Genomic DNA, 48423 nt, shown 5'->3' with positions numbered 1-48423 from the left:
CTTAGCTTTTACCTGATGCGCAGCCTTGGGCTTTGCCCGTGTTGCGCATCAATGGATGGCCCGTTTAATTTATGACACAGTAGAATTAGGGAGGGGGCGAAGGGCCTCGGCCCTCCTGCCTTCAAACCGGCAGGCCCTTGGCCCTCAGCACCGCGTCGAAGCGCTCCTGGTCCGTGGTCCCGGTGCGATTGCCTTCGCGGATCGTTGCTTCCCTCTCCAGGTGCGCGCGCGTCTTGCGCAACACCTCGGCGGCCTCCGCCGCCGGCACGGCGATCACGCCATCGGCATCGCCCACCACCAGATCGCCTGGCATCACCACCAGCCCGGCGCAGGAAACGGGCACGTTGATCTCGCCCGGGCCGTCCTTGCTCGGGCCACGATGCGTATGCCCCCGGGCAAAGATCGGCATGCCCTCTGCCGCCCACTCGCACAGGTCGCGCACGGCGCCGTCGACCACCAGGCCGGCGAGCCTGCGCGCGATGCAGGTGGTGCGCATCAGGCCGCCTACCAGGGCCTGCGTCACGTCGCCGCCGCCGTCGATCACCAGCACGTCGCCGGCTTCGACCATCATCAGGGCCTTGTGGATCATCAGGTTGTCGCCGGGCCGCACGCGCACGGTCACCGCCGGGCCGCACAGCACGGTATCCAGCCGGACGTGGTACTGGCGCAGGCCGACGGCGCCCACGTTACGGCTCATTGCATCGCCGATGGCGGCCACGGGCATCTCGCGGAAGGCCGCGACGATATCGGCCGCCGGGCCCGCGGCGCGCGGGTTGATGCGATAGCCGGGGGGCCACTGCAGTGGCTGGGATTCGTTGGTCATGGCGAAGCTCCAAATCGGGTGAAAAGCGGGCGTCCGGGCGCGGCGCTCGCGGGCAGGTTGTCAGCGCAAGGCCTCGCACGCCAGGCGCAGCCGCCGGAGGCCTTCCTGCAGTTGCGCAACCGAGGTGGCAAAGGAGATGCGGAAGAACGGCGACACGCCGTACGCGCCGCCCTGCAGCACGGCCAGGTTCTGCGCCTCCAGCAGGTAGAGCACGAAGTCTTCATCGGTCTCGATCCGCTTGCCGTCCGGCGTCAGCTTGCCGATCAGGCCGGCGCAGGAAGGATACACATAGAAGGCGCCCTCGGGCGAGTGGCACTGGATGCCCGGGATGTGGTTGAGTTCCGCCACCACCATGTCGCGCCGCGCCTGGAAGATGCGCGTGCGCTCGGCGATGTAGTCCTGCGGCCCGCTCAGGGCTTCCAGCGCGGCGGCCTGGCTGATGGACGACGGGTTGGAGGTGCTCTGCGACTGCAGCTTGACCATGGCCTTGACCAGCGCGGCCGGGGCGCCGCCGTAGCCGATGCGCCAGCCCGTCATGGCGTAGGCCTTGGACACGCCGTTGATGGTCAACGTGCGCGCCTTCAGCGCCGGCTCCACCTGAGCGATGGTGCAGAACTCACGGCCGTCGTAGAGGATGTGCTCGTAGATATCGTCCGTCATCACCCACACCTGCGGATGCCGCAACAGCACCTCGGCCAGCGCCTTGAGCTCGGCGCGGGAGTAGGCCGCGCCGCTCGGGTTGTTGGGCGCGTTCAGCACCAGCCAGCGCGTGCGCGGCGTGATGGCGCGCTCCAGGTCCGCCGGGCGCAGCTTGAAGCCGTTCTCCGGCGGGCAGTCCACGAACACCGGCGTGCCATCGGCCAGCAGCACGATGTCGGGGTAGGACACCCAGTACGGCGCTGGCACAATGACCTCGTCGCCCACGTCCACCGTGCACATCAGCGCGTTGAAGATGATCTGCTTGCCGCCGGTGCCGACAATGATCTCGCTGGCCGCGTAGTCCAGGGCGTTGTCGCGGCGGAACTTGTCGGCGATGGCGGCCTTGAGCTCGGGCGTGCCGCCGACGTCGGTGTACTTGGTCTTGGACGCCGACATGGCGCGGGTGGCGGCTTCGCAGACGTTCTGCGGCGTATCGAAATCCGGCTCGCCGGAGGTGAGGCCGACGATATCCCGGCCGCTGGCGCGGAGTTCACGCGCGCGTTGCCCTGCCATCGAGCTGGGCGACGGCTTGATCCGGTTGAGGCGGGCTGCAATGAGTGTCATGGTTTGGCGCTGTCCTGGGTAAGGTTAGGCAAGCTTGCGATGCTGGCGCAGGTAGGGAATGAGCCCGCCAGCGGCGCGGATGGTCAGCACGATGTCCGGCACGGGCTCGCAGAGAATGCGGCGGGCGGGCGCCTCGGCGTCGGGTCCCACCAGCAGCTCGGCGCTAGCACCATCCAGGCGCAGCGCCAGCGGGTCGCCTTCGGCAATGGCGGCGGTGTCCGCGGTGATCAGCAGCAGGCCGTTGTTGATGGCGTTGCGCCAGTAGGTACGCGCGAAGCTGCACGCCACCACCACGCGGATTCCCGCGGCGAGCACCACCGTGACCGCCACCTCCATCGCGGAGCCGCAGCCGAAGTTGTGCCCGGCCACCAGGATGTCGCCATGCGCCACGCTGCTGGCGAAGGCGGGATCGACATCCTCCAGCAGGTAGCGACGCAGTACCTGCGGGTCCAGGCTGTCCTTCTTACGGCTGGAGGCGATCAGGTAATCGGTGTTGATGTCGTCGCCAAGCAGGCGGGCGCGGCCGTGGATGACTGATGCGGCGCTGGTCGAGGCGCTTGTTTCACCATTGGCTTCGGCTTGCTGCAAGGTCATTGCGCCACCTCGCGCGGATCGACCAGGTGGCCGGTGACGGCCGCGCTGGCGCAGGCGCGCGGCGAGGCCAGGAAAATCTCCGATGTGCGATTGCCCATGCGGCCCTTGAAATTTCGGTTGGCGGTGGAGATCACGCGCATGCCATCGGTGGGAATGCTGCCGCAGGTGCCGCAGCAGGCGCCGCAGCCTGGCTGCTGGATCTGCGCGCCGAAGGCCGCGAACTCCGCCAGCAGGCCATCGTTCTCCAGCTCGGCGCGCACCGCTTCGGATGCCGGTGTCACCACCAGCCGAACGCCGGGCGCCACACCACCGCCCGCGCGCAGTATGTCGAGCGCCTCGCGGTAATCCTTGCTGCGCCCGCCGGTGCAGGTGCCGAGGTAGACCATGTCGATCCTGGTGGCCGGCGCCTGTGCCAGGTCGAGCACGTCGTCCACGCGGTGCGGCAGCGCTACCTGCGGCGTGATGGCCGACAGGTCGAAATCCAGCGTGTCGACATAAGTGGCATCCTCATCCGCCGCCACTGGCGCGAAGGCTTGTGCGGTACGCCCGGCAAGGTACGCGGCCGTGCGATCGTCGAACGGGAACAGGCCTGCCTTGGCCCCCATCTCCACCGACATATTGGCCAGCACGATGCGATCGTCCATATCGAGCGCGGCAAGGCCGGGCCCGTCGAACTCCAGCGCGAGATAGTTCGCGCCGCCCGCGCCGATGCGGCGCGCCATGGCCAGCGCCAGATCCTTGGCCGACGCGTAGGCCGGTAAGGCGCCATGCAGGCGGATACGCAGCGAGCCTGGCACCTTGAGCCAGAGCTGGTTGCACTGCAGGACGCCGGCCAGGTCCGACGAGCCGATGCCGGTGCCGAACGCGTTGAGCGCGCCATAGGTGACGGCATGCGAGTCGGCCCCCACCACGAGGTGGCCGGGCAGGGCCCGGCCGCGCTCCAGCATGAGCTGGTGACCGATGCCCTCGCCCACCTCGAACACGCCAACGCCATGCGCCAGCGCATAGTCCCGCGCAATGTCCTGCAAGGCCAGCGCGCGCGCGCCAGAGCTGGCGCCGTAGTGGTCCAGCGCAAAGACCACGCGCTCGGGCCGGGCCGGGCCCGGCAGGGCAGCGCCCTGCGGCTGCATCTGCCGCAGGTAGTCCAGCGCCATGGGGATCGAGCCATCCGTGCCCATGGTGGCATCCGGCTCGCAGATCGCCAGGTCGCCGGCGCGCAGGTCGCGGCCGGCGGCGCGGGAAAGCAGTTTCTCCGCCAGCGTCCTGCCGGCGCCCCGGGTATCCATTGCGTTCATCGCCAGCACCGGATCAGTTCAGCTTGAGGTTGGCGCTCTTGACGACCTTCCCCCACTTCTCGTGCTCCGACGTGATCAGCCGCGCGAACACCTCGGGCGAGCCACCCACGGGCTCCACTCCGAGCTGCAACAGCTTTTCCTTGACCTCTTCGGTCGCCAGGATGCGGTCGATCGCGCGGTTGAGCTTGAGCACGATCGACCGCGGCGTTGCCGACGGCGCCACCACCCCACTCCACGACAGCGACTCATAGCCCCTCAGCCCGGCCTCGTCCAACGTCGGCACGTTGGGCAGGCCGGGCAGGCGCTTGCGGCTGGTCACCGCCAGCGCGCGCAGCTTGCCCTGCTGCACAAAGCCGATGGAGGACGGCGCGTTATCGAACAATATCGTCACCTGCCCGCCAAGCAGGTCGGTCAGCGCGGAGGAGCTGCCCTTGTAGGGCACGTGCAGGATGTCCACGCCGGCCATGGCCTTGAACAGCTCGCCCGACAAGTGCGTGGAGCTGCCGGACCCTGACGAGGCAAAGCTTAGCGAGCCCGGCTTGCTCTTGGCAAGCGCCACCAGTTCCGGCACGGTAGTCACCGGCAGGCTCGGCGATACCACCAGGATGTTCGCGTTCTGCGTGACGTAACTCACCGGCACGAAATCCTTGGCCACGTTGTAGCCCATGCGGCTGTACAGATGATCGTTGATCGACAGCACGCCGGTGGCACCCATCAGCAGCGTGTAGCCATCGGCCGGCGACTTGGCCACCAGCTCCGCGCCGATATTGCCGCTGGCGCCGGCCCGGTTGTCGACCAGGAACGGCTGCTTGAACTGCTGGGAGAGCTTGTCGGCGATGATGCGCGCCACCACGTCGGTGGAGCCGCCGGCCGCGAACGGCACCACGATGCGCACCGCCTTGTTGGGATAGCCATCGTCCGCGGCGGGCCTGGTGGGCGCGTCGGCGGCATGGGACAGGCATGGCATGGCAGCAAGCAGTACTGCGCCAAGGCGGATCAAGCTCTTCATCTTCGGGGTCCTGTGGGGGAAAAATTGGCTCTTTGCATCCATCGCCACGCAGTACGGCGCCGTGGTTGAAAGCAGATTCTATGGACCTTGATTAATCTGGACAAACGAATTCTACTGACCGATTATTACGAAACTCAGAAAAATAGCCGAAGCCTCGCTCCCGGCCCTCCCCCATGCGCCACAACGTCACCCTCAAGCAGCTGCGCTGCTTTCTCGCCGTCGCCGACTCCGGCTCCTTCACCGCTGCGGCGCTGCGCCTGTGCATGACGCAATCGGCGCTCACTGCCACCATCCAGCAACTGGAAGAAGCCGTAGACCTGAAGATGTTCGATCGCACCACCCGCCGCGTGGCCCTGACCGAGCACGCCGAGCGCTTCCGGGCCGAGGCGGAAAAAGTGGTCAACGGCTTCGACAGCTCGGTCTACGACCTGATGGCGCTGTCCCAGGGCAACCGCGGCCATATCCGCATCGTCGCCGCCGCCTCGGTCATCAACCACTTCCTGGTCCGCGCCATCCCCAGGTTCCGCGAGAGCTATCCCGGCATCACCATCTCCCTGCGCAACCCCGCCGCCCGGCAAGCCGAGCGGCTGGTGCTCGAAGGCGAAGTGGATTTCGCCATCGACAGCAAATACCAGGGCCACGAAGGCCTGGACTACACGCCCTTGGTCTCAGACTCCTACGGCGTGGTCTGCCACCACGACCTGCCGCTGGCGCAACTGCAGCGCCCCGTGTGCTGGGCCGACCTGACGCCCGAGCGATACATCGGCTTCAGCGCGGACACCGGCATCGGCCACTTCTTGCGCAGCCACGCCGGCAACTGGCCCGTGCTCGGCGGCCAGCACGATGAAGTGGAAAGCACCAGTTCCCTGTTCGCCATGCTCAGCATGGGCAAGCAATACTCGGTGCTGCCTGCGCTGGCGAACAAAGGACGCGAATACCCCGACCTGGTTTTCAGGGAACTGCACGAGCCACGGTTATCGCGCGAGATCTGCGTGATCACGCGGCCACTGAGATCGCTGTCGCCAAGCGCGCAGCGTCTGCTGGAGATCTTCTTGGATGAGATACGGCGGCAAGCCATGCCGCCGGGGGTGTCCGTGCAGGCGGCTGCGCCAGGCGGGATGGATTCAGGCGGAGCTTAGGGCTTGCCGACGAGGTGTCTTTAGCCGCATCCGGGTCGCCTTCTTTGCCTACTTTCTTGGCGAGACAAGAAAGTAGGTCGCCCCTGACCGTCAGCGACATCCAGAACCACGCCCACTACAGCGCCAGCAGCATCGGCATCGGCATCGGCGGGGGATCAAGCAGAACCCCTCCAGTGCGCACCACTGTTGTTCAGCGCCTCATTTTGCGCAGTCGCAGCCGCTGCATTGGGATTTTGTCCCAAGGCAGACGCGATACCGCCCCCGGCCAGCATCGCAATCGCCGTCATGACGGCCGTCTGCCCGGTGCCGGGTCTTTGTCCATTGGCGGTAGCCCGCGTGTGCAAGTGCCATAAGGGCACCGGATGTGCCATCCAGCGTGGCGGCGAGGGCGCGTTGGCTTCAAGCTGTAGGGGCCTGGTGTTTGTCACGGGAACGTTTGAAGGCGGCTGACTTGGTCGATAGTGCTAAGTATCGCCGGCGTTTGCCGCGCTGCAAGTCGATGTCGGCGGCGATCGGATGTCCAACCCCCGAGCGTTCGGTGGGCGATGCGATCCGGGACCTGAGCGAGCGCTGCGCAAGACAATCTCGCCCCCCTTTGCAGAGGTGCTGAAGCAGGTCGATCACGACGCGCGTCTTCAGCGGCAGCGCGCGCGCATGCGGCCAAACCGCATTCAATGCATAGCCGAAGGGCCGCGACTCCTCGAACACCTGCAGCAGCCGACCGTCGGCCAGCGCATCGGCCGCCAGCCAGGCCGGCAAGCGGGCCATGCCAACGCCCTGAATCGCGGCCATCGCAGTGACTTCCAGGCTGTTGCAGCTAAAGTCGAAGCGCATGGGTGCCACGAAGTCGATCACCCGCCCCGCGGAGTCGTGGAACTGCCAGGGAGTCGGTCCGGTGTCACGTGCGTAGCCGACAAAACTGTGTGCCGCCGAATCTGCCATCAGCGCCTCCAAGTCGGCGGGTCGGCGATGTGCCGCCAAGTAGGTCGGCGACGCATACACACCCATCCACTGGTACCCCAGCAGCCGGGCCGTCAGCACCGGAATGTTCCCGAGCGAGCCACTGCGCACGGCAAGGTCAATGCCCTCCTCCACGATATCGATGCGGCGATCGCTGAAGGACACGTCAAAGGCCAACTGCGGATGCCGCTGCCCCAGCTCGAGTAGCAGCGGCGCCACCCGCGCCCGGCCGATCAGCTCCGGCATGGTCATGCGCACGCGCCCGATGGGTGTCTGGCGGCCGGCCTCGACCGCCGCATCGGCCGCGTCGAGTTCGGCCAGCGCGCGGCGGCAGCGCTCGTAATAGGCCTGGCCGTCCGGTGAGGCTTTGGCTGCGCGTCGTACGCTGGAATAGCCGCGTGCCCAGGCGCTCCTCCAGCCGCGCCACGCTTTTGCCCACAGCCGACCGCGTGAGCCGAAGGCGCTGCGCCGCGAGCGCGAAATTGCCAGGTGAATTCAACCCATGCTCGCCTGCCCACTCCAACGCGATCTCTCCGTCAAAGACACAAACTGCCAGCGGAATGCGATAAGGATCCATATCCCGACGGATGAACCTATGCGATCGTCAGGTCATTTGCGCGAAATCCAAAACCACATGCTGAATTCGGTTGTAATTTCTATAGGCGCATCGATTTATCTCTGTGATCCTTTCTATTATAACTTCGTTCTATCCATTCGATTACTATGCTGCCCGAAATATCTTCGTTAACAATAATTCGACTGCCCCGGCGCCCAAAATGGAGGCCCTTTCGTATCCAAAAATGCCGGGTTCGCAGCTCTCCTCGCCAATCTCAACACTGGGATCAGTGTCTGCATAGGAAACCAGCCAAGCCTTCTTAGAAAGCGGATCTTGCCTGATAAACTTCGTCACTGGCCATTTCTCTCGTTCCCAATTCGCGACAGCTGAAATAATCGGCCAATCTCCGTTCATTAAGGATAGATCGCCAAATCTCACGATTTTAATAGCATCCTGCGGCCTAAACTCAGGCAATTCGCTTTTAATCGGTACACTTTCATAAAATTTCGGGAAAAAATAACCAAATAAAACTCTTCCTTGCTTCGGCGCTCTTGCGACAACTCCCAAGGCGAATCCTCCTCCACGAAGAGAAACTGCGAAAATATCACCTTCTTTGTATGGTAACTTTTTCATTGACCTGTCCGCTGCAAGTAGTCCCGCGCTGCATCCATGTAAGTGTCCAATTTTCTATTCGTCGGACTGATCGGGTTAATCATATTCAACGGGGGGTTGTAGGTATTGTGCAGCATTTGTTCCAGGCCTCGCTGCTCGGCGTACACATCCGTGCATCCGTTCGGACCTCTCATGCGTTGTCACCTCTCGAGGATTAGACACGTGGTTGTCCCGTGGACCAGCAAGCGCCCATCGCCGTCAGTGACACGCCCCTCCGCGACGCCAACCCGGCGTCCGCAGTTGATCACGGTCCCCTCCGCCTTGATCGGACCGGTCTCTGGCGTGATCGGCCGGATGAACGAAATCTTGAATTCGAGGGTAGTTGAGCCAAAACCTTTCTCCAACGTCGATTGGATCGCGAGCCCCATGCAACTGTCGAGCAATGTGGCTGCGAGACCACCATGCACTGTTCCAGCCGGATTGAGGTGGCAGTCTGCTGGCGCTGCAGTAACCACAACGCGCCCGGGGTCCACCTCGGTGATGTCGTATCCCAAGGTTTGGGCGATCGTGTTGTGAGGCAGACTTCCTTGGGCAAGTCCCTTTACAAATTCTAGGCCGCTCATCTCCTTTTGCCTTTCGGCTGAAACGGTCCCGTAGGTCTTGGTGACAGTGCTACCCGGCATGTGTTTCTCCTGGTTGATCGCGAGTTCGACATCGCACTCTATTGTTCGCACCAGGACGCCGCTCGCCGAATTCGGACTTTATCAACAAGACACAGGGAGCTAACTGCGAGTTGTGTTGCGTTTGCCAACGGGTTGCCCTAGGCTGGCGCTTCGGCCGGCACCAAGTCTCCGCGCTACATTTATGGTCAGAGACGCCGCACGTATTGGCAACTCGCGAGGGTCACCCCATGGCAAATCTAGGCGCCTTTCCGTCGTCTGAGCGCAAGGCTTTCGCTGCCGCGTGCCGACGACACGGATTCATTGCGGCGGATTTTCACGTGCAGGATCGCCGGGCAGAGTGTGGCTACGCATGGTCAGCATCCTACGACCCGAGACTGGCGTGTCTCTGCAGTACGCCAACGGGCAAGGCAAGTGCTGGTCGGTGAAGTTCGAGGACGATCTCGAAGCAGACGCCTTCGGCCCGGCACCGGAGTGACATCACTTGCCCGCAACTGACCTGGGCCAGATCACGGTGCGGGAGTGCTCTTTAGCACCGAGACGATATGGCCCAGGGCAATCTCGACCTCGTCATCGAGGGCTACGTCGCCAAATATGGCCATCGGACTGCCGTCACGAGAAATGCCGAACACAACGGCTTTCCACACACCCGATGCCGCCGCCCCGGTCGTCAAGCGCAGATCGAACTCCACCGTCGCGTCGACGCGACTGCGCACTGCCACCAGGTCACCCACTGCCGGGCGAAGCGCACCGACGGCAACCACATCTCCCAACTCGCGCGCCCGGGCGAACTCTTCATCACTCATCTTTCGTCCTCAATGTCAGCGAGATCCACCCCGGGTGCTCGCATCAAAAGATATCAATAGACCATATTTTGGCTTTGTGTCAGAATTTTCCCGACCACTGTATAAATATACAGTAAACTGGATTTTAGCTTCTGAACACCCAACCATGGCCGCGCCCGACCTTGTCACCATTCATCCCGCCCTCTGGCGCGCCTCCCAGCTGGCGCGGGTAGCTGGCCGCACCGTGGCCACAGGCTATCCGGCTCTCGCGGCTGAGTTACCGGGCGGGGGCTGGCCAACCGGGACGCTGGTCGAATTCCTCATCCAGCAAACCGGGGTGGGCGAGTTGCGCCTGCTGCGCCCGGCGCTGCTGGCCGTCGCCAAGCGGCCAATCGCCCTGGTCCAGCCGCCGCACGCACCACAGGCCCTGGCCCTCGCCAACTGGGGCGTGCCGCCCGAGCAGTTGCTCTGAATCCGTGGCCCGCGCACGGCGGATGCGTTCTGGGCCACCGAGTAGCTGCTCCGCGCCGGTACCTGCGGCGCCTTGCTGTTCTGGCAGCAGCACATCCGCGATGACGCCTTGCGCTGGCTGCATCTGGCGGCGCAGTCGGGCGAGACGCTGTTCTGCCTGATCCGCCCGCTGGCCTGCACGCGTGACGCCTCGCCGGCGCCGCGGCGCATCGGCATCGCGCCGGCCGGCGGCGGCGTCGAACTCACCTTCATCAAGCGGCGCGGCCCGCAGCAGGACCGGCCTTTGCTGGTCCCGCTGACGCCGTCGCCGATTCTGCTTCACCGCCATGTTGCGCCTCTGGATCTGCTTGTGCCTGTCGTCTCTCCCGCTCGAAGTGTTCCGACCGAGCTGGTCCATTGAGCTGCCGGCGGCCGTGCTGGAGAGGGAACGGGTGCACACCGCGTCGTGCACCGCGACGCAGGCTGGCGTTCGCCTGCAGATGCGGCGCGGCGGCGTGCTGACGATGGCGCCGCAGACGCTGCTCTACGACCGTGCACCAGCGAAGGAAGCTGAGGCCCTGCGCGCGGTGGCCATGGCGTTGCTCCAGTTCTCGCCCAACGTCGTGGAAGCGGAAGAGGCTTCGGTGCTCATCGACGTCTCGGCCAACGTGATCATCTGGCGAGCGTGCTGGAGGCCTTCCGCAAGGAGGTGCTCGGCGCCACGCTGGTCGGAATCTACGGACAATGGCAGTGTGAGGGCGAGGTTCGGCATCTCGTGGCCCAGCACGTGGTCGACCTGTCACCGCTCCTGGGCCATCTGCAGACCGGTAGCCGAGATTTTTGTTGAGCACGGATCTCCTCGACCGTGTCGCATGGTTTTCGCATCCTTAAATTGGATCTCCCTTGAACGCGAGCTGCAAGGCCATGCGGGCAGCCGTCTCGGCGCGGTCCGCGTCGTCCTTGGCCGCCAGGCAGTCGGCCTCAGTCACGGCCGCATCGCCGTCGAGAAAACGCACGGCCAGCGCGCGATAGCGCGCGTTGACCTCGCGCAGCGTGTCGTATTCCGCCGGACAGATCTGGGCGATATGCAAGTCGAACAGGCTGGCACCCATGGTTTTCCTCAGTCCTTGTTACCTATGTTTCGATCGCTGCGCATCTCGGATTGCGCCGCGAGTGCCAGGACGATTTGGCGGCAGCGTTCGGCAACCGCATGACCAACAAAGCGAATACGTTGATTGGTTTAGTTGCGATCCTGCGGGCTGCTTGATGTAAGATACATTTTAATTTATAAATTTTGATGTGATTTGCATTGACTTAGATCATTTGTATTTGTACATTACGCGATGCAGGTGTGGGTAAGAGCTGTCCCGCAGTACTTGAATGCGTCGTACACGACATATCGAGCGCCGCTCTCAGCGAATGGGCCAAGCACACTGCGACCAAGCCGATTCAGACGGTATTGCCGCAGACGCCGGGCGCAGGAGCGCACAGCCGCTCAGCATTTGCGATGCATTTTGAGACTCATAGGATGGACACGTCATGGGACTTTTGGAAGCAGGCACAGCGTCGGCCGGCGTCGTGCGCGAGAGCACCGTTGAGCGCGAGACGATATCGCGGATCACGTGGCGGCTGGTGCCGCTAATTTTTGTCGGGTGGTTCGTTAACTACCTCGACCGGGCGAACATCGGGTTCGCTGCGTTGCAGATGAATCAGGAGTTGGGGATGGGGCCGGAAATGTTCGGCTTTGCAGCCGGAATTTTCTATCTGGGCTACATCGGCTTCGAGGTGCCGAGCAACATGATGATGCACCGCTTCGGTGCGAGGGCATGGCTGGCCCGCATCATGTTTACATGGGGGCTTGTGTCTGCGGGTACAGCGTTCGTTCAGACACCACAGCAACTCTATATGGCGCGGTTGCTGCTCGGTGTGGTCGAGGCAGGTTTCTTTCCGTCGGTGCTGTATTACCTCTCGCTGTGGTTCCCAAAACAGCATCTTGGGCGTGCCATCAGCCAAGTGTACTCGGCCAACATCGTGTCGCTGATCATCGGGGGTCCGCTTTCGGCGCTGTTGATCTCGCGCTTCCACGAGGCTGGCGGATTCTCGGGCTGGCGCTGGATGATGGTGATCGAGGGCGTGCCCGCCGTGGCACTGGGCGTAGTTGCCTGGTTCGTGCTGGTCAACAAGCCTGCTGACGCGCCATGGCTCACGACCGCGCAGCGCAATTGGCTAGTCGGCACCATGGAGCGCGAGCAAAGCGAGGCAGCACAAACCGGTACTGCAAGCTTTCGCAAGGCGATGCTTGCGCCAATGGTCTGGCTCATGGGCTTGCTGTATTTCTGCATCGGTATCGGATTCTTTGGCATCTCCACGTGGCTGCCTCAGGTTATCAAACAAATGAGCCAACTCTCGATCATTGAGATCGGTTTTGTGAGCGCGATTCCGTTCGTGCTTGGGGCTGCAGCGATGCTCTGCAACGCCCGACATTCAGATCGCACGATGGAGCGTCGCTGGCACTTGACTGTGGCACTGGTCGCCGGCGCGGTGGGCCTCGTGGGCGGCGGCGTGACCTGGGGCATGCCACTCGTGTCGTTCGCATTCATTTGTGTGGCGGCGGCGGGCATTGTGGGCTCGCTCAGTGTGTTCTGGACGATCCCGCCGACGTTCCTTGCGGGGCCGGGAGCCGCTGGCGGTATGGCGCTAATCAACAGCATTAGCGGACTTGCGGGGTTCTTCGCCCCATGGCTGGTGGGTGTCGCGCGCAGCCGGTCGCCAGATTTTTCGGTGGCGCTTTTCTGCCTGGCGGCGGGGGTAGCGATGGCAGCCTTGCTCGCGGCATTGTTGCCCTACGCCACGCCAAGGGATCGGGAAAGCGGCACGCATACCAACTGACAGCGTCAGGATTTGCATTCCGCCCGAAGATTGGGGGCGAGACAGGCGGACGTATGCTCTGCACGCCTGTCATACAAGGAATTGATAGGAGACAGCTTGAATACCGCAAAAGTTAAGTTTGAAGCCGCGCCGCCCGCGCAATTGCCGTTGCCGTCGATCGCAGCAATCGCATACGAGCGTACCGTGCTGGCATGGGCCGACGCACTGCCCGAACATGTAATTGCCAGGCGCGACCTGATGTACGGTCCCGATCCTCAGCATCGTTATGACGTGTTCACGACGAGCGGGACTTTTAGTGCGCCCGTGCTCGTGTTCTGGCATGGCGGGGGCTGGACCAATGGGTACAAAGAGTATGTATCGTTCCTGGCGCCCAAGGTGTTGGCCCTGGGCATGGTGTTGGTAGCACCGACCTACCGGCTGGCACCGTCCAACCGCCTGCCTGCCGCCTACAACGATGCGATGGCCTTGCTTGGCCACCTTCAGAACACGATCGCGGGGGATGGCGGCGACCCTGCCCGGCTATATCTGGCGGGTCATTCCGCAGGCGGCTCCATTGCGGCAATGACGGCATTGCGCGCACGCAGGCTATCGGCAGGTGGCATCGGCGATGCGGTGCGCGGTTGCCTGCCGATCAGCGGCATCATGGATCTGCATCATCCAGATCCAGCGCCTGGCAGCCTGGAGGAGCGCGTGTACTCCATGCTGCTGGAAGGCCCGGAGCAGGACGCTGTGATGAGCCCGCTGTGCTGGGCGACGGAAAACCGGGTACCAATGGTGCTTTCCTACGGCGAGCAGGACAGCGAACGGGTGATTCGCTCCAACCAGCGCCTTCACGCCTTGCTGGCTTGTCAGCCGGTCGCCGCCCAGTTTCACGTACACGAGGGCGAAGACCACTTCCTCACCCATACGGCTATGAAGGATTGCAGGCATCCGTGGTTCGCGCGGCTGGCCTCGTTGGTCCAGGAGACCTCGCGATGAAAACGGTAATCGAAACCGGCCTGCCTGTGCCCCGCCAGCCCTTCTCCTGGGCGATCGCGGCTTCGGGCGTGCTTTTTACAGCGCATGGCCCAGTACGCGAAGACGGCACCGTCGACACTGGCAACATCGCTCAGCAGGCACGACTGACCTTCAGTAACCTCCGAAAGGCGGTCGAGGCGGCCGGAGCGGACTTGTCCTGCGTCGCACAGATTCTCGTGACCTTGCTGGATGTCGACCATGTGCCAATCGTCGATGCTGTGTACCGCGAAATGATCCCGGTACCCTATCCGAACCGCTCCACCGTGATCGCCAAGGCGCTGGTGGTGCCTGGCATGCAGATCGAAATCGTAGCCTACGTCGCGCTGCCCCCGCAAGCGGGGGGAGCATGACGCCGTTCTTCGCGCACAGTGCTCACTCAGCGAAGCGGCTGCTCAACGCGTCTGCAGTGCGCATGAGGTGCTGACGCAGCAGGTCGCCCGCCTTCTTTGCATCACGCGCAAGCACGGCTTCCATGAGATCCAGGTGCTCTTGCAGGACATCGTGGGCCAGCTCCTTGGTCGAGCTTGGATAGGCCAGGCGGATACGGCGGTAGCGCTCGGAATGGTCGACCAGTTGTTCATCGATGCGCTGCAGCCACTTCGAGCTTGCGGCAGCCGTCAGTGCGCTGTGAAAGCGTTTGTGCGCAGTTTCCCACAGCTCCACGGTTGCCGTGTCTGCCCGGTCAGTCGGCAGGCGTGCCTTTGTCAGCTTGTAGTAGGCCGCCATAATGTTGGCGCCCCAGTCGTCGTCGCCGTGCGCAATGGCGTCATCCAGCAGTAGCACCTCGATGGCGATGCGCGCCTTCATCAAGTCGAGCAAGTCGCGCTTCGACAATGGCGAAACACTGAACCCGCGTTGCCCTTCATTGCTTACCAATCCCTCGCCACACAGCAGCATCAATGCCTCCCGAATCGGGCTAACGCCTAGTTCATAGCGTTGCTGCAGCGCCTGCAGGCGAAGCTTCTCGCCGGGTGCGAGGCTGCCGGCAATGATGTCGGCACGAACCAGGTGGTAGGCCCTTTCCGAAATGGTTTGCGCCGGTATGGCGTCGGAAAGCGGGATCTTGCGCAGGGAATCGTTCATCCGCGTGTAAGCAGTTTGGCGTGAGTCAGCGTGGCCCGGCACTTGTGCCGTAGTCAGATGTGAATTGTAGCAAACCTGTCTTTCCATAAATTACTGATAAGTATCGAAATTTTTCCCGATGCCGCAAATTCGAGGGTTAACGAGTACATTTCTTTGCAAAGGCCGAATTTATAATTTCCATGTCGTCACATTTAAAACATTGTTTCATATATGAAATGTGAGCGACAGGGAGGGCCAGAGGCGTATTTCCCAATCGCCGGGCGCCCACGCCATCGAAGTGCAGTGTTGCGGATACTTTCCAGAGGTTTGTGATGATGATTTTTGCAAGGCGCAAAGTACTGACGGCTCTTGCGGCGGTCGCTACCGCCCTGATTGCCGGTGCCTCCTGGGCTCAGGGCAGCTACCCGACCAAGACGGTCACGCTGGTCGTGGCCTACCCGGCCGGCGGCGACACCGATGTCCTGGCGCGGCTGTTCGCTGAGAAGCTAACCGCCCGGCTCAAGCAGCCGGTGGTCGTCGAGAACCGTACTGGCGCAGGTGGGACCATCGGGACCGCGTTTGTTGCCAGGGCCCAGCCCGACGGCTACACACTGCTGTTTGCGCCCAACACGATGGCCATCTCCCCGTTGGTGCTGAAAACCGGAACCGGCGCTACCTATGACCCGCAAAAGGATCTGACGCCGATTGCCAGGGTCGGCACGCAATCGCTGTTTGTCATCGTCAACAAGGAGGCGGGCGTTCGCAAGATGGACGAACTGGTGGCCCAGGCCAAGGCAGGCAAGCTTGCCATGTACGCAAGCCCCGGCAGTGGTTCACCCATGCATATCCTGGGCGAGCTGTTCAACAAGTCGGCAGGCGTGAAGATCGCACAGGTGCCATATCGTGGCAGCGCACCTGCTGTGGTGGACCTGCTTGGCGGGCAGGTGCCCATGATGTACTCGACGCTCGGTCCGGTTTCACAGTATTTCCCGACTGGCAAGCTGATGCCGTTGGCCGTGGCAGACGACAAGCGCTCGCCGTTCGCGCCCAATGTACCCACCCTGGCAGAGCTGGGCTACAAGGACGCCGTAGTCGGGGCGTGGCAAGCGGTGCTGGGCCCCAAGGGCATGGATCCCGAACTGGTGCGCGTGCTCAACGCCCACTGCAATGAAATTCTGAGCATGCCGGACGTGGTCGCCAAGATGGCTGCCATTGCCGTGACACCCACGGCCGGTGATCCTGCCACGCTTGGCAAGCTGATCTCCAACGACTACGGGCGCTACGCCAGGCTGGTCAAGGAGTTCGGCATCCAGGCCGACTGATCTTCGCTATCTCTCGCGGGTAGCCGCACTGACCACGTCAACGCGGCGGTACGCGCATGCCTGCGTGACGAATTTATATAGATGTCCACCACATACATTTCTTATGAAATTTCAATGCGGGCCATGCTGCCGGCTGTTGCGGAGCATTTCCGGTGTCGTGGTGCCGCCCCCGTCCGCGCAATTCAACAAAACAAGACAAATGGTTGGAGGTTCTGAATGAAACGAGCTTTGACGGCGATCCTTGCGCTGGGCGCAGTCGGTGCAGGGGGCATGGCAACCCAAGCCATGGCCCAGTCTTCCGGCATCAATCTGTATGGCGTCGCCGATATGGGCGTCGTTCACGAAAGCGGCGCGGCCGCGGGTACTGTCACCAAGGTGACCAGCGGCATGATGTCCGGCTCGCGCTTCGGCATGCGCGGACGTGAGGACCTCGGCGGTGGCACGGCTGCGTTCTTTACATTGGAGGCCGGTGTGCTGATGGATACCGGCGCATCAGGTCAGGGCGGCTTGCTCTTCGGCCGTCAGGCATACGTGGGGCTGGATGGCAATGTCGGGCGCCTGACGCTCGGGCGCCAATACACGACGCTGGCGTTGGCGCAGGTCGAGTACGATCCCTTTGTGACCGGCCTGGCCGGCACGTCCGCCAACCTGATTTCGGCGGGCGGACGCGGCGGGAGCAATCGCTTTGACAACGGCGTCAAATACAACCTGCCGAGCAAGCTGGGCGGCTTGGAGGGTGAGATCTCGTACGCCCTGGGAGAAGTGGCTGGCAGTGTCGCGACCAACAGTCAGTTTGGCGCATCCCTGGGCTATACAAAAGGGGATTTCTCGGGCCGTGTGGCCTATGCCGATGCTCAGGACGCGAATGGGCCGGGCAAGAATGCGCGTGAGGTCTTTCTCGGCGCCAAGTACGATTTCGGGCGGTTCACGGGCTATGCCAACTATGTATTCAACAGGGGCGCGATCGTGCCTGGCACGCCGAACTTCAAGTCGGAGGATCTCCTGATTGGCGCCTCGATTCCGATCGGCGCGGGCCGCATCGTCACGTCCTACATCTACAAGAATGACCGGACCGCAGCCAACAACGATGCGCAGCAGTTCGCCCTTGGCTACGTGCACAAGTTGTCCAAGCGCACCAGCCTCTACACTTCCTACGCGCATATCTGGAATCACGCGCCGAACACCGCGTCCTCCGGCTTCTACCGCGTGTGGAATGCGAATGACGTTGGCAACCCGGCCGCGGGCAATTCCGCGTTCAGCATCGGCATGAATCATATTTTCTGACCGCCGTCCTGCGAGAGTCCAAGCTCGCAGGCCTTTCGCCCGATGCGTGGGCATGTTGTCCACTTGTCGGGCTCTTTTCTAACCGACGACTTGCGTCGAAATTGCTGTACATCCGACGCTTGCCGCCTATTTGGGAAATAAGTGATGATTGTTCGCTGCGCCTATCTCGAAGGTTCGGTCAGCCCAGAGCACCGCGCCCGCTTCGACCAATTCGTGATCACTGAAATTGTGCCGCTTATGAAGCAGTTTCCGGGCGCGACATCCGTGCGCATGTTGCGTGCGGAAACGATCGAGGACGGCGGCCCATCCCTCTATATGACCTTCGAGACAATCTATCCTTCGGTTCAGATCATGAAGGACGCGTTTGCACAACCTATCAGGCGGGTCTTGCGGGAAAAGCTCAACGAGATCCTGCCCCTATTTGACGGAAGAATCTTTCACGTTACCCAGACGCTACTCACGGACGAGACGCTGACCGCGCCGTAGTGATCGCTAGCGCACCGCAAACTTCAAGGAGAGAGTGCAATGAACCAATCGAATCCGCAGGCTTCCACACGAGAAATCGCCTTTGTAACCGGCGGCGCCTCCGGCATTGGACGTGCCACCGTAGAGCGGCTGGCGCGCGATGGCTTTCGCGTTGCGATCATGGATCGTAACGCGACCGCAGTGAGCGAAACGGAGGCATCGCTTCGTGCGGCAGGCCTGGACGTGGTGGGCTACGCGCTGGACGTATGTGACCGCCAGGGAATCGCGCACGCGATGGAAACTGAGGGGCGTGTCGATGTGGTTGTTTGTGCTGCAGGTGTCTACAAGCCACGCACGTTCGATCAAGTCACTGAATCGGACTTTCGTCAGACACTGGAGGTAAACCTTATTGGCGTGTTCATTCCGGCCCAGGAGGGCGCGCGAAGGATGCGCGAAGGCGGGCGTATCGTAACTGTGTCCTCGCGTGGCGCATTGGGTGGTCTCGGTTTTCCCGACTATGTCGCGTCCAAAGCTGGGGTCATCGGGCTCACGCGCGCAATGGCCATGGAACTGCGAGTCAAGAAGATTGCAGTAAATTCGATTGCGCCCGGATTTACCGATACGCCGATGACGCGAACGATGCCGAGCGAGCAATATGCCGCAGCCGTTGCGCTGGAACCCAGTGGCGCGGCAGCCTCGCCGGACGATATCGCGAATGGGATCGCTTTCTTTGCGTCGCCGCATACCCGGTTTATCACCGGCCAGACACTCTTTGTAGACGGCGGCAAGTCGCTCGGTGGGCTGGGCATCTGAGTCCTTCTGGCTAAGGCCCGGCCTCGGGCTGGCCACCAAGCGTCCTGAGGATCAGGGATGGAAGCGGGCTCGTGCTGGAGGGGCGTGGCGCGCCATCCGTTGGCGAATTCAGCGACGGCCAACGCATACTTCGGGCTGGAAAGAGCCATCCGCAGAGGCGCGAACGAACTGCCGTTTCTAAACCAACCAACCTATGCGGCCGATCGTCGCAGCAGATGTGACAGACTGAAATGACCTCTGAAGAGACGATCGCCGCCCTCGCCTTGGATGACCGCTTGTGGCCTGAGAATTCAATCGGTCGATGCAACACACTAAGATCTGTGCGAGCGGGGGTGTTGCAAATGAAACAAAGACGGCGGATCTACTACACGGGAGTCCAGAAGGCGTTGATGTGGGAGCACTGGCAGAAAGGTGAAATGCTTTTTCAGATTGCCCGACTGTTCGATCGGAACCACTCGTCGGTGCAGGGGATTCTTGCGGAAGCAGGCGGAATACAGCCAGCACAACGACACCGCTCCAGGCTGGCGAGAGGAGATCTCGTGCTCGGTGGTTGCTGGCCAGTCGATCCGGTCAGTAGCTGCCCGGCTCGGGCGGGCTCCATCTACCATCAGCCGGGAGGTCAGGCGAAATGGCGGTGGTCAAGGCTATCGGGCGAGTCAGACCGACCAGCTTGCCTGGGAGCACGCCAGGCGGCCGAAGAGATGTAAGGCCGTCAGGAATCGGACACTCGCACAGGTTGTGGCAAGCAAGCTTCAGTTGCAGTGGTCGCCAGAGCAGATTGCTGGTTGGCTCAAGCACGCATATGCGGTCAACAAGGACTATCCGGTGTCGCACGAGACTATCTCTAGGAGCCTCTACATACAGGCCCGTGGTGCGCTTATTGAGACTTGCATAAATGCTGACATCACCACGACTCGGCCTGCTTCCAGCACGCGGCGATCATGTTGGCGCGTTGCTGTGCGCCGCGCAGCCGATTGCGGGCGGTCGTTTTGACCTCGGCGAGCGAGTGTGGGCAGAAGTTGGCCAGGGCATGGCGCTTGACCCGCGCCGTCGTAAAGGCGGAACAGGCAATTGTGATACAGATAACTCAGGCCCGCGATGGCCGAGACATGTTTCCAGTTGAAATGAAACTGGATGACCGGAGTTTGACCTTTCGGAGCCCAGGTGCGCACGCGCGTGTGTCGTTCCGAGAGCCCAGACTCGTCAATGAAGACGATCAGCCGTTGCTCCCGCGTACACTTTTTTTGAGCGCGGGCCAGGTCTTTTGCTTCCACGCCAGCACGGCGTCCTCGTCGCGTTCGATAGCGCGTCGGTCTGGGCGTTGGGGCGAGAAGCCGAGCGAATCCAGAATGCGCCAAACATGGGCCTCGTTGTATGACACCCCAAAGCGTTGCTCGATGAGTAGACGCACCCGTTTGAGCGTCGACAGTTCGGTGCCAAAGCCATGCTCGGTCGGGCGCTGCAGCAAGGCACAACACAACTGCTCGCGCTGGGCATCGCCGAGCAACGACAGCGGTCCACGGGCCATGGTGCTCAGCGCATCGATGCCGCCTTCGTCCAGTCGCGCCTTCCACATGTACGCTGTCTGCCAACCCACGCCCACTGCACCCGCAACCTCCACGACCGGCTTGTTCGCTAACAGCATCCGTCCAGCACGAACCCGCTTTCTGGTCGCATCGTCCATCGTCCCAGCCATGCAATCGACTCCTGATCGACGCCTTGATCAGATGACGCGTCAGACCCGAATCGGTTGTCATGATTTATAGTATAAAAATTGGGCGGCTCCATTTCGGTCCCCTCTTCATGGGGATAAAACCGTGAAGACCGGTTGGTAGCTGGAACAAATTGAAGTGTCTTAGAATTGACTTCATGCTTCCTTGATTTAGCGATAGGTAGGTTATCACGACATGGCTTCCTTCAAAAAGATGCAAATGCATCACCATTGATGTGCGCACTTCTAAGACTGGGAAGTGTTGCACGCACGACGGGACGTTAGGTTGATACCTATGAATCGAATTTCAAAGAAGTTAGATATTCTTCTTGGAGGAACATGAGCCAATTTGACGATCTAGTGATCGCTATCTATCGCGCCGCGCGTGACGTCCCCATGACAGAATTCCAGGACATAGCTCTTACATTTGTTAATTCTGTTATAGCCTTCGACTCGGGCCGGTGGGGGTCAAGTGGCATCGATGAAAACGGGATAGATTTTCGTGTCGCGCGTTTGTACAATGATGATCCGGAATCCATCGAGGCATATCGACAAATAGAGTCCCCCGACGCACCTGGGCTGTTTGCGGCTACTCACTTAGGGAGGGCCCATAATTTTCACCTATCCGAGTGCTTTCGCGCCCGCGATGAAAGGGACTGGCTTGAATTCGCGCGGCGCTTTCACCACGAACAGGGCATGCTTACGGCCATACGGAACGCGAGAACGACTCTCGTCGACTCTGTGTCCCTGTATCGTGCTCATGCAGCGCGACCATTCTCGGAGCGAGAGAGGCTTTTGTGTCAGCGGTTGGTTCCACACCTGGTAGAAGCGCAAGCCATTAATCGCACGTTGTACGCGGCTCAGTGGGGTCTGGAGAGCGGTGGCGGCATGGTACGTGCCACCGCGATTGCCGACCGCAAGGGCGTGGTACATGTTGCAGAGTCCGGTTTTTTCTCTCTGCTGCAATGTGAATGGCCGGAATGGAACGGTCCTATCTTGCCGGGCATAGTACGCCAGAGACTGTTGGAGGAAACCTACGAGACTTTCGCTGGGCGTGCCATCATCCTCAGCCGGCGAGCGTTCGATGAACTAGTTCTTCTACGAGTACGGCCGCGTTCGGGGGTCGATGATCTGACGAAGCGTGAACTAGAGGTGGCGCAGCAGATCGCTGCAGGACTCAGCTACAAGGAAATCGCCCAGGTTATGAACATTGCCCCAGCGACAGTACGCAACCATATCCAGGCAATACATGGTCGGCTCCAAGTTCGCAACAATGCGGAGCTGGCGGCGCAACTAACGGCAGCGGGCTATTGACGCCCCCTCTGCTACCAATCCACCCTATAAGGAGCCTCGCCTTTTTACAAGATTGGTTTGTGGTGGGTTTCGAGGTGTGGTGAGGGGAGCGTTTCCTTGGGTGGGAGGGACGAGTTGGCATGAAGCGGCGGGAGAGACCGCACACCTATAATCGGCCTTGGTGGACGGAGTCACTGCACGTCCGGGCCCGGTTAGTAACCGCGCAGCTGGACTCCATCCAAGATGCGGCGAATATCCGTGATGTGGCGCCTGGTGGATTGCCGAGTTCGCCTGATGCCGGTCTGACCTGTCGCTATCGTTGCCTATTGCGTCCTGATGGTTGGATGTAATTGCAGGAAGTGTCGCGCTCACCTGGCCGCGCTCGGGCGGGCATGGGCGGGATCGAATTTTCCCCTTTCGCGAGGATGGCCTAAAGTATGCGGGCGTGCTTGTTGGCTATTGCAACCAACGTCTTGTAATAGCCGAGGCGGGCCTGCAGTTGGACAATCCAGTGCGAGAGCCGGTCGTTACGTCGGGGCGAGGGATGGAGTGCAGCACGAGCGCCAAGGAAGAGCAGCATGCGCGGATACTCGTTGCCCTGCTTCGTGATGCGGCCCAGGCGCTGCTTTCCGCCGCTGCTCTTCTGTCTGGGCACAGTGCCTAGCCAAGCCGCCATCTGCCGGCCGTTTTTGAACTGCCGGGCATCGACGATGGTGGCGACGGTGGCGGACGCGGTAGGCGGCATGCAGATGCGGCTTATGACGAGGCGGTCGAGGCTTGCTGCGATCGGCTCGCACACGATGGGTACGTGTTGCGATCAATGCTAGGGTGTCGATCAGCGCAGCTTTAGCCCAGCGCAGGCCGTGCAGGGCAGCAGGCAGGACATCTCGGACGCCGCTTTCAGCATTTTCTCGTCGATCCACATCGGCGCGTCAACTCTTGTGATCAAGCCCGCGTTGTACTTTGCCTAGTTCCTGACACGGTAGATCCCCTTGGGCTCACGCGACTTGTAGTGATCCTTGCGTATCTTCTCCGCCCGCCTGACTATCGATGAAGCAACCAGGCTTCGAACTCAACGACAGGGAGGGGCCGAGCGAGAAGAAAGCCCTGTATGACATGGCAGCCATTCTCATAGAGGAAACGTCGTTGGAATTCCGTCTCCACCCCTTCGGCAATCACGGTGAGACGCAGGCTTTCTCCAAGGCGGATGATGGCCGAGGCCAATGTCCTCGCACGCGGGCCCTCTCCCAGCATCCGCACGAAGCTCTGATCCACCTTGAGTTCATCGAGCGGGAGGTTGCCTAAATGGCTGAGGCTGGAGTAGCCAGTTCCAAAATCATCCAACGCCAGTTTTACTCCCAGCGCATGAATCGTCTCCAACATCGCCTTGGTCTGGGCGCTGTTGTCCAGCATGACGCCTTCCGTGATCTCCAGCTTGAGATCGCCGGGATTGAGGCCGTGAGTCCGGAGCGCGTCACCGATGACATTCGCCAATTGCGAGTTACGGAACTGCAGAGGAGACAAATTAATCGACAGCGATGGGATCTCAATCCCCCGTCGGCGCCAATCGGCCATTTGCGCGCAGGCCTCGGCGATCACCCAGAAGCCAATGGCATCGATCAGCCCGCACTCCTCGGCCAATGGTATGAAACGATTTGGCGCGATATCACCATGTTTCGGGTGATGCCATCGAACCAGCGCTTCGACACCGTGAAGCGTGTTCCCAGTGAGCCTGACCTGTGGCTGGTAGTGGAGTTGCAACTGGTGTTCATTGAGCGCCTCGCACAACGCAGTTTCCAATACCAGTCGTTCCTGGGCGCGCTGGTTCAAGTCGTGGCTGAAGAAATAGAATTTACCCCGCCCGGAGGCCTTGGCCTGATACATCGCCATGTCGGCATGCTTGAACAGCGAATCGATATCCTCCCCATCATGAGGAAACATGCTGATACCTATACTGGCAGACGGGGCAATGCTCAAACCGTTGATCTGTACCGGCTCCGAGACCGACTCGAGGACGCTCTCTACTTCTACACAGGCGCGTTCGGCGTTGCAGTCCGGCAGGGCGATGACGAACTCGTCTCCTCCTAGCCGGCCGACGATGCGACCATTCCGTCCTCGCCTCTCCAGGCGCCTGGCGATAGTGCATAGGAGCTGATCCCCGACGGGATGCCCAAGCGAGTCGTTGATATGTTTGAAGCGATCCAGATCGAGGAACAAGAATGCAATCTGAGCGCCATTCTGTATGCCATCGGCAATTGCCTGATTGACCTTCTCGCGCAGTAGCCATCGATTGGGAAGCCCGGTGAGTTCGTCGTACAGGGCGAGCCGTAGGATACGTGCGTTGGCCTCCTCCCTTTCCAGAGCCAAGGCACACAGATGAACGCAAGCAGTGACGATGCGCTGTTGGAACGAGGTCGGGCCCACCTCCGTCCGATAGTAGAAGGCAAAGGTTCCCACCACCTTGCCATTGCGTGACTTGATTGGCGTTGACCAGCAGCCTTTGAAACCGAGCGGCAATATCAGCGCTTGATAGTCGGCCCACAGTGGATCTGTCGCGATGTCGGTGACAACGACCTCTTCACCACGGTAGGCCGCCGTGCCGCAGGATCCCGCGAGAGGGCCAATCGCCATCCCATTCAGTGCTTGCGTATAAGACTCGGGCAGGCTGGGAGCAGCAAGCGGCCGAATACGGCCTTCGAGATCGACGCGAAGCACCGTAGCAATGACGTCGGGTGCCATGCGTTCGACTTGCACGCAGATGCTTTCCATCACATCCAGAATGGGCAAGGCACCGGCTACGGCGGCGAGGGTCTTCTCTTGGAGCAACTGCAGCTGCTTGCTTTCAGAGATGTCGGACAACACCACGATGGTTTGCTTGCATTGTTCCTGCACATCGGGAATCGGATTGACGGTGACGGACATCCAGATTGCATTGCCATTCCTTCCATACAACAGCACTTCTTCGGTGTGTTCAGAACCTAAAACTCCCCATGTGCTCGCACGAGCGAGGCTAGCTCGGTCCGTTTTTGTTCCGGCCAGTAACTCGCTAAACGAAAGACCTTTCGTTTCCGCCAATTCATAACCCAGCAATCTAGTAAAGGTTGGGTTGACAAAAATTATCTGCCGGCGGTCATCGATGATGATGATGGCGCTTCTGAGGTTATTTGCAACGAGGCGAAGCAGGTTCCGTCCTTTGCGGACATGGAAGTCTTCCATTTTCATGGTAGGAGCATCTCGTGACTTGGCTATTGCGCTGAGTTGTCGATGTTGACGCAAACAAGCGCGTCGAGCGATTGATGAGGATCACAATGGAACTCCCGGACATATATAGGCTCGGTGATACTCTCTGTCCGATCAGTTTGACTCTCCTTCCGCTTTCATGGTGCGGTAGATGGTGTCTAAGTTGGCGCTTCAATGAATCATGCTCCCAAGTTCGCTTAGGCACACCCGCCTCGCGGGACATCATGCGTGATAACACGCTGACTTTTCGCTCGCATTATGGGCGCCGTCGCTATCGTCGGAGGCTTCTTTCCCGCCCGGGGGGAGACGCTTCCGCCCCTGTTGGCCCACTAGCGGTTACCTCTCCCCTGATTCACGCCACCAGCCTGTGTCTGTCGGAGGTGGCCGTCACCACCGACCATTGGAGTGGGTCAGCCTAGCTCCTTCCGGCTCCGAGGTCCGTATCGACGGCTCGGCGGTCTGGCGGCTAGCTCGGCTCCAACGCCAACCGTATTCCGCCGCCGTTGGCTGTATGACTCTCAAAGTCACTCCGCTCAACCTTCGCTCCGAGCCACTTTCCGAACGCGTCGAGTTGTACGTTAGAAGTTAATCCCGAACTACCAGCCATAGCGGGGCAGATGACCCAGGTCGTACTGTCCCTCACGAAGACGCGCAAAGGCGTTACCAGATCCGCCGGTCGCAACTGTTGGTCTTCGCCCGCCACTTCGTCGAGCATAAAAGCTCGCCGGAAATCCTCGGTATAACGATGGCCAAAGCAAACGACAACCTTTGGCCGCCAGCGCGCACAGATCCATGCTAGGAATCGAAACCGCGCTCCCTGACGACACAAATCCAGATAGCGCTGCTTGGGCACCAGCGCAGGCTGCCCTCGAAATACTTGGGACCAAGAAGTCAAGCCCGCGAGATTCAGTGGCATCGGGAAAAGGCTCAGTTTAAACTCGGCCCCGTTAGGCGCGTAAAGCCGATTCCAATAGTATGATTGCCAATCATTCTCACCTAGTGGAATCCCCAACGCATCCGCCCGAGCCGCAGTCATGATTCGGGCGACGCGCTGATGCATCAGCCACTTTTCCATTTCGTCCCGATGCTGCAGACGAAACTCCGCATCCCACGCGGGTGGCATCATTTTCGGCTGTAGCGGCGTTACGAGACGTTCAAATGAGGAATTCCGGCTGGGATCGCAGAACCAGATTGGCGCCTCTGGATTTCCCCCATCCATCCCTACATATGACCCAAAATAATCGTCCAATTCTTGGTGCGTGAGCACTGATGCCATTCCAATTATATATTTTATATAAAAATCTTATTCACGAAAATATTCATATTAAATTTTCATATTTTGTAATCCGAAAAAAGAAAATGATGCCGTCGAACTCTACCCACTCGTTGGGTGGGGATTGTTCAACCAAATGACGGCTTGACGGGTGGGTCTCTCCCTCCCATATAGCGATAAAAAGGGTATCACAACACGGCTTCATTCAAAATGATGCAAATGCATTACCACGTGCGCGCACATCATGAGATGCCTAGGTTGATACGCAACCATATCCAGGCAATACATGGTCGGCTTCAGGCTCGCACCAACGTGGAGTTGGCAGCACAACTGGCGGCAGCGGGCTATTGACGACCCCCGTGCCCGCCAGTCCTGGCGGCAATAGGATAGCAATCCATAAGATAAGGAGAGCAAATAGCAAAACAATGCCGGGCGTCGTCCTGATAATTCCCCTCCCGCGATGGGTAGCGATAGGCCTAGCTAGACTACAAACTTCGAAGGAAGACTGATCCATTTCGTTTTTGTAGCTTTCGGGAGTCCTAGTTCCCAAAGGGTGTGGTGAGCCCCGTGCTGCACCCTTTTCTTTCTTCCCGATATGGATGAAAATAATCCGCTTTCCCCAAGCAAAGTCAACGTGACGCCACAGAACCAGCCGGTTCGAATTTCGCTAGAGGAATTGAGAGCGTTCGCTGCACTTCTAACTGATGGGTCTTTGCTTAAACATGCGACTATGCGAGTGATCGCGGAACAAGAGGCCAATCGGCGCAAGCGGGAGGCCAAAGCGATTGAGTTGCTAAAGCGGACGGATTGAGCTGCGAGGCCCGAGTACGCTTGGTTGAGTTCCGCCACGATGAGGCTGCCGCCGAACGCACACGCAGCACGGCCATACTCCAAACTGCGCCGTCACCATGGGTTCAGAGTCCAAGCACCTGAGCCCGGCTGGTAAGTCACCAGCCAAGCTCTTGCTGGCCAAGTAAGGCACCGTGGGGAGATGGGATAAACCATGACTCGATCTCCCGCGCGGGAGCCAAGCGGGCTGCTTCTTCCGAAATGATGCAATCTCTTCCTATCGCGATCCTTATACAGAGTCATGCGTCCCCGCTGTGTCTACGGATCGCAATCCAGCCAGGTTGCAGGTCTGCGAGGTCGCTATGGTGGAGCTTTATCCCAGCGTTCTCGGCCTGCAGGAACGCGTCAACCAGATGCACGGGGACGTGATGAGTAATGGCCCTTCTTTCAGGCCGGGGCGAGACGCTCACGTCGGCTTCTCCGATGGCGCAGGCTCGATGAGGAAATTGGCGGCGGCGTAGCTCGCGTTGCAGTCCCAGACTTCCTTTCCGTCGCGGAAGAAAGTGCACCAGCGGCCGTCGCTGACACAGCGCGCCCGCGGAAACACGTCCTCGTGGCCATTTACTTTGGCCAGCATGTGGCTGGTCTCCCGGCATTTGGCCAAATACTCGCCGGCAACCAATGGCTCGGGCATCGCCTTTCGGACCACGTGATTCTCCTCCTTTAGAGCTGATCGGCCAGGGTCTTTAACGCCAGACGGAAGGCCGCACGGGCGGCGGTCTCGGCACGGTCCGCGTCATCCTTGGCCGCCAGGCAGTCGGCCTCGGTCACGGTGGCATCGCCATCGAGAAAGCGCACGGCCAGCGCGCGGTAGCGGGCGTTGGCCCCGCGCAGCGCGGCGTACTCATCCGGACAGGTCTCGGCGACGTGTAGGTCAAACAGGCGGGCGTTCATGAAAGTCCTCGTTTGGTATCCGGCTGCGCGGACAGCCAGTCCGCGATGGCTGCTTGTGCTTCGTGCGGAGACCAGCTCATACCCTAGACGTAGACCGCATCGGCGCCGTCGTTTCGCGATTTCGCACCGGGCCCTTTTGTACCCTGAAACCGTCATGCTGATAACGCATCAATTATCAGCATGGATGACTGTGACAAGAATGCCGCCCGCGTTGCGGCAGCGAGCAGCGCCGCAACCCCACTTGGCGACTGCCTCGGTCTGACGCTCGAACAGCGCGATCTTGTCGGCCACCCGCTGCCGCAACGCGGGCGCTTCAAGCGGCATCACGACTAACGCGCTGTTGTTATTGTCAGACGAGGCGCACAGCCTAATGCGGTCGACATTGCCAGCGCGGTCGCTTTGGACGCGAAGGATGCACGTGCCCGTCGCGGGTCGCCAGTCGACCGTCCGCAGAAAATAAGAGCGGCCCTCGCCCCGTTCGGCGGGATCGGTCCGCAGATCGAAATGCGACGTCACGAATAGGTGGAGCTCGTCTATGGTCATCGTATATTGAGAAAATTCAGGGCTTGGGCCGTTTCGTTCAGCGCCGGCGTGCGTTGTGGCCAGTGCCGCTATTCTTAGATCCTGGCTATCTACGCCGGGCGGCCAATAAGAGATCGACGCCGAATGCAAGCGCCGCTAGCACAGCGCCGCAGATGGCCAGCCCCGTTTCGCCTTTCTGGCCGGCAAAAACTGCACCCGCCACGGCAATCCAGCAAAGCATTTTGAGAATCATCAATTCTTGGTTCTCCGGCTGCCGGCCGGTGCGGGGCGCTTGGTGCGCGCCTAGATGCCCCAGGCAGGGGCGTTTTCTCTTGCGGCCTACTCCGCGCCCGTTTCTCGGTCGATCTTCTTGCGGACGTCGTTAAACGCCTCACCTTGCTGAGGGTAACTCGGTCGTGTTGCCAGATGGTTGATTATGCCGTCGCAGAGCTATCCAATAGAGTGGATCAGTTCGACGTGGCATCGCCCGTCGGGGGGGATCAAGCAGCGTCGAAACGCTGTTATCCTTAGGCCAGATTCATCCGCCCCCCATTTGCGCGAGTTGCAGATGATAAAAGCCACCCTTAATCTTCCAAGCAGAGCCCGTTGGGCCGCTGCAAGCGCTGCAATTCTGGTGGTGATCGCTGTTCATAACATAGCCACCGACGGCGAGCGAGACCAGCCGGTGGCCGACCACGAGGCCACTGCCGCCGGCAACTGGTATTTGGTCGTCGTGCCAACTGAACCCGACGCACTCCCGAAGCCTGATTATTTTTTCTTTAGCAGTCAGGCGGAGTGCGAGGAGCGCTGGCGAGAACTAAAGCAAAAGAAGACGGTTGTGGTTGCATCGGCCTGCAAGATCACCACGATGAGGCAGATTTAGTAGCGGCTTCAGTCCCGGTCGCGCGAATGCTGAAAATCCTGTAGGCTTAATCCTTTCCAACGGAGAGCCAACGTGGCGACATACAAGCAACTATTGGCCGAGAAAGGGAAAATCGAGGCTCAGATCGCGGAAGCCCACGCGACCGAAGTCGCCGGCGTGATCGAGCAGATCCGTGTACTTATGGCCGAATATGAACTCACTGCCGACGATCTGGCACCGAAGCGCCGTCGCGGCAGACCGGCATTGAGCGAGAAAGCCGTTGCCACCCCGAAAGCTGAATTGCCCCCGAAGTACCTGGACCCAAAAACAGGTGCCACCTGGTCGGGCCGTGGGCGCGCCCCGGCGTGGCTCGGCAAGAATCGGGATAAGTTTCTGATCCCTGAGGCCTGAGAGCAAGCACTGCAGCCGGCGGCGTACCCCTCTACATCTCGACGGCTGCGCTGCCCTTAGAGCCGGAATCTGATGTTTGGATTGACATCGATCGAGCCAACATTCCAGACGTAGGTCTTGCTGAACAGTCCTGGCGTGCCTGAGGCATTGTGGGAGATAACTTGGGCATTGGATGGCAAGCGAACCTCGAACTTGCCATCCACCCTGATGCCGAGATCTCTAAGACCAGCCTTATCCTTCTCCTGTAGGACCGTCGGCGCAATTGTGTAGACGCCCTCCTTGTCCTTCATGACCGAGATCACCTTCAGAACAGGCGCGGATTCCCCCACACGCAAATCTCGCTCGATCGCCAGGTCGTAGCGACCAGCGCCAAGATAGCTGGCCTTCAAGGCTGGTTAGCCGAGGGGGGCGTCAAATGTCCCGTCCGGCGCGCTTGGCGTTGCGCGCCCCGACAAGCGAGGCCTCGCTGCGCATTGCCTACTCGGGAATTGGCACCTGCGTCATGTTTCGTGCGGCCCCGCGTATCGCGCTGGTGAGGCACTCGCGCTTGCCTGCGAGGTCGACTTTCCCCGCTCGCGAATCTCAACTGCGCCGCTGGGAACCGTCACAGACGCGGCTTGCCATGTTACCGGAACCCGCCTTCACCTCCCCGCCTCAGTGCCGCGCCGCCACGTTCTGGCGCTGGTACGAAGCCAGCGTCAGCCGCATGGCATCGCGCACGGCCGCGACCGAGCGGTTGTCGTCATCACCTTTGCGGGTCACCAGCGACATGGTCAGCACCGGCGCCGCCCGGCCCAGCCGCACCAGCCGCACCGGGTAGTTCTGCACCAGCGTCGGATCTGGCCCCTGCAGGATCGACACACCCAGCCCGGCACTGACCATCGCCACGATCGCCGGCGCACTGTCGAATTCCAGCGTGCCGCGGATTTCGGACACGTGGGTATGCACGTACTGCGCCGCCATCGCCCCTGACACCGTATTGCGGTCGTAGCGGATCCAATCGTACAGCCGGAACAGCGAGGCCGCGTTGGTCTCGGTCGCTCCGGGCGGCGCGATCAGCACCAGTTCGCGCCGCATCATCGGCGTCCAGCGCAGCCGCGCCGAGCCGCCGGCTGCCGGCTGCGCCACCAGCGCCGCATCGATATCCCCTGCCTTGACCGATGCCGTCAGCGTGCTGCTGCGGCCGCGCACCAGGCGCAGCTCCAGCTTGGGATGACGCTCGCGCACATAGCGCACGATGCCGGGCAGCACGATCGGCTGCAGCGACTCGATCACCCCTAGCCGCACCACTCCCTCCACCGCCAGCCCGCTGCCGGCACGCAGCGCCTCCAGGTTCTGCAGCGCCTGGCGCATGGTGGTGGCGACCTCGTGCGCGAGCTGGTTGGGACGCGCCTGCAGCCCGGAGCGATCGAACAGCGGCTTGCCCAGGTATTGCTCGAGCTGCTTCATCTGCATGCTGACGGCGCTGGCCGTGACGTTGGCCTGGCGCGCGGCGCTGGCGAAGGTGCCGGTCTGCAGCACGCCTTCGAGCGTATGGAAAGTCTCAATCTTCATCAAAAACTCTTATGAAGTAACTCAAATATGTTCGCTTTTCTAATGATAGGCCACGTCGCTAGACTAGGCTCAACGTATCGAACATGACTACCGCACGCAACGCATAACACGGAGGAGCTCCCGAGATGTCACCCATCGCCGCATCGCAACGCCCCGTCGCCTGGACCGCCCAACAAGCCCGCGAGGACCACTCCTGGGTCCTGCGCATGAACGAGGGAGAAATCCACGGCATGCGCGACGCCCTCAACCACGCCAAGGCGCTGAACAAGCCGCTGCTCGAGATGGAGCAGGCCGACTTCCCGCTCAACGAGGCCGCGCGCGCAGTGCTCAAGCGCGCCATCGTCATCACCCAGGGCGGCTGGGGCATGTGCCTGGTCAAGGGCTTCCCGGTCGACGAATGGACGGAGGAGGAATCGCGCCTGGCCTACTGGGGCATGAGCCTGTACATGGGCGTGGGCCGCACGCAGAACCGTGCCAGCCAGTTCATGAACGATGTGCGCAACGAAGGCGGCGAGTACAAGGTCAAGGGCGGTCGCGGCTACAACACCAATGCCGGGCTGGATTTCCACCAGGACTCGTGCGACGTGGTCGGCCTGCTGTGCCGACGCACCGCCCGCGCGGGCGGCACCAGCAAGGTGATCAGCTCAATCGCGCTGTATGAGGAAGTGCAGCGCCGCCGCCCCGACCTGATCCCGGTGCTCAAGGGTACTTTCTTCCACAGCTACCAGAGCACGCAGGACCCCAGCCAGCCGCCGTACTACCGCTGCCCGATCTTCGGCAGCCACCCCAAGTATTTCTCGGCACGCACCAATCGCAAGAACACAGACGCCGCCCAGCGCGACTTTGCCGAGCTGCCGCGCCTGACGCCGGCGCAGGTCGAGGCGCTGGACCTGCTGGACGAACTGATGCCGAGCGAACTGCTGTGCTTCACCATGGAGCTGGAGCAAGGCGACATGCAGCTGCTGAACAACTACGTCACTCTGCATTCGCGCACGCCGTTCGAGGACTATGAAGAGCCGGACCGCAAGCGCCACCTGTTCCGCCTGTGGCTGGCCGTGCCGGGTTCGCAGCCGCTGCCCGACGACTGGAAGGAGTACTACGGCGACGTGCGTGCCGGATCGGTGCGCGGCGGCGTGCGCGGCAGCGAGATCACGCAGGCCTTCCTCGACTACGAGAAACGCCAGGCGGCCGCGCTCGGCATGGCGTTCGAGACCTGGCGCCCGCAACTGCACCAGGAAGACATGGCGCGCATCCTGGCCGAGCATGCGGCCAAGGCCGCCGAGGGAGCCACAGCATGAGCGGCGACGGCATGCAATCCCCTTCGCTGAAGGAACGCCTGCGCCGGCGCGAGCCGGTGCTGGCCCCGGGCGTCTACGATGCGCTCAGCGCGCTGCTGGCCGAGCAGGCCGGCTTCGAAGCACTGTACCTGTCGGGCGGCGCGGTCGCCTACACGCTGCTGGGCCGCTCCGACGTGGGCCTGACCACCGCCACCGAGACCGCCGACGTGCTGGCGCGCATCACTGACCGCGTATCGCTGCCGGTGATCGTCGACGGCGACACCGGCTACGGCAACGCGCTCAACACGCAGCGCACCGTGCGCGCCTTCGAGCGCGCCGGCGTTGCGATGATCCAGCTCGAGGACCAGGGCTTTCCCAAGCGCTGCGGCCACCTCGCCGGCAAGTCCCTGGTCACGGTGCGCGAGATGTGCGGCAAGCTGCGAGCGGCGCTCGACGCGCGCCATAACACCGACACGCTGATTCTGGCGCGTACCGACGCCGTCGCGGTGGAAGGCCTGGACGCCGCCATCGAGCGTGCCGAAGCCTACCTGGCCTGCGGTGTCGATGCGCTGTTTATCGAAGCGGTGGTGTCCGCCGCCGACATGGACCGTGTGTGCGGCCGCTTTGCCGCACGCGTGCCGCTGCTGGCCAATATGGTCGAAGGCGGCAAGACGCCGATCCAGAGCGCGGCCGAACTGGGTGAGCGCGGCTACCGCATCGTGATCTACCCGGGCGGCACGGTGCGCTTCGCCTCGCGCCAACTGCAGCGCTACTTCGCCGGGCTCAAGGCCGGCGGCAGCACGCGCGCCTTCATGGAGGAAATGAACGACTTCGATGCACTAAACCGGCTGATCGGCACGCCCCAATTACTTGATGCCGGCCGCCGCTATGCGGAAGACGACTGACGGCACGCGCCGCCGCGATCCCGCAACCATTAATAGCCCAGACAAAGCTTCGGGGAGACAACCATGATCAACCGCCTGCGCGCCGTGTTCAGCGCCTTGCTCTGCGCGGCCGCCACCACTGCTGCTGCCGCCTATCCCGACAAGCCGATCAAGCTGGTCGTGCCATTCCCGCCCGGCGGCAACATCGACGCCACCGCGCGCATCGTCGCCGCGGGCCTGTCCGAGTCGCTCGGCCAGACCGTGGTGGTGGAGAACCGCGCCGGCGCCGCCGGCCTGGTCGGCGCCGAATCGGTGGCCCGTGCCGTCCCCGACGGCTACACCGCTCTGCTCGCCTCCACCGGTGCGCTGGCGCCACTGAAGGCGCTGAACCCCGCCGCCACGGTGACGCCCGAGCGCGACCTGGTCTCAGCCGGGCCGATCTCGCGCGCGCCGCTGGTGCTGGTGGTCAGCTCCAAGGTGCCGGCCACCACGCTGGCCGAGTTCATCGCCTACGCGCGCACGCGCCCCGGCAAGCTGACGCTGGCCACCGCGGGCGTTGGAACTGCCGCACACCTGACCGGCGAGTACTTCCAGAAGCAGAGCGGCACCAAGCTGCTGCACGTGCCGTACAAGGGCAGCAGCTTGGCCGTGGCCGACCTGCTGGGCGGACATGTCGACCTGACCTTCGACCAGCTCGCCTCCACGCTGACGCAGATCCGCGCCGGCAGGCTCAAGGCGCTGGGCGTGACCACCGCGCAGCGCTCGTCGCTGATGCCGGACCTGCCCACGCTGGCCGAAGCTGGCCTCCCGGGCTTCGAGGCGGCCACGACCACCGGGCTGATGTTCCCGAAGGGCACGCCGCCTGAAGTGCTGACACGGGTCAACGCGGCGCTGCAGAAGATGCTGTCGCTCGACAGCACGGCCAAGCAGTTCCGCGAACTCGGCGCCGACGTGCTGGCCGGCCCGCCCGCCGACTTCGACAAGACGCTGCAGCGCGAGACCGCAAAGTGGGACCAGGTCATCCGCGACGCTCACATCACCGCCTCGAATTAGGAGGGCACATGACGCAGCCAACTGTTGCGCAGCCCGCGGTCTGCCTGCCGCCACGCGCGCAGGTATCGCGCCCGGGCTGGACGCTGCCGCCCGGATCGACCGACTGCCACTGCCACGTCTATGACGATCCGCGCTGCTACCCGCTGGTGGGGGAGCGCTCCTACACCCCCGCGCCCGCCACGCTGAAGCAATACCTGGCGATGTGCCGGCAGGTCGGGCTGACGCGCACCGTGCAGGTCAGCGCCAGCGTCTACGGCGCCGACAACCGGCTCACGCTGGATGTGATCGCCGCGATCGGACAGGACCGGGCGCGCGGCGTGGCCGGGCTCCATCCTGACATCACCGCGGCCGAAATCCAGGCCCTGCATGCCGGTGGCATGCGGGGCGTTCGCGTTTCCACGCACGTGAAGGGCTATGGTGGCACCCAGGCCATCGCGCACTTCGCCGAGCGCATCCGCCCGTTCGGCTGGCATGTGCAGGTGCATGTGCTGCACGCCGACGAGATCGCCGAACTGGAGCCGCAGCTGATGCGGCTGCCGGTGCCGCTGGTGTTCGACCACATGGGCTGCGTGCGCGGCGCCGAAGGCCCGGGCAACCGCGGCTTCCAGGCCATGCTGCGGCTGCTGCGCGAGCGCGAGGACTGCTGGACCAAGATCTCGAGCTGGTACCGCCGCTCCGATGCCGGCCCCGGCCACGCCGACATGGCGCCGATTGTCGACGCGCTGCTCGAGACCCGCCGCGATCGCCTGCTGTTCGGCACCAACTGGCCGCACCCCGCCCTGAACGCACCGCAGCAGGTGCCGGACGACGGCGCGCTGATCGACGAGTTCATCCGCTGGATCCCGGATGCGGAGGTACGCCGGCGTATCCTGGTCGACAACCCGGCGCTGCTGTATGGCTTTCCGCCCACCTGAGACAGATCGGACGCCCCGCAACGATGCTCCCATCGTACAAAGACATAAAGAGAGAAACGGAGACAAAACATGCAACGACGCGAATTCCTGGCCCTGCTGGCGGCCAGCATGATGCTGCCCGGCACCCTGCAGGCTGCCCCGGCCGTGACCAAGGTGCTGGTCGGCGCCACGCCCGGCGGCGGCACCGACCTGGTGGCCCGCGCGCTGGCCGCTGAACTGGAGCAACGCCTCAAGCACCCCTTTATCGTCGAGAACCGCGGCGGCGCGGCCGGAAATATCGCGGCGACCGCAGTGGCCAAGGCCGATCCGGATAGCGGCACGCTGCTGCTCAGCTACACCAGCCACGCCATCAATCCCGCGCTGTTCGACAAGAAGCCCTTCGACCCGATCAAGGACTTCAAGCCAATCTCGCTGATCGCCAGCTCGCCGCTGCTGCTGGTGTCGCGGCCCGACTTGGGCGTGAACAACGTGCGCGAGCTGATCGCGCTGGCCAAGTCCGGGCCCGGCAAGCTCAGCATCGCCGTAGCCGGCCTCGGCAGCGCCAACCACCTGGCCGGCGAGATGCTCAAGCACGACGCCGGCATCGACCTGGTCAGTGTGCCCTACAAGGGCGCGGCCCCCGCGGTGGCCGACGTGGTCGCCAGCCAGGCCGACCTGCTGCTGGGTAATGTCGCCACGGTGCAGCCGCTGTTGCAGGCCGGCAAGGTCAAGGGGCTGGGTGTCAGCAGCCTGAAGCGCCTGCCCACGTTCCCGAACATCGCGCCGATCGCCGACGTGGTGCCCAATTTCGACTACAGCTCATGGTATGGGCTGCTCGGGCCGGCCGGCATGCCGGCGGACCAGGTGGCGCAGCTGGAGAAAGCCGTGCGCGCCGCGGTGGCGTCGCCGGCGATGCGCAAGCGCCTGACCGGCGAAGGGCTGGTGCCCGTGGGCAACGATGCCGCGCAGTTCACGCAGTTCCTGCAAAGCGAGATCGCGCGCTGGGCCAAGGTGGTGGCGGTTACCGGAGCGCGGATGAGTTGAGCGCCTGAGCGCCGGCAGTCACACCGACGGCCTCGGTCAGCTTCTCTCGTGTGGATTAAGTCAGCCGTTCGTGATGCGCGGGAACGGGCGCCGTTAGCGCGAAGGCAGGCCTGCGAAGCAAGCGTTCCAGCTGACAGCGAGAGCCCGAGCAGTGGCAGCGCCGGCGCTAGAAAGTTCCTAGGGTGTCTGTAAGGGATCGGAATTAGCTGGACTCGTCAGTTTTCGGCGCTTCGACGAAGCCCGGTCAAGCTGCATGATTCCTCATCGGTCCAGCTTGTTCTCGGCAACCCAACGCAGAGTTGCCAGCCAGAGGTCGTGACCACGGTGCATCAGCCCTTCATCGTTCTTGCGAAGGTTGGCAGCATCGGGGCCGTTACCTACTTCATCGGTCACAACTTGGCAGCCGTTGCCACGAGGTATGAGGTACCACGTGTGATAGAAGGCCGGCTTGGTGCCCGGGACGTAGCCGAACCAGCCAATGCGCGAGAACGGGACGAACTCGTTGATCTTGCTCTCGATGGGCAGACCGAACGTGGTCCAGTGGAACGTGCTCTCTTCCTTGAGCACAGAACCCGCGTCACTGATGATGTGGACATCTTCGGAGTTGGGGTACCACTGAGGCCACTTCGGCGCCTCGATGATGTGCTGCCAGACGCGTTCACACGTTGCGTTGATGAACAGCTCATTGTGCGAAAAGAGGTCAGCCTCGCGCGGATCGAAGCCGGCCGGCCAGTGGATGTCCGGCGAGCGGTTGGCGAGATCGTCTTTCATGGTCATGGTACTGCTCCTTTGATGATTGGCGGTTTGTGCGAACGCTGGACTTGTTGCCGCCAATGCCACCATGGACATGAGGGCAACGGCCAGAAGTGGAAGTCTTTGGCGAACGACGAATTTGCTTGCTTTGAGCATGGGCTCTCCTTTCTAAGTTGCCGAGCGGTCGATAGAGATGGGTCGCGTGACGTTCCTCGTAGTGGTGTTGACGCCTCGTCCTGACATGCATTCTGGTGACAAGGCCAACAAAAGGCGATAGCATGGATAGCATTTGAATTATGCTTGGAGCGCATCAATGGGCGGGCTCGACCAGCGCGTATTGGACGGAATTCGGGTAATGGCGGCGGTGGTGGACAGTAGGAGCTTCGGACGCGCGGGCGAGGCACTCGGCATGTCGCAGTCTGGTGTCAGTCGCGCGATCGCTCGACTCGAAGAGCAGCTCGGCTTGCGACTCTTCGACCGCACCACGCGCTCCGTTCGGATGACAAACGAAGGGCGATCCTTCTACGAGCAGGTCATTCCTCTGATCGCAAGCCTCGACGCCATCACTGCGTCAGCAAGCGGAAGTGCGAAGACCATCAACGGACGCCTTCGCGTCAATGTCGACCCGTTCTTCTCTCGACTGATACTGGGTCCGCGGCTTGGAGCGTTTCTGCAAAGCCACCCGGACTTGCAGCTCGAGCTGATTACGCGCGACGAGCTGGGCGACATGATCACGGATGGCTTCGATGTGGCTATCCGATTCGGCCACCCTCGCAATTCGGCGCTCATAGCAAGAAAGCTCCTGGAGACGAGAATCATCACCGCGGCGGCGCCCGCCTACATTCAGCGATACGGGTTGCCCAAGGAACCGAAGGATCTGGAGTCGGGCAGTCATGTCTGCATCCAGTTCCGGGACCCCGAGACCGGGCGGCCGTTTCCGTGGGAGTTTCACCAGCGGCGCAAGAAGATCGTGTTCAACTCGCGCGGTCAATTGACCGTCAATGAGGCCGGCACGATGCAAAGTGTCTGCGTTGCTGGCCATGGCATCGGGCAAATCTTGGAACTCGGGGCTGAGCAGTTCTTTGCGGAGCGCAAGCTCGTGAACCTCTTTCCGGACTGGTCCGATGAGCGGTTCCCGCTATACGCCTACTATCCGTCGCGTCACCATGTTCCGGCCAAGACACGAGCCCTGCTCGACTTCGTCGCCAACCTAGTTCGGTGATGCCCGGCTCACAGCGGTCTTGAATTCCTCTCTATGATCCATCAGGGCGTCTCCCTGCTTCGCTACGGGCCGGGCTGTTGTGTTGGGTAGCAGCAGCGCATTACTGCGCCGCCGCCCCCTTCTAAGAACCACCCCTTTCAAGGTGACGAAAATTAGGGCACCCTCCGTGTTCTCGAACAGAACCGGTGTCAATGGCGTGGTACTGGACGCAGTAGTAGAACGCTTTCTCGAACACAGCCCGATCAGCGTGATGGCGCGCCTGGGGTTGCAACGCGCCCTTGATCCGGCCTGGATCGACGAATTGTTCGAGCAAGAGCGTGAAACGCAGTACACGCGGGAGTTATTGTTCTCGACGACGGTGGAAATCATGTCGCTGGTCGCCGTGGGGCTGCGCCCGTCGGTGCATGCGGCAGCCAAGGCCAGTCCGGCGCTGCCAGTTTCCATCACCGCGCTGTACGACAAGCTCAGCCGGACCGAGCCGGGGCTGGTTCGTGCCCTGGTGCAAGGCAGTGCGCAGCGGTTGGGGTCGGTCGTGCAACCGATGTTGCGCAAGCAGCCGCCATCGGTGAATGGCTATCGCCTGCGCATCGTGGATGGCAGCCATTTGCTGGCGAGCGAAAAACGCCTGAAACCATTGCGGAGGTTTCGGGGTGCGGCCTTGCCAGGGCAGTCATTGGTGGTCTATGACCCGGACACGGCGATGATCGTCGATCTGGTGCCCTGTGAAGATGCGCACGCCCAGGAGCGGGCCATCATGGAAACCCTGCTCGCATCGGCCCAGCCGGCCGAACTGTGGATCGCCGATCGCAACTTCAGCACCCGGGCGATTCTTGCCGGGTGGCAGCGTCGCGGCAGCGCCTTCATCGTGCGGGAGCACGGCCGCAATCCGAGCCCCAGCGAGCTGGAGCCGTTACGCGAAATGGGCCGGGTCGAAACCGGCATCGTGTACGAGCAAGCGGTCAGCATCCCAGATGAATCGAACGCGCCGCTGGTGCTGCGGCGCATCGAGCTGCATCTGGATGGCGCCACCGAGGATGGTGACACCGTCATCCGCCTGCTGACCAATGTCCCGTCCGCCCATCTGACGGCCGAGGCCGTCGCCCGGCTATACCGGCGACGCTGGAGCATAGAGAATATGTTTCAGCGGCTGGAATCGGTGCTCAACAGTGAGATTCGTTCGTTGAGCCAACCGCGCGCGGCGCCGCTGGCCTTCGGCGTGGCGGCGCTGGCGTATAACGTACTGAGCGTGATTGCGACTGCGGTGAGAATCCGGCATGAGCTGGATACCAGCGACATCGAGCTCTCACCGTATTACCTCGCCAACGAAATCCGGGCAACTTATGCCGGCATGATGATCGCGGTGCCGCCCGAGGTGTGGCAGGCCTATGACCTCCTCACCCCAGCTCAGCTCGGTCGCGAGTTGATCAAGATGGCGACGCACGTTGATCCCCGCGCGATGCGCAAACATACGCGGGGACCGAAAGCGCCGAAGAAGAAAGGCTATGTGGCCGGATGCGTAGCACGGCGGCACGTTTCTACCGCCCGTGTCATCAAGGCTGGACGTGTCGTCTAATCACCTTGAAAGGGGTGAGCCTGAGGGCTTGCGCCTTCAGAAGCAAAAAAGGGAGTCGCGAGCCAGCCAACCCCGCCAGCGTACGGAAGTTCTACTCGATGGCCTTTCCCATCTCTTCGACGACCTTCTTGGCGTCGCCGAAGACCATCATGGTCTTGTCCATGTAGAACAGTTCGTTGTCCAGGCCCGCATAGCCCGCGGCCATGGAGCGCTTGTTCACGATCACCGTCTTGGCCTTGTAGGCCTCCAGGATGGGCATGCCGTAGATGGGGCTGCCCTTGTGCAGCGCGCCGGGGTTCACCACGTCGTTGGCACCCAGGATGATGGCCACGTCGGCCTGGCCGAACTCGCCATTGATGTCCTCCATCTCGAACACCTGGTCGCAGGGCACCTCGGCCTCGGCCAGCAGCACGTTCATGTGGCCAGGCATGCGGCCCGCCACGGGGTGGATCGCGTACTTCACCGTCACGCCCTTGTGCACCAGCTTCTCGGCCAGCTCGTTGACCGCATGCTGCGCGCGCGCCACCGCCAGGCCGTAGCCCGGCACGATGATCACGGTCTCGGCGTTGCCCAGGATGTAGGCCGCATCGTCGGCGCTGCCGCTCTTGACGCTGCGCTGCTGCTGGTCGCCGTGCGCGCCACCGGCAGCGGCCTCGCCGCCAAAGCCCCCCAGGATCACGTTGAAGAAGGAGCGATTCATGGCCTTGCACATGATGTAGCTCAGGATCGCACGCGAGCTGCCCACCAGCGAGCCGCGATGATCAGCATGGAGTTGTTCAGGCTGAAGCCGATGCCCGCCGCCGCCCAGCCCGAGTAGCTGTTGAGCATGGACACCACCACCGGCATGTCGGCGCCGCCGATCGGGATGATGATGAGCACGCCCATCACGAAAGCCAGCGCCAGCATGGCGAAGAAGGCGGTCCAGTTCTCGGTCGCCATGAAGACCAGCCCCAGGCCCACCGTGGCCAGGCCCAGCACCAGGTTCAGCATGTGCTGGCCAGCGAACTGCACCGGCGCACCCTGGAACAGCCGGAACTTGTACTTGCCCGAGAGCTTGCCGAAGGCGATCACCGAGCCGCTGAAGGTGATGGCGCCGATGGCGGCCCCCAGGAACAGCTCCAGCCGGTTGCCCGCCGGGATCGGCAGGCCCTTCTGGGCCACGATCTGGAAGGCATAGGGCTCGGCCACCACGGCCACTGCAATGCAGACCGCCGCCAGGCCAATCATGCTGTGCATGAAGGCCACCAGCTCGGGCATCTTGGTCATCTCGACGCGTTGGGCCATGATGGCGCCGGCCGCGCCGCCCACCAGCAGGCCCACGAGCACGTAGCCCAGGCCCAGCGGCGAGCCCGCCAGCTTGGCGATCAGCGCCGCCGTGGTGAGCACGGCCATGGTCATGCCGACCATGCCAAACAAGTTGCCACGGATCGAGGTCGTGGGGTGCGACAGCCCCTTGAGCGCCTGGATGAAGCAGACGCTGGCCACCAGGTACAGCAGCGTGACGAGGTTCATGCTCATGCCTGGCTCCCTTCGGTCTTGGGCGCGGCCTTGCGCTCTTTCTTCTTGAACATCTCCAGCATGCGCCGGGTGACCAGGAAGCCCCCGCACACATTGACGGCCGCCAGCGCCACGGCTAGCACGCCCATGGTCTTGCCCAGCGGGGTCTCGGTCAGCGCAGCGGCCAGCATGGCCCCCACGATGACGATGGCCGAGACCGCGTTGGTCACGGCCATCAGCGGGGTGTGCAGGGCCGGGGTCACGGTCCAGACCACGTGGTAGCCCACGTAGATCGCCAGCACGAAGATGATCAGGTTGATGAGGGTATGAGAGACTTCCATTCTTCTATTTGCTCTTTACTGCACCGCCATGCGCTACCAGGCAGGCCGCCACGATGTCGTCCTGCAGATCCACGTGCAGGGCGCCGTCCTTGTTGATGATGAGTTTAAGAAAGTCGAGCACATTGCGCGCATAGAGCGCGGAAGCGTCGGCCGCGACGAGCGCGGGCAGATTGGTTTCGCCCACCAGGGTCACGCCATGCCGGACCACGGTCTGGCCCGCCTCGGTGAGCGGGCAGTTGCCGCCCTGGCTCGCGGCCAGGTCGACGATCACGGAGCCGGGCTTCATGGCGCGCGCCATGTCCTCGGTCACGAGCACGGGGGCGGCGCGCCCGGGGATCAGGGCCGTGGTGATGACCACGTCGGCCAGCGCCACACGCTTGGCCACCTCGGCCTTCTGGCGGTCCAGCCAGCTTTGCGGCATGGGGCGCGCGTAGCCGCCCACGCCTTCGGCAGCCTCTTTTTCCTCAGGGGTTTCATAGGGCACGTCGATGAACTTCGCCCCCAGCGACTCCACCTGTTCCTTCACGCTCGGACGCACGTCAGAGGCCTCGATCACGGCGCCCAGGCGCTTGGCCGTGGCGATGGCCTGCAAGCCCGCCACGCCCACGCCCAGGATCACCACGCGCGCGGCCTTCACCGTGCCCGCGGCCGTCATCAGCATGGCAAAGAAGCGCTGGTACTTGTCGGCCGCGATCATCACGGCCTTGTAGCCCGCCCGATTCGCGGAAAGCGCGGACGCCCTCTGCGTAAGCCGGAAATCGTCCAAGGCGACCGGGGCTACAGTTCCGAGCCACACCGAGAACGCTTGCGCAAGCGCGCCATCACGCCCGTGCTGGCCAAAATCGGCTCGCCTCACGGCAGTGGACTTGGCAAAACGCGCTGGGTCGTGGAGCGCTCGATTGCTTGGCTTCACTCGTTCAGACGCCTGAAGTTTCGATACGAACGATATGCCCATGTCCACGAAGCCTTTCTGTCACTTGCCTGTTCATTGATTTGTTGGAGCAGGCTAAAGCCCTGCATGAACTAATTTCGCAACAGCTTCTAAGTGGCAAGCCTCCGACCACGAGAGAACGACCGAAGTAATACTGCGCTGGCCGTCTTCAGCGTACCCGCGATTTAACTCGCAAACATGACCGCCATCGGGCACGGTGTTAGAGAAATGTAAAAAGCCGGCAAACACGCCGACTTTTTACCTGGATGGGAGATTATTTTCCGGCGTCAGCTTCGCACTTTTTCATAAACGACGCCTTCGCGGCACCGGCGAGAGGCTTACCGTTCTTCCCAACGGCCTTGGCATCGCATGCCGCTGACGCGTTGCCTTTGTTGCCACTTTCGCACTTCTTGATAGAGGAAGCCTTCGCGGCTCCAGCTAGCGGTTTGCCTTTTTTGTCAACCGCCTGCGCTTCGCAGCTCGAGGAAGCAGCCGGAGCTGCGGCGGCGGGCGCCGCAGGCTTGGCGGCAGCCGTGGGCGCAGCAGTTTGCGCATAAGCCAAACCTACCGAAAAAAAAGCGGCAATGGCGACCGCATAGAATCTTTTCATCACGATACCTCTCCTCAGAAAATAAGGCACATTGCCTCGGCCTTATCAACGCTTGGGCGGCAGCATCGTTGACGCTGTTGACCCTCATACGGAGGCACTGCCCGTCGAAAGACCCCCAGCGCCAGCGCTCCTCACAACTCGCCAACGCTTTAGTTACATTTCTTTACAGTTGGCGAACCAAGGCTTCCAACGCGGGGCGGCACAATAACTGCCGATTTGCGATAGAGAACATATGAAACAACTTCCATTCTTTGGGGTGCTGGCCGGCACACTGCTCGCAATCGCGTCGACTGCCCAGGCACACGTGAATGTCGACATTGCCATTGGGGTCCCAGGTGTCGTCTATGCCGAACCTGCTCCAGTCTATGTGGCTCCTCCTGTATATGTTGCGCCGCAGCCGGTGTATGTCCCGCGACCGGTTGTAGTGGCTCCGACGCCCGTGTATGCCCCTTACTGGCGGGGACGCGATGATGACGACGACCAAGGCGAGCGGAGGTGGCGCGGGCGTGGCCACGGGCAGCACGGTCAACATGGTGAACACGGCCGACACGGCCACGACGACTAGTAGTGGGCAATCGCGGACACTCACGGCACCGTATTGCTTTCGCACATCGGAGGAAATTATGACAGCAGCAGAGCGAGTCAAACATATTTTGACGAAGTTCGATAGTCTGGCATCCCAATCTGGGAACATCGAGACGAAGCTCCTGATTGAGGCGCTAAAACTGCATTCCGAATTGGCGAGCCTGAGGCTGGCGGAGATTGAGCAACAGTTACCCGAAGCAAACAGAGCCCAAGGAAAATGAAACAGTAACTCGCATAGCGCGAACCGTCCGGGTATCTCGAACGCTCAGCACCAACAATCCTGAGGCTGCGCCGACAACAAGCAGTCCTTGCGGCCTGGTCGTCACGGGAACCTGCGCGTATGCATCGCTGCACGGTCCTCGACTGAAATGTAAAAGTCGAATTAATCACCTGAATAACTAGATTGATACGTTTAAAAATAACATTCAGAAAATTTTGAATGGAGATCGCTCTGATGGGACGCCTTGATATTATTTATGCTAATCCAAAATTGCCTTTGCCTATTTCATGCCTAAAGAGGCCTTTCGCCGTTCTTCTGGACGCAAGGGATTGCGAGTGGGCTAATAGTCTATGGATTAGTCGTGAGGTGCATGAGCTTCTGCATGTGGGGTGTCGATATTTCGTTTGCTTTGGCCCCGGTTCTGAAGTAATTCATGATCAAATTGATGATGTGATTATTGGTTGGGGGAGCAACGATGTCGTCCCCACAACTTTTCATGAGGATGAAACCGTTGAAGACGTCGCCAATTTCTTTGAGGTCGTCGCGTTGAGTGGAATGGCGCAGGGCCTGCTCCTTGTCAATGACGAAGTTGAGTGGAAGATGAAGTTTTGATCCTTTGACCGTTCATGCGGTGGGCCCCATCAATGCAGCCAGAATATGTCTATCTTGCGATTCGATTCTGGGCGTTGTTGAGGGATAAGCGTCCCGAGGATGTGTGGAGCCATCACGTAGCTTCCCGTGTGACGCGATGGGGCGGCGCGTAGTAAGACCGGGTAACGCCTGCGTGATATTTATGGCATTTGGGTAGAAAAATTGGATAATAAGTGAGAAGGATCATTTGTGATGTGAAATTTATAAATAAATGAATTGGTTTATCTATAAAGCTATTAATAACTCTTCGCAGTCATTCGTCGAGCGATGAGGCGAGAGTGGCACTATAAAGAATTGCTCGACGCGCAGTAATTCATTCGGATTAATGGTCGCGCAGGGATTGGTTAAAATTAATATAATCAGGTTAATCTCCATTTTCATTTTTTCCGGAAGTTCTCGCGGTATCGCTTTCGTTGATGGCATTGATGAACCAATCCCGAGCTTCTACCAGGAACCCGGCATCTCTCGCACTCGGGATTATTCGAACCAGCACTCGGCGGAGCGGATTGACCCCTTCACGGGAAAGTTGCAATGGCACGACGGTGCCGCGCCGCCGGAGGCGATTGCACTCGGTGGCCCCGGGCCGGGCGCGACCGCAAACCGCCCATTGCGCATCGGGTCTCTACAGCTTGAAGATGGAAACGGAGAAGCCGATCGAAGCCGAGGCAGCGTACCGTCGCGCGCTGGAGGCCGAACCGACATTTCTTGATCCCTACCTCAACCTGGGTTGCATGCTGTGCGACGCTGGCCGGTTTGGCGACGTGGTGGAACTGTACCGTTTCGGAACTTCACATCTGCCGAACGAACCACTGCTCCACTTCAATCTTGGTGTTGCCCTGGAGGACATGAGCCGAACAGGGGAGGCGTTCTCAAGTTACGAGCAATGCGTCGCGCTTGCACTGGACTTTGCTGATGCTCACTTCAACGCAGCCCGTATTTACGAAACGCTTGGCAACGGGATGTGGGCGATCCGGCATTTCAATGCCTATCACCGGCTGCAGACCTAGCGAGTGCGCGGGTCAGTTGCGGCGAGCAGAGGCTGGCATGCGCTGCAGCGAAGTGGCCACTGCATCACTTTGCCGTGCCTGCTGAACGAGCGCAGACGCTGCGCAAGCGCCCTCTAACCCATTTAGCCTACATCGCTGGCTCAAGTCGCGTGTAATTTTTGCGAATCCAATCAAGGTGCCGGCGTCATCATGAATCGCCGTAATGACAATATTCGCCCAGAATCGGCTCCCGTCCTTGCGCACGTGCCACCCTTCGTCTTCCGCATGTCCCCGCGACGCGGCAGTCTCTACCACTTTGGCCCATTGATGCCGCTCGGTCCTGGAGGGGCCCCCTTCTATTTGTGGAGGGCAGCATCCCTCACGACGTCACTCGGCGTCCAGGAGGGACGCGTTCATACCCTCTCAAACTCTGCATCCCGCTTCAGAAACGGTAATCGAGCTTTGCGCTTGCCGCTTGTGCGGATGCATGGCCGGTATTGATTAGCGCGTCGAACGCGAAGGAAACCGTCAGGGCTTTGGACGGATGGAGGCTGACGCTTGCGCCGGTGGTGAGAAACGAGCGCGGCAGACCCGTGCCAGGGGCTACGAACACCGTGCCGTCCAAGGCGGACACCGTGACAGCACGGCCGCCCGCCAGCATCTCATGCGCGTACCCCAGTCGCAGCTTTACGTTGAGCGGCTTTGCCGTGTCTCCAAACGCCTTGTCCAGCGTGATCGCTGCAAAGGGTTGCAGGCTGCGGGCGTTGTCCGTTCCCACGAATAGGTTCTGCCCGTTTGCTCCACCTTCGCTGAACGTGTTGCCGTGGAAATACGCATAGCGCAATCCCACATTCGGCGTCAACACGATGCCGCCCACCGTAAGCGGCAGGCTAGCCTGCGCCGCAGTGGTGAACTCCTGACCGATATGATCGCCTTCCGCGGTGCCGACCGAACCGAACGGCCGCTTCTGAGACAGGAAGTCGAGCCCGTATCCGACGGTCGCAGCCAAGCCGACCGGACCGTACCACCCGTTGCCGTACAGCGCGAGTCTAAGCGTGTCCGTCATGCCCGAGCTGCCGGTGCGATCCTCGCCTAAATTGGTGTGCATGTAGCCAGCGGCGGCACCGAGCGTGGATTCGCCCATCGGATGATCGATGCCCGCCAGAAACCCGTATTGGTGCGACTGGAAGCCCGGCTGACTATTTGTGCCGCCGACTTTCGTGCGCGAGCCCATTGCGGTAATCCAGCTATCAGACGAAGCAGGACCTTTCACGGGGCTGCTGCTCAGCCGTTCCAGTAGTGTCGCATTGACCGCTTGCGCGCGGATCAATGCGGTCGTGCCGAGCGCAGTGTAGATACTGGTGCCGAGCGGCGCGATGACGACCGGCGCATCGGGCGTGGCTGCGGCATCGAGTATCAGGTTGACATCATTGGTGCCATAGCTGACGGATTGCCTCAGCGTGCCAAGGTTGGCTCCGACCGCTGCCGTACTGCCGACGCCGGTAAAGCGGCCGCTCACGCCGTTGGCTGCGGTGAGCAGGGTGTACTGCCGCGCAGTGTAGGTGCCCGGATCGTAGACAACCGCGAGCGTGCCGTTCAAGGCGGCGCTGCCGCCTACCCTGAGCTGCGAGCTCTCGGTCGGGCTCACCTCGATCGTCAGCGTGGCATTGCTGGCCTGCGTGTAATTGCCACCGACCGTCAGCGTGCCGATCGAGCCGCCCGGCATCACAATGCCGCCATTGATGACGTCGCCGGAGATGGTGCCATGGCCGCGCAAGGTGCCTTGTGAGCCGACCGTCACGCTGCCGCCGAGCATGGCGCCGGCGTTGTTCAGGTCGCCGACTTCCAGCAGGCCGCCGACGACGGTTGTCGTGCCAGAAAAGCTAGTGCTGACACCATTCAGCGTCAGGCTGCCCGCGCCTTGCTTCACGAACGTGCCGGTCCCGACCAAGCTGCCGCCAAACGTCTGGGCGCCGCTGGTGTTCACCGTCAGGGAATTGGCGCCGAGCGCCAACCGGCTGCCTGCGACCCCGGACAGGTTACCGATCAACTGGTTGCCGCCTGCGGAGAGATCAAGCTGTGCGCCGGAGCCCGCCAGAGTCACGTTCGTCCCGGAGGCAAGGCTACCTGCGGCCGACAGAGCGAGCACGCCTGCATTGATCGTTGTGTTGCCCGTGTAGGTATTCGCGCCGCTAAGGCTCTGCGTGCCGCCGTTGAGCGTGAGGCCACCCGCACCGCCGAGGCTCCCGCTGAACGCGCCAGCCGCGTTGGTCAGC

General features: G+C 61.7%; 48 protein-coding genes and 6 pseudogenes. 25 read left to right on the top strand and 29 right to left on the bottom strand.

What is annotated here, in order from left to right; genetic code table 11:
• Window positions 1–121 precede the first annotated feature (121 nt).
• The 5 genes from AC07XB_RS33925 to AC07XB_RS33905 are packed head-to-tail and all read right to left on the bottom strand — an operon-like array spanning window position 122 to window position 4984.
• A complete protein-coding gene (locus AC07XB_RS33925) occupies window positions 122–823 on the bottom strand; it encodes an RraA family protein (RefSeq protein ID WP_492831593.1) in 702 nt (233 codons plus the stop codon).
• A gap of 60 nt (window positions 824–883) precedes the next feature.
• Window positions 884–2086, bottom strand: a complete 1203-nt coding sequence (locus AC07XB_RS33920) for a pyridoxal phosphate-dependent aminotransferase (protein WP_492831594.1) — start codon at window positions 2084–2086, stop codon at window positions 884–886.
• 24 nt (window positions 2087–2110) lie between these two features.
• Window positions 2111–2680, bottom strand: a complete 570-nt coding sequence (locus AC07XB_RS33915) for a LeuD/DmdB family oxidoreductase small subunit (protein ID WP_492831595.1) — start codon at window positions 2678–2680, stop codon at window positions 2111–2113.
• Window positions 2677–3975: a 3-isopropylmalate dehydratase large subunit gene (locus tag AC07XB_RS33910; protein ID WP_492831596.1), complete on the bottom strand. Its 1299-nt coding sequence runs from the start codon at window positions 3973–3975 to the stop codon at window positions 2677–2679. The genes AC07XB_RS33915 and AC07XB_RS33910 overlap by 4 nt, the downstream gene beginning before the upstream one ends.
• A gap of 13 nt (window positions 3976–3988) precedes the next feature.
• Complete coding sequence (locus AC07XB_RS33905; protein WP_492831597.1) at window positions 3989–4984, bottom strand: Bug family tripartite tricarboxylate transporter substrate binding protein; 996 nt, start codon at window positions 4982–4984, stop codon at window positions 3989–3991.
• Between the two features lie 173 nt (window positions 4985–5157).
• On the opposite strand from AC07XB_RS33905, the gene AC07XB_RS33900 reads away from it, so the two are divergent.
• Entirely contained in the window at window positions 5158–6123 is a 966-nt protein-coding gene (locus AC07XB_RS33900) for a LysR family transcriptional regulator (RefSeq protein ID WP_492831599.1), read from the top strand.
• 399 nt (window positions 6124–6522) lie between these two features.
• Here AC07XB_RS33900 and AC07XB_RS33895 read toward each other — a convergent pair whose 3' ends face one another.
• The 5 genes from AC07XB_RS33895 to AC07XB_RS33875 form a co-directional block, all read right to left on the bottom strand.
• Entirely contained in the window at window positions 6523–7335 is an 813-nt protein-coding gene (locus AC07XB_RS33895) for a LysR substrate-binding domain-containing protein (RefSeq protein WP_492831601.1), read from the bottom strand.
• The gene (locus AC07XB_RS33890) at window positions 7250–7660 is read right to left on the bottom strand and encodes a helix-turn-helix domain-containing protein (RefSeq protein WP_492831603.1); all 411 of its coding nucleotides are present in this window, start codon (window positions 7658–7660) and stop codon (window positions 7250–7252) included. The genes AC07XB_RS33895 and AC07XB_RS33890 overlap by 86 nt, the downstream gene beginning before the upstream one ends.
• 144 nt (window positions 7661–7804) lie before the next feature.
• A complete protein-coding gene (locus AC07XB_RS33885) occupies window positions 7805–8272 on the bottom strand; it encodes an immunity 26/phosphotriesterase HocA family protein (protein ID WP_492831605.1) in 468 nt (155 codons plus the stop codon).
• Between the two features lie 179 nt (window positions 8273–8451).
• On the bottom strand, window positions 8452–8934 hold the full coding sequence (locus tag AC07XB_RS33880) for a PaaI family thioesterase (RefSeq protein ID WP_492831607.1): 483 nt from the start codon (window positions 8932–8934) through the stop codon (window positions 8452–8454).
• A gap of 506 nt (window positions 8935–9440) precedes the next feature.
• Window positions 9441–9737, bottom strand: a complete 297-nt coding sequence (locus AC07XB_RS33875) for a hypothetical protein (RefSeq protein ID WP_492831609.1) — start codon at window positions 9735–9737, stop codon at window positions 9441–9443.
• A gap of 145 nt (window positions 9738–9882) precedes the next feature.
• Between AC07XB_RS33875 and imuA the strand changes: the two are divergent.
• Window positions 9883–10587, top strand: a pseudogene (gene imuA, locus AC07XB_RS33870) (translesion DNA synthesis-associated protein ImuA).
• Window positions 10588–10825: 238 nt separating this feature from the next.
• Window positions 10826–11013 (top strand): annotated as a pseudogene (locus AC07XB_RS33865) (hypothetical protein); the annotation flags it as partial.
• A 40-nt stretch (window positions 11014–11053) separates the two neighbouring features.
• Here the strand turns inward: AC07XB_RS33865 and AC07XB_RS33860 are convergent.
• Complete coding sequence (locus AC07XB_RS33860) at window positions 11054–11278, bottom strand: hypothetical protein (RefSeq protein WP_492831611.1); 225 nt, start codon at window positions 11276–11278, stop codon at window positions 11054–11056.
• 427 nt (window positions 11279–11705) lie between these two features.
• Between AC07XB_RS33860 and AC07XB_RS33855 the strand changes: the two genes are divergently transcribed.
• From AC07XB_RS33855 to AC07XB_RS33845, 3 genes are all read left to right on the top strand, one after another.
• A complete protein-coding gene (locus tag AC07XB_RS33855; protein WP_492831614.1) occupies window positions 11706–13055 on the top strand; it encodes an MFS transporter in 1350 nt (449 codons plus the stop codon).
• 96 nt (window positions 13056–13151) lie between these two features.
• The gene (locus AC07XB_RS33850) at window positions 13152–14033 is read left to right on the top strand and encodes an alpha/beta hydrolase (protein ID WP_492831616.1); all 882 of its coding nucleotides are present in this window, start codon (window positions 13152–13154) and stop codon (window positions 14031–14033) included.
• The gene (locus tag AC07XB_RS33845; RefSeq protein ID WP_492831618.1) at window positions 14030–14422 is read left to right on the top strand and encodes a RidA family protein; all 393 of its coding nucleotides are present in this window, start codon (window positions 14030–14032) and stop codon (window positions 14420–14422) included. The genes AC07XB_RS33850 and AC07XB_RS33845 overlap by 4 nt, the downstream gene beginning before the upstream one ends.
• A gap of 22 nt (window positions 14423–14444) precedes the next feature.
• Here the strand turns inward: AC07XB_RS33845 and AC07XB_RS33840 are convergent, their stop codons facing one another.
• Window positions 14445–15155, bottom strand: coding sequence for an FCD domain-containing protein (locus tag AC07XB_RS33840; RefSeq protein WP_492831620.1), 711 nt, complete (start codon window positions 15153–15155; stop codon window positions 14445–14447).
• A gap of 314 nt (window positions 15156–15469) precedes the next feature.
• On the opposite strand from AC07XB_RS33840, the gene AC07XB_RS33835 reads away from it, so the two are divergent.
• The 5 genes and pseudogenes from AC07XB_RS33835 to AC07XB_RS33815 all read left to right on the top strand — a co-directional run.
• Entirely contained in the window at window positions 15470–16456 is a 987-nt protein-coding gene (locus tag AC07XB_RS33835) for a Bug family tripartite tricarboxylate transporter substrate binding protein (RefSeq protein ID WP_492831682.1), read from the top strand.
• 216 nt (window positions 16457–16672) lie between these two features.
• Window positions 16673–17740 carry a porin gene (locus tag AC07XB_RS33830; RefSeq protein WP_492831622.1) on the top strand — a complete coding sequence of 356 codons (1068 nt, stop codon included), beginning with the start codon at window positions 16673–16675 and terminating at the stop codon, window positions 17738–17740.
• A 141-nt stretch (window positions 17741–17881) separates the two neighbouring features.
• Window positions 17882–18226, top strand: coding sequence for an EthD domain-containing protein (locus AC07XB_RS33825; RefSeq protein WP_494752818.1), 345 nt, complete (start codon window positions 17882–17884; stop codon window positions 18224–18226).
• 39 nt (window positions 18227–18265) lie between these two features.
• Complete coding sequence (locus tag AC07XB_RS33820; protein WP_492831626.1) at window positions 18266–19018, top strand: SDR family NAD(P)-dependent oxidoreductase; 753 nt, start codon at window positions 18266–18268, stop codon at window positions 19016–19018.
• Window positions 19019–19359: 341 nt separating this feature from the next.
• Window positions 19360–19897 (top strand): annotated as a pseudogene (locus AC07XB_RS33815) (transposase); the annotation flags it as partial.
• 25 nt (window positions 19898–19922) lie between these two features.
• Here AC07XB_RS33815 and AC07XB_RS33810 read toward each other — a convergent pair.
• A pseudogene (locus AC07XB_RS33810) lies at window positions 19923–20714 on the bottom strand (IS630 family transposase).
• Between the two features lie 354 nt (window positions 20715–21068).
• Here AC07XB_RS33810 and AC07XB_RS33805 point away from each other — a divergent pair.
• Window positions 21069–22043: a helix-turn-helix transcriptional regulator gene (locus AC07XB_RS33805; protein WP_492831628.1), complete on the top strand. Its 975-nt coding sequence runs from the start codon at window positions 21069–21071 to the stop codon at window positions 22041–22043.
• A gap of 409 nt (window positions 22044–22452) precedes the next feature.
• On the opposite strand, the gene AC07XB_RS33800 is transcribed toward AC07XB_RS33805, so the two are convergent.
• The 7 genes from AC07XB_RS33800 to AC07XB_RS33770 all read right to left on the bottom strand — a co-directional run bounded on the left by AC07XB_RS33800 (window position 22453) and on the right by AC07XB_RS33770 (window position 29056).
• A complete protein-coding gene (locus AC07XB_RS33800; protein WP_492831630.1) occupies window positions 22453–22821 on the bottom strand; it encodes a transposase in 369 nt (122 codons plus the stop codon).
• 245 nt (window positions 22822–23066) lie between these two features.
• The gene (locus tag AC07XB_RS33795; protein ID WP_492831632.1) at window positions 23067–25244 is read right to left on the bottom strand and encodes a sensor domain-containing protein; all 2178 of its coding nucleotides are present in this window, start codon (window positions 25242–25244) and stop codon (window positions 23067–23069) included.
• Between the two features lie 484 nt (window positions 25245–25728).
• Entirely contained in the window at window positions 25729–26538 is an 810-nt protein-coding gene (locus tag AC07XB_RS33790) for a transcriptional regulator (RefSeq protein ID WP_492831634.1), read from the bottom strand.
• A 1252-nt stretch (window positions 26539–27790) separates the two neighbouring features.
• Window positions 27791–28033, bottom strand: coding sequence for a hypothetical protein (locus AC07XB_RS33785; RefSeq protein ID WP_492831636.1), 243 nt, complete (start codon window positions 28031–28033; stop codon window positions 27791–27793).
• 14 nt (window positions 28034–28047) lie between these two features.
• Complete coding sequence (locus tag AC07XB_RS33780) at window positions 28048–28278, bottom strand: hypothetical protein (RefSeq protein WP_492831638.1); 231 nt, start codon at window positions 28276–28278, stop codon at window positions 28048–28050.
• Window positions 28279–28446: 168 nt separating this feature from the next.
• On the bottom strand, window positions 28447–28821 hold the full coding sequence (locus AC07XB_RS33775) for a hypothetical protein (RefSeq protein WP_492831640.1): 375 nt from the start codon (window positions 28819–28821) through the stop codon (window positions 28447–28449).
• An 85-nt stretch (window positions 28822–28906) separates the two neighbouring features.
• Window positions 28907–29056 (bottom strand): hypothetical protein, encoded by a 150-nt coding sequence (locus AC07XB_RS33770; RefSeq protein WP_492831642.1) that lies wholly within the window; start codon window positions 29054–29056, stop codon window positions 28907–28909.
• Between the two features lie 312 nt (window positions 29057–29368).
• Here AC07XB_RS33770 and AC07XB_RS33765 point away from each other — a divergent pair, with 312 nt between their 5' ends.
• The gene (locus tag AC07XB_RS33765; protein WP_492831644.1) at window positions 29369–29683 is read left to right on the top strand and encodes a hypothetical protein; all 315 of its coding nucleotides are present in this window, start codon (window positions 29369–29371) and stop codon (window positions 29681–29683) included.
• 72 nt (window positions 29684–29755) lie between these two features.
• The gene (locus tag AC07XB_RS33760) at window positions 29756–30073 is read left to right on the top strand and encodes an H-NS histone family protein (RefSeq protein WP_492831646.1); all 318 of its coding nucleotides are present in this window, start codon (window positions 29756–29758) and stop codon (window positions 30071–30073) included.
• A 56-nt stretch (window positions 30074–30129) separates the two neighbouring features.
• On the opposite strand, the gene AC07XB_RS33755 is transcribed toward AC07XB_RS33760, so the two are convergent.
• Together AC07XB_RS33755 and AC07XB_RS33750 are read right to left on the bottom strand one after the other, a co-directional pair.
• Window positions 30130–30462 (bottom strand): hypothetical protein, encoded by a 333-nt coding sequence (locus AC07XB_RS33755; RefSeq protein ID WP_492831648.1) that lies wholly within the window; start codon window positions 30460–30462, stop codon window positions 30130–30132.
• A gap of 265 nt (window positions 30463–30727) precedes the next feature.
• Complete coding sequence (locus AC07XB_RS33750) at window positions 30728–31627, bottom strand: LysR family transcriptional regulator (RefSeq protein ID WP_492831650.1); 900 nt, start codon at window positions 31625–31627, stop codon at window positions 30728–30730.
• 125 nt (window positions 31628–31752) lie between these two features.
• Here AC07XB_RS33750 and AC07XB_RS33745 point away from each other — a divergent pair, with 125 nt between their 5' ends.
• The 5 genes from AC07XB_RS33745 to AC07XB_RS33725 all read left to right on the top strand — a co-directional run bounded on the left by AC07XB_RS33745 (window position 31753) and on the right by AC07XB_RS33725 (window position 36778).
• Window positions 31753–32925: a TauD/TfdA family dioxygenase gene (locus tag AC07XB_RS33745; RefSeq protein WP_492831652.1), complete on the top strand. Its 1173-nt coding sequence runs from the start codon at window positions 31753–31755 to the stop codon at window positions 32923–32925.
• Window positions 32926–32936: 11 nt separating this feature from the next.
• Window positions 32937–33809, top strand: coding sequence for an isocitrate lyase/PEP mutase family protein (locus AC07XB_RS33740; protein WP_492831654.1), 873 nt, complete (start codon window positions 32937–32939; stop codon window positions 33807–33809).
• Window positions 33810–33872: 63 nt separating this feature from the next.
• A complete protein-coding gene (locus AC07XB_RS33735; protein ID WP_492831656.1) occupies window positions 33873–34841 on the top strand; it encodes a Bug family tripartite tricarboxylate transporter substrate binding protein in 969 nt (322 codons plus the stop codon).
• Between the two features lie 8 nt (window positions 34842–34849).
• On the top strand, window positions 34850–35755 hold the full coding sequence (locus tag AC07XB_RS33730; RefSeq protein ID WP_492831658.1) for an amidohydrolase family protein: 906 nt from the start codon (window positions 34850–34852) through the stop codon (window positions 35753–35755).
• Between the two features lie 69 nt (window positions 35756–35824).
• A complete protein-coding gene (locus AC07XB_RS33725; protein WP_492831660.1) occupies window positions 35825–36778 on the top strand; it encodes a tripartite tricarboxylate transporter substrate binding protein in 954 nt (317 codons plus the stop codon).
• A gap of 261 nt (window positions 36779–37039) precedes the next feature.
• Here the strand turns inward: AC07XB_RS33725 and AC07XB_RS33720 are convergent, their stop codons facing one another.
• Window positions 37040–37687, bottom strand: a complete 648-nt coding sequence (locus AC07XB_RS33720) for an SRPBCC family protein (RefSeq protein WP_492831662.1) — start codon at window positions 37685–37687, stop codon at window positions 37040–37042.
• A gap of 157 nt (window positions 37688–37844) precedes the next feature.
• Between AC07XB_RS33720 and AC07XB_RS33715 the strand changes: the two genes are divergently transcribed.
• Window positions 37845–38753 carry a LysR family transcriptional regulator gene (locus tag AC07XB_RS33715; protein ID WP_492831664.1) on the top strand — a complete coding sequence of 303 codons (909 nt, stop codon included), beginning with the start codon at window positions 37845–37847 and terminating at the stop codon, window positions 38751–38753.
• A 250-nt stretch (window positions 38754–39003) separates the two neighbouring features.
• Window positions 39004–40326: an IS4 family transposase gene (locus AC07XB_RS33710; RefSeq protein ID WP_492831684.1), complete on the top strand. Its 1323-nt coding sequence runs from the start codon at window positions 39004–39006 to the stop codon at window positions 40324–40326.
• Window positions 40327–40417: 91 nt separating this feature from the next.
• On the opposite strand, the pseudogene AC07XB_RS33705 reads toward AC07XB_RS33710, so the two are convergent.
• The 3 genes and pseudogenes from AC07XB_RS33705 to AC07XB_RS33695 form a co-directional block, all read right to left on the bottom strand.
• Window positions 40418–41844, bottom strand: a pseudogene (locus AC07XB_RS33705) (NAD(P)(+) transhydrogenase (Re/Si-specific) subunit beta).
• Window positions 41841–42164 (bottom strand): NAD(P) transhydrogenase subunit alpha part 2, encoded by a 324-nt coding sequence (locus tag AC07XB_RS33700; protein ID WP_492831666.1) that lies wholly within the window; start codon window positions 42162–42164, stop codon window positions 41841–41843. The pseudogene AC07XB_RS33705 and the gene AC07XB_RS33700 overlap by 4 nt, the downstream one beginning before the upstream one ends.
• 4 nt (window positions 42165–42168) lie before the next feature.
• A complete protein-coding gene (locus AC07XB_RS33695; protein ID WP_492831686.1) occupies window positions 42169–42960 on the bottom strand; it encodes a Rossmann-fold NAD(P)-binding domain-containing protein in 792 nt (263 codons plus the stop codon).
• Here AC07XB_RS33695 and AC07XB_RS33690 point away from each other — a divergent pair.
• Window positions 42880–43191, top strand: a pseudogene (locus AC07XB_RS33690) (transposase); the annotation flags it as partial. The gene AC07XB_RS33695 and the pseudogene AC07XB_RS33690 sit on opposite strands and share 81 nt — an antisense overlap.
• Before the next feature lie 178 nt (window positions 43192–43369).
• Here the strand turns inward: AC07XB_RS33690 and AC07XB_RS33685 are convergent.
• Window positions 43370–43705 carry a hypothetical protein gene (locus AC07XB_RS33685; RefSeq protein ID WP_492831688.1) on the bottom strand — a complete coding sequence of 112 codons (336 nt, stop codon included), beginning with the start codon at window positions 43703–43705 and terminating at the stop codon, window positions 43370–43372.
• A 467-nt stretch (window positions 43706–44172) separates the two neighbouring features.
• On the opposite strand from AC07XB_RS33685, the gene AC07XB_RS33680 reads away from it, so the two are divergent.
• From AC07XB_RS33680 to AC07XB_RS33670, 3 genes are all read left to right on the top strand, one after another.
• Complete coding sequence (locus AC07XB_RS33680) at window positions 44173–44511, top strand: hypothetical protein (protein ID WP_492831668.1); 339 nt, start codon at window positions 44173–44175, stop codon at window positions 44509–44511.
• A 218-nt stretch (window positions 44512–44729) separates the two neighbouring features.
• Window positions 44730–45122, top strand: a complete 393-nt coding sequence (locus AC07XB_RS33675) for a DUF7684 family protein (RefSeq protein ID WP_492831670.1) — start codon at window positions 44730–44732, stop codon at window positions 45120–45122.
• A gap of 674 nt (window positions 45123–45796) precedes the next feature.
• The gene (locus AC07XB_RS33670) at window positions 45797–46168 is read left to right on the top strand and encodes a hypothetical protein (protein WP_492831672.1); all 372 of its coding nucleotides are present in this window, start codon (window positions 45797–45799) and stop codon (window positions 46166–46168) included.
• A 12-nt stretch (window positions 46169–46180) separates the two neighbouring features.
• On the opposite strand, the gene AC07XB_RS33665 is transcribed toward AC07XB_RS33670, so the two are convergent.
• Window positions 46181–46462: a PAS domain S-box protein gene (locus AC07XB_RS33665; protein ID WP_492831674.1), complete on the bottom strand. Its 282-nt coding sequence runs from the start codon at window positions 46460–46462 to the stop codon at window positions 46181–46183.
• Between the two features lie 127 nt (window positions 46463–46589).
• The coding region (locus AC07XB_RS33660) for an autotransporter outer membrane beta-barrel domain-containing protein (RefSeq protein WP_494752817.1) at window positions 46590–48423 on the bottom strand (1834 nt) is incomplete at its 5' end.

It is taken from the genome of Cupriavidus sp. GW821-FHT02F09, assembly GCF_059421605.1.
The sequence above is the reverse complement of the archived record's forward strand: the minus strand, read 5'-3'. Positions and strand labels throughout refer to the sequence as shown.

What these genes read in the sequence shown, in the direction of transcription:
- AC07XB_RS33855 (WP_492831614.1), top strand. Translation starts at nt 11,706, where the DNA reads ATGGGACTTTTGGAAGCAGGCACAGCGTCGGCCGGCGTCGTGCGCGAG.
- AC07XB_RS33890 (WP_492831603.1), bottom strand. Translation starts at nt 7,660, where the DNA reads ATGGATCCTTATCGCATTCCGCTGGCAGTTTGTGTCTTTGACGGAGAG.
- AC07XB_RS33730 (WP_492831658.1), top strand. Translation starts at nt 34,850, where the DNA reads ATGACGCAGCCAACTGTTGCGCAGCCCGCGGTCTGCCTGCCGCCACGC.
- AC07XB_RS33675 (WP_492831670.1), top strand. Translation starts at nt 44,730, where the DNA reads ATGGAGATCGCTCTGATGGGACGCCTTGATATTATTTATGCTAATCCA.
- AC07XB_RS33910 (WP_492831596.1), bottom strand. Translation starts at nt 3,975, where the DNA reads ATGAACGCAATGGATACCCGGGGCGCCGGCAGGACGCTGGCGGAGAAA.
- AC07XB_RS33735 (WP_492831656.1), top strand. Translation starts at nt 33,873, where the DNA reads ATGATCAACCGCCTGCGCGCCGTGTTCAGCGCCTTGCTCTGCGCGGCC.
- AC07XB_RS33925 (WP_492831593.1), bottom strand. Translation starts at nt 823, where the DNA reads ATGACCAACGAATCCCAGCCACTGCAGTGGCCCCCCGGCTATCGCATC.
- AC07XB_RS33715 (WP_492831664.1), top strand. Translation starts at nt 37,845, where the DNA reads ATGGGCGGGCTCGACCAGCGCGTATTGGACGGAATTCGGGTAATGGCG.
- AC07XB_RS33885 (WP_492831605.1), bottom strand. Translation starts at nt 8,272, where the DNA reads ATGAAAAAGTTACCATACAAAGAAGGTGATATTTTCGCAGTTTCTCTT.
- AC07XB_RS33710 (WP_492831684.1), top strand. Translation starts at nt 39,004, where the DNA reads ATGGCGCGCCTGGGGTTGCAACGCGCCCTTGATCCGGCCTGGATCGAC.
- AC07XB_RS33700 (WP_492831666.1), bottom strand. Translation starts at nt 42,164, where the DNA reads ATGGAAGTCTCTCATACCCTCATCAACCTGATCATCTTCGTGCTGGCG.
- AC07XB_RS33875 (WP_492831609.1), bottom strand. Translation starts at nt 9,737, where the DNA reads ATGAGTGATGAAGAGTTCGCCCGGGCGCGCGAGTTGGGAGATGTGGTT.
- AC07XB_RS33720 (WP_492831662.1), bottom strand. Translation starts at nt 37,687, where the DNA reads ATGCTCAAAGCAAGCAAATTCGTCGTTCGCCAAAGACTTCCACTTCTG.
- AC07XB_RS33860 (WP_492831611.1), bottom strand. Translation starts at nt 11,278, where the DNA reads ATGGGTGCCAGCCTGTTCGACTTGCATATCGCCCAGATCTGTCCGGCG.
- AC07XB_RS33805 (WP_492831628.1), top strand. Translation starts at nt 21,069, where the DNA reads ATGAGCCAATTTGACGATCTAGTGATCGCTATCTATCGCGCCGCGCGT.
- AC07XB_RS33905 (WP_492831597.1), bottom strand. Translation starts at nt 4,984, where the DNA reads ATGAAGAGCTTGATCCGCCTTGGCGCAGTACTGCTTGCTGCCATGCCA.
- AC07XB_RS33845 (WP_492831618.1), top strand. Translation starts at nt 14,030, where the DNA reads ATGAAAACGGTAATCGAAACCGGCCTGCCTGTGCCCCGCCAGCCCTTC.
- AC07XB_RS33880 (WP_492831607.1), bottom strand. Translation starts at nt 8,934, where the DNA reads ATGCCGGGTAGCACTGTCACCAAGACCTACGGGACCGTTTCAGCCGAA.
- AC07XB_RS33895 (WP_492831601.1), bottom strand. Translation starts at nt 7,335, where the DNA reads ATGACCATGCCGGAGCTGATCGGCCGGGCGCGGGTGGCGCCGCTGCTA.
- AC07XB_RS33765 (WP_492831644.1), top strand. Translation starts at nt 29,369, where the DNA reads ATGATAAAAGCCACCCTTAATCTTCCAAGCAGAGCCCGTTGGGCCGCT.
- AC07XB_RS33840 (WP_492831620.1), bottom strand. Translation starts at nt 15,155, where the DNA reads ATGAACGATTCCCTGCGCAAGATCCCGCTTTCCGACGCCATACCGGCG.
- AC07XB_RS33775 (WP_492831640.1), bottom strand. Translation starts at nt 28,821, where the DNA reads ATGACCATAGACGAGCTCCACCTATTCGTGACGTCGCATTTCGATCTG.
- AC07XB_RS33820 (WP_492831626.1), top strand. Translation starts at nt 18,266, where the DNA reads ATGAACCAATCGAATCCGCAGGCTTCCACACGAGAAATCGCCTTTGTA.
- AC07XB_RS33915 (WP_492831595.1), bottom strand. Translation starts at nt 2,680, where the DNA reads ATGACCTTGCAGCAAGCCGAAGCCAATGGTGAAACAAGCGCCTCGACC.
- AC07XB_RS33680 (WP_492831668.1), top strand. Translation starts at nt 44,173, where the DNA reads ATGATGACGACGACCAAGGCGAGCGGAGGTGGCGCGGGCGTGGCCACG.
- AC07XB_RS33830 (WP_492831622.1), top strand. Translation starts at nt 16,673, where the DNA reads ATGAAACGAGCTTTGACGGCGATCCTTGCGCTGGGCGCAGTCGGTGCA.
- AC07XB_RS33920 (WP_492831594.1), bottom strand. Translation starts at nt 2,086, where the DNA reads ATGACACTCATTGCAGCCCGCCTCAACCGGATCAAGCCGTCGCCCAGC.
- AC07XB_RS33740 (WP_492831654.1), top strand. Translation starts at nt 32,937, where the DNA reads ATGCAATCCCCTTCGCTGAAGGAACGCCTGCGCCGGCGCGAGCCGGTG.
- AC07XB_RS33725 (WP_492831660.1), top strand. Translation starts at nt 35,825, where the DNA reads ATGCAACGACGCGAATTCCTGGCCCTGCTGGCGGCCAGCATGATGCTG.
- AC07XB_RS33795 (WP_492831632.1), bottom strand. Translation starts at nt 25,244, where the DNA reads ATGAAAATGGAAGACTTCCATGTCCGCAAAGGACGGAACCTGCTTCGC.
- AC07XB_RS33750 (WP_492831650.1), bottom strand. Translation starts at nt 31,627, where the DNA reads ATGAAGATTGAGACTTTCCATACGCTCGAAGGCGTGCTGCAGACCGGC.
- AC07XB_RS33790 (WP_492831634.1), bottom strand. Translation starts at nt 26,538, where the DNA reads ATGGCATCAGTGCTCACGCACCAAGAATTGGACGATTATTTTGGGTCA.
- AC07XB_RS33685 (WP_492831688.1), bottom strand. Translation starts at nt 43,705, where the DNA reads ATGAAAAGATTCTATGCGGTCGCCATTGCCGCTTTTTTTTCGGTAGGT.
- AC07XB_RS33745 (WP_492831652.1), top strand. Translation starts at nt 31,753, where the DNA reads ATGTCACCCATCGCCGCATCGCAACGCCCCGTCGCCTGGACCGCCCAA.
- AC07XB_RS33780 (WP_492831638.1), bottom strand. Translation starts at nt 28,278, where the DNA reads ATGAACGCCCGCCTGTTTGACCTACACGTCGCCGAGACCTGTCCGGAT.
- AC07XB_RS33835 (WP_492831682.1), top strand. Translation starts at nt 15,470, where the DNA reads ATGATTTTTGCAAGGCGCAAAGTACTGACGGCTCTTGCGGCGGTCGCT.
- AC07XB_RS33670 (WP_492831672.1), top strand. Translation starts at nt 45,797, where the DNA reads ATGGAAACGGAGAAGCCGATCGAAGCCGAGGCAGCGTACCGTCGCGCG.
- AC07XB_RS33900 (WP_492831599.1), top strand. Translation starts at nt 5,158, where the DNA reads ATGCGCCACAACGTCACCCTCAAGCAGCTGCGCTGCTTTCTCGCCGTC.